This window comes from Roseovarius aquimarinus, from assembly GCF_043661195.1.
GTDB classification, from domain to species: domain Bacteria; phylum Pseudomonadota; class Alphaproteobacteria; order Rhodobacterales; family Rhodobacteraceae; genus Roseovarius; species Roseovarius aquimarinus.
Window position 1 is genome coordinate 1,226,117 of sequence record NZ_JBIHMM010000001.1, and the last position, 54,941, is coordinate 1,281,057.

53 protein-coding genes (2 of these 53 running past the window's edge) are annotated in these 54,941 nt (G+C 68.0%); 17 read left to right on the forward strand and 36 right to left on the reverse strand.

Going from position 1 to position 54,941, the window contains the following annotated elements; translation table 11 throughout:
• The 7 genes from ACGRVM_RS05825 to rpiA all read right to left on the reverse strand — a co-directional run.
• Window positions 1–112, reverse strand: partial view of a BCCT family transporter gene (locus tag ACGRVM_RS05825; RefSeq protein WP_377167693.1) — the beginning only. It extends 1,595 nt beyond the left edge of the window; only the first 112 of its 1,707 coding nucleotides appear in the window; the start codon lies at window positions 110–112; the stop codon falls past the left edge of the window.
• Window positions 113–461: 349 nt separating this feature from the next.
• Window positions 462–1,892, reverse strand: a complete 1,431-nt coding sequence (locus ACGRVM_RS05830) for a DegQ family serine endoprotease (RefSeq protein ID WP_377169978.1) — start codon at window positions 1,890–1,892, stop codon at window positions 462–464.
• A gap of 176 nt (window positions 1,893–2,068) precedes the next feature.
• Window positions 2,069–2,266 carry a DUF2065 domain-containing protein gene (locus ACGRVM_RS05835; RefSeq protein ID WP_377167690.1) on the reverse strand — a complete coding sequence of 66 codons (198 nt, stop codon included), beginning with the start codon at window positions 2,264–2,266 and terminating at the stop codon, window positions 2,069–2,071.
• 16 nt (window positions 2,267–2,282) lie between these two features.
• Window positions 2,283–3,299 carry a protease modulator HflC gene (hflC, locus tag ACGRVM_RS05840; protein WP_377167687.1) on the reverse strand — a complete coding sequence of 339 codons (1,017 nt, stop codon included), beginning with the start codon at window positions 3,297–3,299 and terminating at the stop codon, window positions 2,283–2,285.
• Between the two features lie 3 nt (window positions 3,300–3,302).
• Window positions 3,303–4,463 (reverse strand): FtsH protease activity modulator HflK, encoded by a 1,161-nt coding sequence (gene hflK / locus ACGRVM_RS05845; RefSeq protein WP_377167684.1) that lies wholly within the window; start codon window positions 4,461–4,463, stop codon window positions 3,303–3,305.
• A gap of 125 nt (window positions 4,464–4,588) precedes the next feature.
• Complete coding sequence (gene gor, locus ACGRVM_RS05850; RefSeq protein ID WP_377167681.1) at window positions 4,589–5,944, reverse strand: glutathione-disulfide reductase; 1,356 nt, start codon at window positions 5,942–5,944, stop codon at window positions 4,589–4,591.
• A 78-nt stretch (window positions 5,945–6,022) separates the two neighbouring features.
• A complete protein-coding gene (gene rpiA, locus ACGRVM_RS05855) occupies window positions 6,023–6,811 on the reverse strand; it encodes a ribose-5-phosphate isomerase RpiA (protein WP_377167678.1) in 789 nt (262 codons plus the stop codon).
• Window positions 6,812–6,959: 148 nt separating this feature from the next.
• Between rpiA and ACGRVM_RS05860 the strand changes: the two genes are divergently transcribed.
• The 5 genes from ACGRVM_RS05860 to ACGRVM_RS05880 all read left to right on the forward strand — a co-directional run bounded on the left by ACGRVM_RS05860 (window position 6,960) and on the right by ACGRVM_RS05880 (window position 12,825).
• The gene (locus tag ACGRVM_RS05860) at window positions 6,960–7,646 is read left to right on the forward strand and encodes a glutathione S-transferase family protein (RefSeq protein ID WP_377167675.1); all 687 of its coding nucleotides are present in this window, start codon (window positions 6,960–6,962) and stop codon (window positions 7,644–7,646) included.
• A 104-nt stretch (window positions 7,647–7,750) separates the two neighbouring features.
• Window positions 7,751–9,433, forward strand: coding sequence for an ABC transporter substrate-binding protein (locus tag ACGRVM_RS05865; protein ID WP_377167672.1), 1,683 nt, complete (start codon window positions 7,751–7,753; stop codon window positions 9,431–9,433).
• A gap of 58 nt (window positions 9,434–9,491) precedes the next feature.
• A complete protein-coding gene (locus tag ACGRVM_RS05870; RefSeq protein WP_377167669.1) occupies window positions 9,492–10,715 on the forward strand; it encodes a multidrug effflux MFS transporter in 1,224 nt (407 codons plus the stop codon).
• 42 nt (window positions 10,716–10,757) lie between these two features.
• Window positions 10,758–12,050 (forward strand): serine--tRNA ligase, encoded by a 1,293-nt coding sequence (gene serS / locus ACGRVM_RS05875; protein WP_377167666.1) that lies wholly within the window; start codon window positions 10,758–10,760, stop codon window positions 12,048–12,050.
• A gap of 70 nt (window positions 12,051–12,120) precedes the next feature.
• On the forward strand, window positions 12,121–12,825 hold the full coding sequence (locus ACGRVM_RS05880) for a V-type ATP synthase subunit I (protein ID WP_377167663.1): 705 nt from the start codon (window positions 12,121–12,123) through the stop codon (window positions 12,823–12,825).
• 15 nt (window positions 12,826–12,840) lie between these two features.
• On the opposite strand, the gene der is transcribed toward ACGRVM_RS05880, so the two are convergent.
• From der to ACGRVM_RS05895, 3 genes are all read right to left on the reverse strand, one after another.
• A complete protein-coding gene (gene der / locus ACGRVM_RS05885) occupies window positions 12,841–14,295 on the reverse strand; it encodes a ribosome biogenesis GTPase Der (protein ID WP_377167660.1) in 1,455 nt (484 codons plus the stop codon).
• Window positions 14,296–14,343: 48 nt separating this feature from the next.
• Window positions 14,344–15,702, reverse strand: a complete 1,359-nt coding sequence (locus ACGRVM_RS05890) for a PQQ-like beta-propeller repeat protein (RefSeq protein ID WP_377167657.1) — start codon at window positions 15,700–15,702, stop codon at window positions 14,344–14,346.
• A gap of 80 nt (window positions 15,703–15,782) precedes the next feature.
• Window positions 15,783–16,505 carry a hypothetical protein gene (locus ACGRVM_RS05895; protein WP_377167655.1) on the reverse strand — a complete coding sequence of 241 codons (723 nt, stop codon included), beginning with the start codon at window positions 16,503–16,505 and terminating at the stop codon, window positions 15,783–15,785.
• Between the two features lie 281 nt (window positions 16,506–16,786).
• Between ACGRVM_RS05895 and ACGRVM_RS05900 the strand changes: the two genes are divergently transcribed.
• The 3 genes from ACGRVM_RS05900 (at window position 16,787) to ACGRVM_RS05910 (ending at window position 22,352) form a co-directional block, all read left to right on the forward strand.
• Window positions 16,787–18,079 (forward strand): efflux RND transporter periplasmic adaptor subunit, encoded by a 1,293-nt coding sequence (locus ACGRVM_RS05900; RefSeq protein ID WP_377167652.1) that lies wholly within the window; start codon window positions 16,787–16,789, stop codon window positions 18,077–18,079.
• Window positions 18,076–21,888 carry an efflux RND transporter permease subunit gene (locus ACGRVM_RS05905; protein WP_377167649.1) on the forward strand — a complete coding sequence of 1,271 codons (3,813 nt, stop codon included), beginning with the start codon at window positions 18,076–18,078 and terminating at the stop codon, window positions 21,886–21,888. Before ACGRVM_RS05900 ends, ACGRVM_RS05905 begins: the two co-directional genes overlap by 4 nt.
• Before the next feature lie 209 nt (window positions 21,889–22,097).
• Window positions 22,098–22,352, forward strand: a complete 255-nt coding sequence (locus ACGRVM_RS05910) for a VPEID-CTERM sorting domain-containing protein (protein WP_377167646.1) — start codon at window positions 22,098–22,100, stop codon at window positions 22,350–22,352.
• A gap of 132 nt (window positions 22,353–22,484) precedes the next feature.
• On the opposite strand, the gene ACGRVM_RS05915 is transcribed toward ACGRVM_RS05910, so the two are convergent.
• The 6 genes from ACGRVM_RS05915 to ACGRVM_RS05940 form a co-directional block, all read right to left on the reverse strand.
• Window positions 22,485–22,871: a type II toxin-antitoxin system death-on-curing family toxin gene (locus ACGRVM_RS05915; protein ID WP_377167643.1), complete on the reverse strand. Its 387-nt coding sequence runs from the start codon at window positions 22,869–22,871 to the stop codon at window positions 22,485–22,487.
• Entirely contained in the window at window positions 22,868–23,092 is a 225-nt protein-coding gene (locus ACGRVM_RS05920) for an AbrB/MazE/SpoVT family DNA-binding domain-containing protein (RefSeq protein ID WP_377167640.1), read from the reverse strand. Before ACGRVM_RS05920 ends, ACGRVM_RS05915 begins: the two co-directional genes overlap by 4 nt.
• Window positions 23,093–23,202: 110 nt before the next feature.
• On the reverse strand, window positions 23,203–24,804 hold the full coding sequence (xrtE, locus tag ACGRVM_RS05925) for an exosortase E/protease, VPEID-CTERM system (RefSeq protein WP_449619166.1): 1,602 nt from the start codon (window positions 24,802–24,804) through the stop codon (window positions 23,203–23,205).
• A gap of 104 nt (window positions 24,805–24,908) precedes the next feature.
• Window positions 24,909–25,250, reverse strand: a complete 342-nt coding sequence (locus ACGRVM_RS05930; RefSeq protein ID WP_377167634.1) for a hypothetical protein — start codon at window positions 25,248–25,250, stop codon at window positions 24,909–24,911.
• Window positions 25,250–27,079 carry an ABCB family ABC transporter ATP-binding protein/permease gene (locus ACGRVM_RS05935; RefSeq protein ID WP_377167631.1) on the reverse strand — a complete coding sequence of 610 codons (1,830 nt, stop codon included), beginning with the start codon at window positions 27,077–27,079 and terminating at the stop codon, window positions 25,250–25,252. Before ACGRVM_RS05935 ends, ACGRVM_RS05930 begins: the two co-directional genes overlap by 1 nt.
• Before the next feature lie 146 nt (window positions 27,080–27,225).
• The gene (locus ACGRVM_RS05940; RefSeq protein ID WP_377167628.1) at window positions 27,226–28,620 is read right to left on the reverse strand and encodes a LysM peptidoglycan-binding domain-containing protein; all 1,395 of its coding nucleotides are present in this window, start codon (window positions 28,618–28,620) and stop codon (window positions 27,226–27,228) included.
• 122 nt (window positions 28,621–28,742) lie between these two features.
• On the opposite strand from ACGRVM_RS05940, the gene ACGRVM_RS05945 reads away from it, so the two are divergent.
• Window positions 28,743–29,315, forward strand: a complete 573-nt coding sequence (locus ACGRVM_RS05945; RefSeq protein WP_377167625.1) for an LOG family protein — start codon at window positions 28,743–28,745, stop codon at window positions 29,313–29,315.
• Here the strand turns inward: ACGRVM_RS05945 and rarD are convergent.
• The 8 genes from rarD to ACGRVM_RS05985 all read right to left on the reverse strand — a co-directional run bounded on the left by rarD (window position 29,237) and on the right by ACGRVM_RS05985 (window position 37,098).
• Entirely contained in the window at window positions 29,237–30,151 is a 915-nt protein-coding gene (gene rarD, locus ACGRVM_RS05950) for an EamA family transporter RarD (RefSeq protein WP_377167622.1), read from the reverse strand. The genes ACGRVM_RS05945 and rarD overlap by 79 nt on opposite strands.
• A gap of 115 nt (window positions 30,152–30,266) precedes the next feature.
• Entirely contained in the window at window positions 30,267–30,722 is a 456-nt protein-coding gene (locus ACGRVM_RS05955; RefSeq protein ID WP_377167619.1) for a baeRF12 domain-containing protein, read from the reverse strand.
• Window positions 30,723–30,944 carry a hypothetical protein gene (locus ACGRVM_RS05960; protein ID WP_377167616.1) on the reverse strand — a complete coding sequence of 74 codons (222 nt, stop codon included), beginning with the start codon at window positions 30,942–30,944 and terminating at the stop codon, window positions 30,723–30,725.
• 152 nt (window positions 30,945–31,096) lie between these two features.
• Window positions 31,097–31,696, reverse strand: coding sequence for a superoxide dismutase (locus ACGRVM_RS05965; RefSeq protein WP_377167613.1), 600 nt, complete (start codon window positions 31,694–31,696; stop codon window positions 31,097–31,099).
• A 137-nt stretch (window positions 31,697–31,833) separates the two neighbouring features.
• Entirely contained in the window at window positions 31,834–32,412 is a 579-nt protein-coding gene (locus ACGRVM_RS05970; RefSeq protein ID WP_377167610.1) for a sarcosine oxidase subunit gamma, read from the reverse strand.
• Window positions 32,405–35,425, reverse strand: coding sequence for a sarcosine oxidase subunit alpha family protein (locus ACGRVM_RS05975; protein WP_377167607.1), 3,021 nt, complete (start codon window positions 35,423–35,425; stop codon window positions 32,405–32,407). Before ACGRVM_RS05975 ends, ACGRVM_RS05970 begins: the two co-directional genes overlap by 8 nt.
• Before the next feature lie 58 nt (window positions 35,426–35,483).
• Window positions 35,484–35,813, reverse strand: a complete 330-nt coding sequence (locus ACGRVM_RS05980; protein WP_377167604.1) for a sarcosine oxidase subunit delta — start codon at window positions 35,811–35,813, stop codon at window positions 35,484–35,486.
• A gap of 40 nt (window positions 35,814–35,853) precedes the next feature.
• Window positions 35,854–37,098, reverse strand: a complete 1,245-nt coding sequence (locus ACGRVM_RS05985) for a sarcosine oxidase subunit beta family protein (RefSeq protein WP_377167601.1) — start codon at window positions 37,096–37,098, stop codon at window positions 35,854–35,856.
• Window positions 37,099–37,327: 229 nt separating this feature from the next.
• Between ACGRVM_RS05985 and ccmI the strand changes: the two genes are divergently transcribed.
• Genes ccmI through ACGRVM_RS06000 form a run of 3 tightly spaced genes read left to right on the forward strand, consistent with a single transcriptional unit; the run spans window position 37,328 to window position 39,314 of the window.
• Window positions 37,328–38,575: a c-type cytochrome biogenesis protein CcmI gene (gene ccmI, locus ACGRVM_RS05990; protein ID WP_377167598.1), complete on the forward strand. Its 1,248-nt coding sequence runs from the start codon at window positions 37,328–37,330 to the stop codon at window positions 38,573–38,575.
• Window positions 38,572–39,057: a Holliday junction resolvase RuvX gene (gene ruvX, locus ACGRVM_RS05995; protein WP_377167595.1), complete on the forward strand. Its 486-nt coding sequence runs from the start codon at window positions 38,572–38,574 to the stop codon at window positions 39,055–39,057. The genes ccmI and ruvX overlap by 4 nt, the downstream gene beginning before the upstream one ends.
• Window positions 39,054–39,314 carry a DUF1289 domain-containing protein gene (locus ACGRVM_RS06000; protein WP_377167592.1) on the forward strand — a complete coding sequence of 87 codons (261 nt, stop codon included), beginning with the start codon at window positions 39,054–39,056 and terminating at the stop codon, window positions 39,312–39,314. The genes ruvX and ACGRVM_RS06000 overlap by 4 nt, the downstream gene beginning before the upstream one ends.
• A gap of 31 nt (window positions 39,315–39,345) precedes the next feature.
• Here the strand turns inward: ACGRVM_RS06000 and ACGRVM_RS06005 are convergent, their stop codons facing one another.
• The 4 genes from ACGRVM_RS06005 to dusA all read right to left on the reverse strand — a co-directional run bounded on the left by ACGRVM_RS06005 (window position 39,346) and on the right by dusA (window position 42,591).
• Window positions 39,346–39,741, reverse strand: a complete 396-nt coding sequence (locus ACGRVM_RS06005) for an MliC family protein (protein ID WP_377167589.1) — start codon at window positions 39,739–39,741, stop codon at window positions 39,346–39,348.
• Window positions 39,742–39,844: 103 nt separating this feature from the next.
• On the reverse strand, window positions 39,845–40,645 hold the full coding sequence (locus tag ACGRVM_RS06010; protein WP_377167586.1) for a phytanoyl-CoA dioxygenase family protein: 801 nt from the start codon (window positions 40,643–40,645) through the stop codon (window positions 39,845–39,847).
• Window positions 40,639–41,463: a sulfite exporter TauE/SafE family protein gene (locus tag ACGRVM_RS06015; RefSeq protein ID WP_377167583.1), complete on the reverse strand. Its 825-nt coding sequence runs from the start codon at window positions 41,461–41,463 to the stop codon at window positions 40,639–40,641. The genes ACGRVM_RS06010 and ACGRVM_RS06015 overlap by 7 nt, the downstream gene beginning before the upstream one ends.
• Before the next feature lie 84 nt (window positions 41,464–41,547).
• Window positions 41,548–42,591, reverse strand: a complete 1,044-nt coding sequence (gene dusA, locus ACGRVM_RS06020; protein ID WP_377167580.1) for a tRNA dihydrouridine(20/20a) synthase DusA — start codon at window positions 42,589–42,591, stop codon at window positions 41,548–41,550.
• A gap of 289 nt (window positions 42,592–42,880) precedes the next feature.
• Between dusA and ACGRVM_RS06025 the strand changes: the two genes are divergently transcribed.
• The 3 genes from ACGRVM_RS06025 to ACGRVM_RS06035 all read left to right on the forward strand — a co-directional run bounded on the left by ACGRVM_RS06025 (window position 42,881) and on the right by ACGRVM_RS06035 (window position 45,991).
• Window positions 42,881–43,087 (forward strand): cold-shock protein, encoded by a 207-nt coding sequence (locus ACGRVM_RS06025; RefSeq protein ID WP_377167577.1) that lies wholly within the window; start codon window positions 42,881–42,883, stop codon window positions 43,085–43,087.
• A gap of 157 nt (window positions 43,088–43,244) precedes the next feature.
• Window positions 43,245–43,928, forward strand: a complete 684-nt coding sequence (locus ACGRVM_RS06030; RefSeq protein WP_377167574.1) for a hypothetical protein — start codon at window positions 43,245–43,247, stop codon at window positions 43,926–43,928.
• 296 nt (window positions 43,929–44,224) lie between these two features.
• Window positions 44,225–45,991, forward strand: a complete 1,767-nt coding sequence (locus tag ACGRVM_RS06035; protein WP_377167571.1) for a methyl-accepting chemotaxis protein — start codon at window positions 44,225–44,227, stop codon at window positions 45,989–45,991.
• 289 nt (window positions 45,992–46,280) lie between these two features.
• Here ACGRVM_RS06035 and ACGRVM_RS06040 read toward each other — a convergent pair whose 3' ends face one another.
• From ACGRVM_RS06040 to ACGRVM_RS06050, 3 genes are read right to left on the reverse strand one after another with little or no spacing between them, the layout of a single operon-like run.
• Window positions 46,281–46,670 carry a DUF4149 domain-containing protein gene (locus tag ACGRVM_RS06040; RefSeq protein ID WP_377167568.1) on the reverse strand — a complete coding sequence of 130 codons (390 nt, stop codon included), beginning with the start codon at window positions 46,668–46,670 and terminating at the stop codon, window positions 46,281–46,283.
• Between the two features lie 31 nt (window positions 46,671–46,701).
• Complete coding sequence (locus ACGRVM_RS06045) at window positions 46,702–47,640, reverse strand: NAD(P)/FAD-dependent oxidoreductase (protein WP_377167565.1); 939 nt, start codon at window positions 47,638–47,640, stop codon at window positions 46,702–46,704.
• Window positions 47,637–48,854, reverse strand: coding sequence for an FAD-binding domain-containing protein (locus ACGRVM_RS06050; protein WP_377167562.1), 1,218 nt, complete (start codon window positions 48,852–48,854; stop codon window positions 47,637–47,639). Before ACGRVM_RS06050 ends, ACGRVM_RS06045 begins: the two co-directional genes overlap by 4 nt.
• A gap of 195 nt (window positions 48,855–49,049) precedes the next feature.
• Here ACGRVM_RS06050 and ACGRVM_RS06055 point away from each other — a divergent pair, with 195 nt between their 5' ends.
• Complete coding sequence (locus ACGRVM_RS06055; protein WP_377167559.1) at window positions 49,050–49,985, forward strand: LysR substrate-binding domain-containing protein; 936 nt, start codon at window positions 49,050–49,052, stop codon at window positions 49,983–49,985.
• On the opposite strand, the gene argE is transcribed toward ACGRVM_RS06055, so the two are convergent.
• From argE to pcaQ, 5 genes are all read right to left on the reverse strand, one after another.
• Window positions 49,982–51,136: an acetylornithine deacetylase gene (argE, locus tag ACGRVM_RS06060; protein ID WP_377167556.1), complete on the reverse strand. Its 1,155-nt coding sequence runs from the start codon at window positions 51,134–51,136 to the stop codon at window positions 49,982–49,984. The genes ACGRVM_RS06055 and argE overlap by 4 nt on opposite strands.
• 19 nt (window positions 51,137–51,155) lie before the next feature.
• On the reverse strand, window positions 51,156–51,830 hold the full coding sequence (locus ACGRVM_RS06065; protein ID WP_377167553.1) for a DUF1028 domain-containing protein: 675 nt from the start codon (window positions 51,828–51,830) through the stop codon (window positions 51,156–51,158).
• Window positions 51,827–52,243, reverse strand: coding sequence for a RidA family protein (locus ACGRVM_RS06070; protein ID WP_377169976.1), 417 nt, complete (start codon window positions 52,241–52,243; stop codon window positions 51,827–51,829). Before ACGRVM_RS06070 ends, ACGRVM_RS06065 begins: the two co-directional genes overlap by 4 nt.
• Window positions 52,244–52,281: 38 nt before the next feature.
• Window positions 52,282–53,559: a flavin-containing monooxygenase gene (locus ACGRVM_RS06075; RefSeq protein ID WP_377167550.1), complete on the reverse strand. Its 1,278-nt coding sequence runs from the start codon at window positions 53,557–53,559 to the stop codon at window positions 52,282–52,284.
• Between the two features lie 91 nt (window positions 53,560–53,650).
• Window positions 53,651–54,616, reverse strand: coding sequence for a pca operon transcription factor PcaQ (pcaQ, locus tag ACGRVM_RS06080; RefSeq protein ID WP_377167547.1), 966 nt, complete (start codon window positions 54,614–54,616; stop codon window positions 53,651–53,653).
• 91 nt (window positions 54,617–54,707) lie between these two features.
• On the opposite strand from pcaQ, the gene pobA reads away from it, so the two are divergent.
• Window positions 54,708–54,941 carry the 5' end (the start) of a 4-hydroxybenzoate 3-monooxygenase gene (pobA, locus tag ACGRVM_RS06085; RefSeq protein ID WP_377167544.1) on the forward strand. It continues 936 nt past the right edge of the window, so the window shows 234 of its 1,170 coding nt (coding positions 1–234); the start codon lies at window positions 54,708–54,710; its stop codon lies off the right edge, out of view.

Consider the following 54,941-nt stretch of genomic DNA (forward strand, 5'->3'; position numbering starts at 1 on the left):
AGGGCCCGATCTTCGTTGTGACGTTGTCCTGTCCGATTTCGTAATCGGTCTCGATGATATCCGACGTGCCCTCCGGCGCCGGTATCCCCTGGTCCGCTGTCTGATCGACCATCTATCGTCCCTTTCCGCTATGTCGGCTTAAAAATACACCACGTAAAAACAGTTAACGCGCGAGGCCGACATTCGTTTCATTGCCGCGCGGCTTGTGGCGCCGCGCCGGCCCGCACCGGGAGTGCGGGAGCTGCATCCAACGGAGGATGCACATGCGGCGCGGAGAGGCTCCGCACCACCGAGAGGGCACGCTTAGCGAACTTGTCTCGCGCATGCAACCAAAGCGACATTTTCATAGACCAAAAGCGACATTCACCACGAAGCGCGCGCCGGAATGCAAAGGCCCCGCCCGGGATTGTTCCGGGCGGGGCCTCGAATTGCCTGGGTCGTGGCGCCTTCGCGCCCCCGGATCACTCGTCCGAAAGCGAGAGCGCGACGAAGCGCGGCTGTCCGTTCGAGCGCACCAGAAGCAGGATGGACTTGCGCCCGGCCTCGCGCGCCTCGTCGATGCGCGCCTCGAGATCCTCGATCCCGGCCACGGCCTGCTGGCCCGCCTCGGTGATGACATCGCCCGCGCGAAGGCCCTTCTCATAGGCTTCGGACACCTGATCGATATCCTGCACGACAAGGCCCTCGGCATCGGGCGCAAGCTCGAGCTGCGCGCGCAGCTCGTCGTCGAGCGGCGCGAGGGTGAGGCCCATCATCGTCTGCGGCTCGGGCGCGGCATCGGGCGTGTCGTCGCCGTCCATGTCCGCGGCGCCCTCGGCCTCCTCGCGGCGGCCCAGCGTCACCTTCAGCGTCTGTGTGCCGCCGTCGCGGAAGACGACGACGCGCACCGTCTTGCCGACTTCGGTCTCACCCACCTGCCGGACAAGCTCGCGCGTGTCGGGCACCTTGACCCCGTCGAAGGAGGTGATGACGTCGCCAGCCTTCATGCCCGCATCGGCCGCCGGGCCTTCGGGCACATCCGTCACCAGCGCGCCCGCCGCGATGTCGAGGCCCATCGCCTCGGCCACGTCCTCGGTCACGTCCTGAATGCGCACACCCAGCCACCCACGGCGCGTCTCGCCGAATTCCTGAAGCTGGTCGACGACCCGCGTGACCACGTTGGACGCCATCGAGAAACCGATGCCGATGGAGCCGCCATTGGGGCTGAGGATCGCGGTGTTCACTCCCACGACCTTGCCGTCCATGTCGAAGAGCGGGCCGCCGGAATTGCCTTGGTTGATGGCCGCGTCGGTCTGGATGTAGTCGTCATAGGTACCCGAAAGCGCGCGATTGCGGGCCGAGACGATCCCGGCGCTGACCGAAAAGCCCTGCCCGAGCGGATTGCCCATCGCCATGACCCAGTCGCCCACACGGGCCGTATCGCTGTCACCGAAGGCCACGAAGGGCAGCGGATTGTCCGCCTCGACCTTCAAAAGCGCGATGTCGGTCTTCGGGTCCGTTCCGATCACCGTCGCCTCGAGCTCGCCGCCCTCGTAGAATTCGATGATGATCTCGTCCGCGCTCTCGATCACGTGGTTGTTCGTGACGATATAGCCGTCCTCGGAAATCACGAAGCCGGAGCCGAGCGCCGAGCTGCGGCGCTGGCGCGGTGCGGGGCTGTCGCCGCCGCGATCCTGAAACTGCCGGAAGAACTCCTCGAAGGGCGAGCCGTCGGGCACGATGGGCCCGGCGCCGCGACCGTCGGCGACGGTCGTCGAGGTTGTGATGTTGACGACCGCCGGGCTGATCTTCTGCGCGAGATCCGCAAAGCTTTCGGGGCGAGCCTGCGCGGCGATCGCCTGCGCCAGAAGCAGCATCGCGGCCAGAATGGACAGCGCCATCGCCTTGACCATCGCGGTATTCGGGTGCGCCAAAGCCTTGCTTGCGTGTCTCAAGATCATCTCTCCTCGGGTGCTGCGTTCCGTTTGGACAAGAGTGTAGTGGTGGCCGCGCTGCATGCAAACGATGATTTCTCGGCTCACGCCAGTGTGACGCGCGGGCTCGTCCCGAGGGCGATGCCGCGAGCGCGTCAGGCGCCGAGGCTCTTGCCCAGCCAGACGAGCGCCAGCCCCAGGGCCATCGCCCCGAAACCGAGCGCGCGCCGCGTCTCGACGGGCAGCCCGCGCAGGGCTTCGAGCATCCGTTCGACAAGGTCGGGGGCCAGTGCGTAGACCAGCCCCTCGACGATCAGCACGAGGCCCAGAGCGAGCGCCGCGACGCCCAGCATCACCGGCCCCGGCGGCTCACTCGGCCGCCGCCTGGCTGCCGGCCGAGCCGAGCACCCCGCTGGCCGAGGCGCCCGAGGCATCGGACGCGCCGGTTTGGGACGTGCCTGCGCCGGTGGCCTCCGCATCCGCACCCGTCTCCGCGCCGGAGCCGCCCGCGCCTCCCAGACGGCCGCTATCGGCGTTGAAATAGGTGAAGAAGTCGCTGTCGGGCGACATCACGATGGACGAGTTGCTGCCCCGCAGCGCGCCGCGATAGGCGTCGAGCGAGCGGTAGAACTCGAAGAACTCCGCGTCCGCGCCGAAGGCTTCGTTGAAGATCGCGTTCGAGAGCGCGTCAGCCTCGCCTCGGGTGATCTCGGCCTGCCGGTTCGCATCCGAGACAAGCTCGACCTGCGTCCGGTCGGCCTGAGCGCGGATGCGCTGCGCCGCCTCGTTGCCGCGCGCGATCTCGTCCGCGGCCTCGCGTTCCCGCTCGGCCCGCATACGGGCGAAGGTCGCATCGAGGTTCTGCGTCGGCAGATCGGTGCGCTTGAGCCGCACGTCCACGATCTCGATGCCCAGCTCCTTGGCCTCGGCGATGGCCGCGTTGCGGATGCGTAGCATCAGCGCCGCGCGGTCCGTGCTCAGGATGTCATTTGACGAGACCGAACCCAGCACTTCGCGGGTCCGCGAGCGCAGGATCGAGTCGAGCCGGCTTTCGGCGAAGGGAATGCCGCCGTCGCCAACCGCCTCGCGGAAGCGGCGCACATCGGTGATCCGGTAGCGCGCGAAGGCGTCCACAACAAGGCGCCGGTCATCGAGCGGCGTCACCTCGAGCGGGTCGATATCCCGGCTGAGGATACGGTCGTCATAGCGCACGACCTGCTGGATGAAGGGGATCTTGAAGCCCAGCCCCGGCTCTTCCTTCACGTCGATGATCTTCGAGAATTGCAGAACGAGGGCGCTCTCACGCTCGTCCACGATGAAGATCGAGAGCATGGCCGTGACGGCGGCCACGCCGACGGCGGGGATTATGAATGCGGATTTACCCATGGTTTATTGACCTTCCGAATTCTTGCGCAGCTCGTTGAGCGGCAGGTAGGGCACGACACCAGACGATGCGCCCGCGCCGTTCTGATCGAGGATAATTTTGTCCATATCGCCCAGCACTTCCTCCATCGCCTCGAGGTAGAGACGCTTGCGCGTCACCTCGGGGGCCTTGGAATATTCGCTCAGGACCGCGGTGAAGCGGCTGGCCTGACCCTCGGCCTCGTTGACGACGCGGGCGCGGTAGCCCTCGGCCTCTTCGAGCGTCTGCGCCGCCTGACCGCGCGCCTCGGCGAGGATGCGGGCGGCATAGGCGTCCGCCTCCTTCTCGAGCCGGTCGCGCTGCTGCTCGGCGGCCTGGACTTCGCGGAAGGCGTCGATCACCTGTTGCGGCGGATCGGCCTTGTCGAAGTTGACGCGGATCACGTTGACGCCGCTGTCGTAGCTTTCGAGCGTCTGCTGGATCAGATCCTCGAGACGCGCGGCGATGACGCCGCGGTCACGGTTGAGGATCGGCGCGAGCTGCGACTGCGCGATGATCTCGCGCATGGCCGACTCGGACACGGCGCGGATCGTGGCGCGCGGATCGCGCAGGTTGAACAGAAGCTTGGCCGGATCCGAAATGTTCCAGACCACCTGGAAGTCGATGTCGACGATATTCTCGTCCCCGGTGAGCATAAGGCCCGCCTCGCCGCCTTGCGCGCCGACGCCGATGTCTTCGCTGCGCTCGGAGGTCACGACGACCTTCTCGTAGGTGACGAAGGGCCAGGGCGCGAGATGGGGGCCCGAGCCGGTGGTGCGGTAATACTCACCAAGGAACAGCTCGACCGCGCGCTCTTCGGGCTTGACGGTGTAGAAGCTGGCGAAGAGCCAGAGCGCCGCGGCGCCCAGAAGGCCGAGAACGACCATGCCGCGCGTCACGCGCGGGCCCTCGCCGCCGCCGCTGCCATTCGCGCCGCCGCCGCCACCGCGGCCGCCCATCAGAACGCGCAGCTGGTCCTGACCCTTGCGAACCAGCTCGTCGATCTCGGGCATCTGGCCGCTTCCAGGACGCCGGCCGCCCCGATCGCCGCCCTGCTGCCCGCCGTTCTGGCCGCTGCCATTGTTCCCGCCCGAGCCTGAGCCCGAGTTACCGCCGCCGCCCCACGGGCCGCCCGACTGTCCTGCCATGAATTCCCATCCCTTTGAAACTTGCCGATGGCGCGCCATGGACGCACCTTCGCTGTGTAAACTGTATAGCCCGGAGCGATTTTCAACCCAAGACCCGCCCGGAAACGCCCCTCCGGCGCCGGATGCTACGATTTGCGCATCGGCGCCTTCATCGTGACCAGCTCCTCCGACATGGTCGGATGCACCGCGCAGACGCGATCGAAATCTTCCTTCGTGGCGCCCATCTTGACCGCGATCCCGGCCATCTGGATCATTTCGCCCGCGCCGGGCGCGACGATGTGACACCCCAGAACGCGGCGCGTGGCCTGGCTCACGACGAGCTTCATCAGCACCCGGCCCGTGCCGCCTATGAAAGCGGTCTTCATCGGGCGGAAGGAGGTGCAATAGACCTCGATAGGCTCGATGTCGCGCGCCGCCTCCTCGCTGAGGCCAACGGTGCCGATCTCGGGCTGGGTGAAGATCGCGGTCGGGATCAGGTCGTGATCCACGGGCGTCGGGTTCCCATTGAACACCGTCTCGACGAAAGCCATCCCCTCGCGGATCGCGACGGGCGTGAGGTTGACCCGGTCGGTCACGTCGCCGATGGCGTAGATTGAGGGCACGGCGGTCTGGCTGTACTCGTCCACCTCGATCTGCCCGTTCCGCCCGAGGCGCACGCCCAGTTCCTCGAGCCCGAGATCGCCGCTGTTGGGACGCCGCCCGGTGGCGAAGAAGATCTTGTCGAAACGCTTTTCGGCGCCGCTGGTGGGTTTGACCACATAGCCGCCCTCCTCGGCCCGGATGTCGAGGATATTGGTGCCCAGCCTCACGTCGATGCCGTTCTCGATCATGTCCTCCGAGACCAGCCCGCGCGCCTCTTCGTCGAAGCCGCGCAGGATCTGCGCGCCGCGGTAATACTGCGTGACCTCGACGCCGAGACCGTTGAGAATGCAAGCGAATTCGCAAGCGATATAGCCGCCACCGACCACCAGAATGCTCTTCGGCAGCTCTTCGAGATGGAAGATGTCGTCGCTGACGATGCCATGCTCGGCGCCCGGAAGCTCGGGGCGGATGGGCCGGCCGCCGGTGGCGATCAGGATATGCTTGGCCGTGACGCTTTCGCCGGTCGAGAGCGCGACGGTATGCGCGTCGCTCAGCCGCGCGCGGGCGTCAAAGGTGGTCACGCCGCTGTTTTTCAGAAGGTTGCGGTAGATCCCTTCGAGCCGATCCAGCTCGGAATGCAGATGCGTGCGGAACCCGGTCCAGTCGAAGCCGCCCGCATGAACGGTCCAGCCATAGGATTGCGCGGCCTCCATCTCGGCCGGGAATTCGCTCGCGAAGACCATGAGCTTTTTCGGCACGCAGCCGCGAATGACGCAGGTGCCGCCATAGCGGCTTTCCTCGGCCAGCGCGACGCGCGCGCCGGTCGCGGCGGCGACGCGCGCCGCGCGCACCCCGCCCGAGCCGCCGCCGATCACGAAAAGATCGTAGTCGAATGCCATGTCTGCCTCACCTCTCTGGCTTGTCGCGTCGGTCCCGTTCGGACGACGGCGGCGCCGCATCCGAGGCGGCGCGTCCGGTCACTCCATCATGTCGCGGAAAAGATTGTCGGATTCCACGAAGTCCAGCCGATCCTCCTCGACCGTGCCCTCGTTGATGTCGCGCAGCACAACGCGCCCGTCGCCATGGCCGATGACCACCACGTCGCAGATATCGACGAAGAGCCCGTTCTCGACCACGCCGGGGATCTGGTTCAGCACCATCGCCAACTGGCGCGCATTGCCGATGCGCCCCAGATGCAGATCGAGAATGTGATTGCCCTCGTCGGTCACATAGGGATGATCGCCGTTCATGCGCAGCGTCACGTCCCGGCCCAGAACATCGACCGAAATCAGCATCTCCTCGATCAGCGCGCGGCTGGTCTGCCAGCCGAACGGGATCACCTCGACCGGCAGGGGAAAGGCGCCGAGATGCCCTACTTCCTTGGCCGCGTCCGCGATCACGATCATCTGGTCGCTCGCCGTCGCCACGATCTTTTCCTGAAGGAGCGCGCCGCCGCCGCCCTTGATGAGGTTCAGCTCGCCGTCGAACTCGTCCGCGCCGTCGATGGTCAGATCGAGCCATTTCGCCTCATCGAGGCTCACGACCTCGATGCCGACCTCGCGCGCCAGCTCGGCGGTGCGGGTGGAGGTGGGCACGCCCCGGATCTTGAGACCGTCCTCGCGCACCAGCTCGCCGAGGCAGCGCACCATCCACGCGGCGGTCGAGCCGGTTCCGAGACCGACGCGCATGCCGTCCTCGACGTAATCCACCGCCCGTTTCGCGGCGACGAATTTCGCCTTGTCGATAGGTGACAATTGTCCGGTCATGGCAGCGACTCCCCCGCAGTTTCAAGCGCGTCCAGCTATAGGCTCTACGCCGGCGAGGCGCGAGAGGCAATCGCGCGCCGCTCTGCGGCTCGGCCCATGCTCCCTGATTTCAGTTGCGGCGCCCCTCCTCGCGGATAGGATGCGCGCCATGAGCCTGACCCTGCATTACGCCCCCGACAACGCCTCGCTGATCGTGCGCCTCGCGCTCGAGCATATGGGGCAGGATTACCGCACCTGCCTCGTCGATCGCGCCGCCCGCGCGCAAGAGGGCGCGGCCTACCGCGCGCTCAACCCGCATGGGCTGATCCCGACGCTCGAGACGCCAGACGGGCCGATCTTCGAGACCGCCGCCATCCTTCTGTGGCTGGACGAGCGGTCGCCCGGAACGCTGGGGCCCGAACCCGGCGCGCCGGGCCGGGGGCATCACTTGAAATGGCTCGTCTTCTTGGCCAACACGCTGCACCCCGCCCTGCGGATGAGCTTTTATCCGGACAAGTACTGCCCCGGCCACGAAGCCGCGCTGCGCGCCCATATGCAGGCCGAGACCCGGCGCCATTTCGGCGCTGTCGAGACGGCCGCCAAGGGGCCCTTCTTCGGCGGCGACGCGCCTTCGGCCATCGATTTCTACCTTGGGCCGCTGATCCGCTGGGCCGCGCTCTATCCGCGCGCCCGGCCGGGCGATCTGGATCTCGGCGCGTTTCCGCGCCTCGCCGGGCTTTGCCGCGCGCTCGAGGCGCTGGCGCCCGTACAACGCGTGCTGGCCGCCGAGGGCATGACGCCGAGCGCCTTCACCGCGCCCGAGTTGCCGGTCCCGCCCGAGGGCAGCGCCACCTGACGCGCATGTGAGCCGGGCGCGATTGCATATTGCGCGGGCTTGCGGAACAAATGAAGAGGAGCGCCGCAGCGATATCCGCCGCGGCCCGTTCGGAGAGACACGGGATGAGCCGCAACCGCCGAGATCCGCCCGACTGGCTGCGCCGCCAGGCCGCGCGGCTGCGGCAGCGGCGCGGCGGGCCGGACGAGATCGACCGGCGCGAATTTCTCGCCCTCGCCAGCACCTTCGGAGCGAGTGCCGCGGGGGCCTATGCGATGCTCGGCCTGCCCGCCCCCGCCGCGGCGCAGGAGGCGCTGCCCGAGGCGACGGGGCCGGGCAGCGGGCGGGTGCGCATCCAGATGCTCGTGCGCGAAATCGGCGATCCGCGCACGCTCGACTGGTTTCAGGCGGCGAATTTCACGCGCGGCTGGCTCGAGAACCTCGTGAGCTACGAAAACGACGGCACCTTCCTGCCGCGTCTCCTCGAAGGGTGGCGCATTTCGGACGATGCATCGCATTACCTGCTCGACGTGCGGCGCGGCGTGCGTTGGAACGACGGCACGGAGTTCACCGCCGCCGATGTGGTGCGCAACATCCACCGCTGGTGCGACCGGACCGCGCCGCGCAATTCCATGGCCGGGCGGTTCGATGTCCTGATCGACCCCGAGACGGGCCAGGCCATCGAGGGCGCCGTCGTTCAGACGGGGTCCCACACGGTCGAGCTGCGCCTGCCGCGCCCGGACATCTCGCTCATCGCCGGGATGGCCGATTATCCCGCCGCCATCGTGCCGCCCGGCTTCGATCCGGACACGATGTTCGAAAATCCGGTCGGCACCGGGCCTTACCTGCCCGAACTGCTCGAGCCGGGGCGCCGCGCGGTTCTGGTGCGCAACGACGCGCACGAGTGGTGGAACGCGGGCCAAGGCGCTTGGATGGAGCGGATCGAATTCATCGACACCGGCACCGACCCCCTCGCCGCCTTCGCCGCTGCCGAGGCGGGCGAGATCGACATGACCCATTCGATCGAGGGCACCTATATCGACTATTTCGCGGGGCTGGAGGGCTGGCGCGGGCATGACATCCGCACCGCCGCCACCATCGTGATCCGCCCCAATCAGCTTGCCGAGATAGGCGGGCGCCGCCCCTACGCGGATCTGCGCGTACGCCGCGCGCTTCAGATGGCGATGAGCAACGCCGTGCTTCTGGAGCTCGGACATGCCGACAAGGGCGAAGTGGCCGAGAACCACCATGTCTCGCCGCTCCATCCGTCTTACGCGCCCATGCCCGCCCCCGTCTTCGATCCCGAGCAGGCACGCCAGCTCATGATCCAGGCCGGCATGCAGGATTTCGTGCACGAGCTCGTCTCCATCGACGACAGCTGGCGGCGCAACACGGCGGACACGGCGCAGGCGCTCCTGCTCGATGCCGGGATCAAGGTCGAGCGCCGCATCCTGCCCGGCCCGCTCTACTGGGAGGGCTGGGCCAGCTTCCCCTTCAGCACGACGGACTGGGGCCATCGCCCGCTGGCCGTGCAGACCTATGCGCTGGCCTACCGCTCGGGCGAGCCGTGGAACGAATTCGGCTGGTCCAACCCCGAATTCGACGCGCTTCTGAGCGAGGCGCTGGCGACGCTCGATATCGAGCGGCGGCGCGAGATCATGGCCCGGCTCGAGGCGCTGGTGCGCGAGGACGCGGTGACGGTGCAGCCCTATTGGCGCACGCTCACGAACCACACGCGCGAAGGGCTGCAAGGCGGCGCGCATCACATCGCCTTCGAGATCAGACCCGCCGAATTGCGCTGGACCTGACGCACCCCGGCGCGTAGGTGCGCCTTGCACGCACCCTGCCAAGCCCCGGATATCGTCCATGCCCCGCCCGACCACGCCGCTGCCGCTGACCGAATTCGTCATCATGCTCGCGATGATGATCTCGATCGTCGCGCTTTCGACGGATCTCATGCTGCCGGGCCTCGATGTGATCGGGCATGATCTGGGCGTAGACGATGCGAACGACACGCAACTCATCGTCTCGTCGCTCTTTCTGGGCTTCGCGGTGGGGCAGGCGCTGGCGGGGCCGCTGTCGGACAGTTTCGGGCGCAAGCCGGTGATCTACGCGGGCTACGCGCTCTTCATCCTCGGCTGCGTGCTGTCGCTGACCGCCACGAGCTGGGAAGCGATGATCGCGGGCCGCGTTCTTCAGGGCCTCGGCGCGGCAAGCCCGCGCATCGTGTCCCTGGCGCTCGTGCGCGACGGCTACGAGGGGCGCAGCATGGCGCGCATCATGTCCATCGTGATGGCCGTCTTCGTGCTTGTGCCTACCATCGCGCCCGCCCTCGGCCAAGGCGTGATCTGGCTCGCCGGGTGGCGCGCGACATTCCTCGTGCTGATCGTCATGGCGGCGCTCGCGGGCACATGGTTCGCGCTGCGCCAGCCCGAGACGCTGCCCGCGCATGAGCGCCGCCCCTTTTCGGCCCGCGCCATCGGGCGCGGCATCGCCGAGATCGCCCGGAGCCGCGTGGCGATGGGCAGCACGGTCGCGCTCGGGATGATCTTCGGCGCGTTTCTCGCCTATCTGAGCACCGCGCAGCAGGTCTATGAGGGCGTCTATGACGCAGGCGCGCTGTTCGCGCTTTATTTCGGCATGGCGGCGCTGTCGATCGGGGCGGCGGCGGTCGTCAATTCGATGCTGGTGATGCGGCTCGGCATGCGGTTCCTGACACGCCTCGCGCTGATCGGGCTCATCGCACTCGCCGCGCTCTTCGCCGTGCCGGCGCTGGCCATGGGCGGGGTGCCGCCGCTCGCGCTCTTCATCGGATGGCTCATCGCCTCCTTCTTCTGCGTGGGGCTGCTCTTCGGCAATCTCAACGCCATCGCGATGGAGCCGCTGGGCCATATGGCGGGCCTCGGTGCCGCGCTGATCGGCTCGCTCTCGAACTTCATCGCGCTGCCGATCTCCTATCTCATCGGGCACGCCTTCAACGGCACGGTGCTGCCGATGCTGACCGGTTTCGGCGTGGTCGGCTGTCTCGCGCTCGGCGTGTTTCTCTGGGCCGAGCGCGGCACTACACCCGCGCCGCAAACTGGTGCATAACGCGGGCAAGCATTCGATTCATCGCCCCAAAGAGGTCCAGCCATGCACGACATCCGCGCGATCCGCGAGAACCCCGACGCCTTCGACGCCGCGCTGACGCGGCGCGGGGGGGATGGCGCATCGAAAGCCATCCTCGCGCTTGACGAGGCGCGCCGTGCCAAGATTTCCGCCGCCGAGACCGCACAGGCCGAGCAAAACAAGGCCAGCAAGGAAGTGGGCGCCGCCAAGGCCAAGGGCGACGAGGCCGAATTCGAGCGCCTGCGCGCCCTGGTGGGCGAGAAGAAGGCGGAGGTCGCGCAGATGCAGACCGAGGCCAAGGAACTCGACGCCGAGTTGACCGCGATGCTGATGGAGCTGCCGAACCTTCCGTTCGAGGACGTGCCGGATGGCGCAAACGAGGCGGACAATGTCGAGCTGCGCCGCTGGGGCACGCCGCCCAGCTTCGATTTCACCCCGCGCGAGCATTACGAGCTGGACGGCGTCGTCCCCGGCATGGATTTCGAGATGGGCGCGAAACTGAGCGGCACGCGCTTCGTCGTGCTGTCGGGCGCCGTCGCGCGCATCCACCGGGCGCTGGCGCAATTCATGCTCGACACGCATGTCGACGAGAATGGTCTGAGCGAGACATGGACGCCCGTTCTCGTACGCGAGGAAATGATGTACGGCACCGGGCAATTGCCGAAATTCGGCGAGGACAGCTACCGGACGACCGATGGCTGGTGGCTGGTGCCGACAGCCGAGGTGACGCTGACCAACACCGTCAACGACGAGGTGGTGGACGAAGCGAGCCTGCCCCGCCGCATGGTCGCGCATACGCAATGCTTCCGCTCCGAGGCCGGATCGGCGGGGCGCGATACATCGGGCATGCTGCGCCAGCACCAGTTCGAGAAGGTCGAGATGGTCTCGATCACCCATCCGGACGCGAGCCGTGACGAGCTCGACCGCATGACCGGCTGCGCCGAGGGCATTCTCGAGAAGCTGGGCCTGCCCTACCGCACCATCGTCCTTTGCACGGGCGATATGGGCTTTGGCGCGCGGCGCACGCATGATATCGAGGTGTGGCTGCCCGGTCAGGACACGTACCGCGAGATCAGCTCGGTCTCCGTCTGCGGCGATTTTCAGGCGCGGCGCATGAACGCGCGGTTCAAGCCCGCCGATGGCGGCAAGCCGCAATTCGTGCATACGCTGAACGGCTCGGGCCTCGCCGTGGGGCGCTGCCTGATCGCGGTGCTCGAGAACGGACAGCAGAAGGACGGCGCGGTGCGCCTGCCCGAGGTGCTGCATCCCTATCTGGGCGGAAAATCGGTGCTGAGCGCCGAGGGCCGTCTGGTCTGACACCGATCGGGAACCGCGCGATGCCGCGCGCGGTTTCCATCATCCCCTGCCCGTCCCCGAGGTGAGCCCCATGCCGATCCTTGTTCTTCTCGCCGCCATCGCCTTCGCGCTCTCCCCGCTTCTGGCCCCGGATTTCGGCGGCTTCGATGCGAGCCAATTTCCCATTCCGCAAGAGAATCCGCCGGTGCAGCCGGCGGGCTATGCCTTCGCGATCTGGGGTCTGATCTACGGCGCGCTGATCCTCGGAGCCATCTACGGGCTCTGGCAGCGGCGCGATGATGCAAACTGGCAGGCGATGCGCCTGCCGCTGATCCTGTCACTCGCCGTGGGCGCGACGTGGCTTCCCATCGCCGTGACGAGCGCCGTCTGGGCGACAGTCCTGATCTGGGTGATGTGGGGCTTCGCGGTCTGGGCGGTGCTGGAATCGCCGCATGGACAGGGCCGGGACGCGTGGCTGGGCCGCGCGCCGGTCGCGCTCTATGCCGGATGGCTCACGGCGGCCTCCTGCGTCTCGCTCGGTCTCATGGCGGCAGGCTACGGGCTGATGGGCGATACGTTGGCGGCGATCCTCGCACTCCTGATCGCGCTCGGACTGGCGGTGGGCGTCGCACGGCGCCGGCCCGACGCGTTCGGCTATCTCGCCGGCGTGATCTGGGCCCTCATCGGAGTCTGCGTGCAGAACGCGCAGGGCGGCTCGATGTCGGTTCTGATCCTCGCCGCCGTGGGCGCGGCGGGCCTCATCGCGCTCGGCGGCAGCAATATCAGCCGAACCTGAGCGTCGCCGGGCGGCCTAGCTGCCCGGCTTGCCCAGATGTTTACGCAAGGCCGACGGACCGGCCTTCTTCTTGGCCTTGTAGGGGTTCTTGTCGTTCTGGCTGCGCATATGCAGCCGGATGGGCGTGCCCGGCATGTCGAAATCGACGCGCAGGCCATTGACCAGATAGCGCGAATAGGCTTCGGGCAGCTTGTCGGGATGGCTGCACATCACGACGAAGCCCGGGGGCCGCGTCTTGGCCTGCGTCATGTAGCGCAGCTTGATCCGCTTGCCGCCCGGCGCGGGGGGTGGGTGCTGCTCGAGCATGCCTGTCAGCCAGCGGTTGAGCTGCGCGGTGCTCACGCGGCGGTTCCAGACGTCATGCGCCTTCTCGACGGCGGCGCGCAGCCGGTCGAGACCCTTGCCCGTCTTGGCCGAGACCGTGACCATCGGCGCGCCGCGCAGCTGCGGCAAAAGACGCTCGAACGCTTCGCGCAGATCGCGCAATTTCTGCTGCTTTTCCGGCTCGACGTCCCATTTGTTCACGGCGACGACCACCGCGCGGCCCTCGCGCTCGGCCAGGTCGGCGATGCGCAGATCCTGCTGCTCAAAGGGAATGGCGGCATCCAGAAGCACGATCACCACCTCGGCGAATTTCACCGCGCGCAGACCATCGCCCACGCTCAGCTTTTCCAGCTTTTCCTGCACGCGGGCCTTCTTGCGCATGCCCGCCGTGTCGAAGATGCGGGTATGGAGCCCGTCCCATTCGATCTGAAGCGAGATGGCATCGCGCGTAATCCCGGCTTCGGGGCCGGTCAGCAGGCGCTCTTCTCCCAAGATCTTGTTGATGAGCGTCGATTTCCCGGCGTTGGGGCGGCCCACCACGGCGATCTGCAACGGCTTCTTGGCGGTCGGCACGCGGGGCGCATCGACATCGCCCTCGTCATCGACCGCGACGTCGGTTTCGGGCGCCTCGGCCTCGGCGCGCTCGGCGAAGCCGTCGGCAAGAGGCATCAGCATCGAATAGAGATCGTTCAGCCCCTCGCCATGCTCGGCAGAGAGGCGAATGGGCTCGCCCAGCCCCAGCCCGTAAGCCTCGATCACGCCGCCATCGGCGGCGGCGCCCTCGGCCTTGTTGGCGGCGAGGATGACGTGCTTGGCGCGCTTGCGCAGGATTTCGGCGAAAACCTCGTCCGTGGGGGTGATGCCGGTGCGCGCATCGACCATGAAAAGGCAGATATCGGCCATGTCGACCGCGCGCTCGGTCAGCTTGCGCATCCGCCCCTGAAGCGATTCGTCCGTGGCCTCCTCGAGGCCCGCCGTGTCGATCACGGTAAAGCGCAGATCGCCGAGACGCGCCGCGCCCTCGCGCAGGTCGCGCGTCACGCCCGGCTGGTCGTCGACGAGGGCCAGACGCTTGCCGACGAGGCGATTGAACAGCGTGGATTTGCCCACGTTGGGGCGCCCCACGATGGCGAGGCTGAAAGTCATATCGATGCTCCGAGGCGGATCAAGCCGCCCTCTTAGTGCAGAATGGCGTCAGCGGAAAGCGTGCAGTTGCCCGTTCGTGCCCACGACATAGAGCACCCCGCCCGCGACGACGGGATTGCTCGTCGCGCCGCCGGGAACCTCGACGCTGCCGCGCAGCGCGCCGTTCACCGGATCGAAGAAACGCAGCAGTCCGTCATTCGACGCCACGACAAGCTGGCCCCCCGCCATGATCGGGCCGTAATGGGCAAAGACCTCGGCCTGACGCTTGGGCTTCGACTTGACGAACAAAGGCAGTTTCGTACCCCAGACGCGGCTGCCGTCCTCGGCGGAAAGGCGCACCAACTCGTTCTTGTCCGATACGAGATAGACCGAGTCGGCCGTCGGCCAGACAGGGCTCATCGGGCCTTCGTTGGCCGTCCAGATGCGCGCGCCGTTGGCGATGCTCAGCGCCGCCATCCGGCCCGACTGGTTGCCGACATAGACGCGGTCCCCATAGATCACCGGATCGCCCGTGATGTCGGTCACCTGGCTCTGCGCGAGCCCGTCGCGCTGACCTGCGATGATCGCATCCCAAAGGCGCAGACCGCCCTTGCGGAAGGCGCCCTGCACCTCGCCCGAGCCGAAGGCGAAGACGGCGTATTTGTCGTCGAGCGCGGGCGCGGGGCCGCCGAGAATGTTGTTGATGTTGGGCGCGGCGGTGAGCTGCCACTCGATCCGCCCGGTATCGGTGTCGAGCGCCCAGGCCGTGCCGTCACCCGCGACCACATAGACGAGCTTGCCCAGCACGGCGGGCGAGGCCGTCGCCGTCTCGAGCAGCTCCTGCTCCCAAAGGACGGCGCCGGTGGCCGGATCGAGCGCGGTCAGGCGCCCGAAACCCGAAGAGGCGAAGAGCTTGCCGTCGCCGAAGGCAAGGCCCCCGCCGCTCCCCTCGCCGGGCGAATCGAAGGCCGGAACCAGGCTGGCGGTCCAGAGCGTCGCGCCCGCCGTGGAGGTGGCGCTGACCATCGCTGCGGCATCCATCGCGAAGACGCGCCCGCCCGCGACCACGGGATCGGCGGTGATGCGGCGGCGCGCGCCGTCGCCCGCGCCGATATTGGCCGACCACGCAAGGCGCGGCGCGGCGGAGAGGGCGGGATGCGCGGGGCGCGTCGCGGGCGAGCCGATGCGCTGCGTCCATTCGGCATTGGCGCGCGGCGCGGGCAGGCTGACCGCAGCCGCGCGGTTAGGACCTGCGGCACCGACGACTTCGGATTGCGCCGCCTCGGCCTGATCGGTCTTGAGAACCTCGCGCAGCCCCTCGCGCTTGCCCGGCAGAATGGGATCGGGCTCCGAGCAGGCGGCGACCAGCGTGAGCACGGTCAGCCAGCCGAGGGTTCTGGTTTTTCTTGTCAGCGCCTGCATTCCCATCGTCCCCGTTCTGCGGTCTTTCCTGCGGTCTGGGGCCTCGCAGCCCGAGGCCGGATCGGTGGGCCGACCGGCCCCGCCGCTTATTCGCTCGGTGCGGCCTCCGCCGCGCCCTCCTCGGCGGCCGCGCCGGGCGCGCTGGCCTCGGCATTGCCGGGCACCACAGGCTCGCCGCCCAGCGCCACAATCACTTGTGTCGCACGGCGACGCAAGCCCGGCGTCGCGCCCGCATCGGCGGAAATCGCGTTGAGACGCTCGATCGCGGCGGCATCGTTCCCGGCCTCGATGTCGAGATAGGCAAGCTGCTCCTCGGCCAGCATGCGGATCACGCCTTCGCCGAGCGACAGATCCTCGAGCCGCGCGCGGCGCGCCTCGTCCTCCATGCCGCCCTCGGGGATCATCACCGCCTTGAGCGTCGCGATCTGCCGGTAGATCAGCGGAATATCCGTCATCTGAGCGACGGACATCAGCCGCTCGGCCGCACCCGCCGGATCGCTTTCCAACGCCTCGGCGGCGGCCATCATCTGAAGGATCGCGGCACTGCCCGGCCCGGCGGGATCGACCGCCGCCAGCGCGTCGACGCGCGCGCTCCGGTCCTCGGTCTCGAGCGCGGCGAGCATCGCGTCGCCCAGCGCCTCGGCCTCGGCGCGCTCCTGCGCCTTGCGCCACTCGTTATAGGCCGCGCCGCCCACCAGCAGAAGAACGGCGAGGATCGCGATCCAGCCGTAGCGGCGCATCAGGGCGAAGAGACGGTCGCGGCGGACCTCCTCGCTCACCTCTTCGATGAAACTGTCATTATTGCTCACGAGAAGGGCGCCTGCCTTGCCTTGCTGGAATTCGCCCCCTCCTTAGCCAATCCTTGCGCGCGTGCCAAGGGCCGCGGGGGCGGCGCTCCGCCCGCCGCGTGCGCGTGGCCTTTCGGCGGCGCAGTGCCGGAAAACCGGGGCGCGGCGCAGAAAAATAATCTGAACTCTCCAGTTTAGCGTATACATCCCGAAAAGCGTGCCCATATGGGCCGCAGGAAGATCGTCATGACGCCGCGCGCCTTTTGGTGTAAGAGCGCGCAAGACCGCTTGAGGGGATAGGCATGAGACTGTTTTCGATCCTGGCCGCGATCATCGCCGCCATCGCGATCTACGCCTTCGTGTTCGAGCGCGAGCGGTTCATGGCGACGCTGGCCCCCACCGAGGACGGCGCCGAGATCGCCGAGCAAAGCGCCCCCGAGGCGGCCCAGACCGCCGAGACCGCCACGGGCGAGAATGCGCCCGAGGCCGTGGGCGTCGTCGCCATCCGCAGCGAAGGCCAGATGATCGACAATGCCGTTCTGGTTCGCGGGCAGACCCAGGCCGAGCGTCAGGTCGATGTGCGCGCCGAGACCTCGGGGCGCATCGTCTCCGATCCCCTGCGCAAGGGCGCCTTCGTCGAGGCCGGGCAGCTTCTGTGCCAGCTCGACACCGGCACGCGCGAAGCCGCGCTGGCCGAGGCCGAGGCCCGCCGCGCCGAAGCCGAGACGCGCATTCCCGAGGCCGAGGCCCGGCTGGCAGAAGCCGAGGCGCGTCTTGCCGAGGCCGAGATCAACGACACCGCCGCCTCGCGGCTGAGCGAGAGCGGCTTTGCGTCCGAGACGCGCGTCGCAGGAACACGCGCCGCGCTCAGCTCGGGCAAGGCCGCCGTTCAGGCCGCGAAATCGGGGCTCGACGCCGCGCGCACGGGGATCGAGTCGGCCACCGCCGCCGTGGCTGCCGCCCGCGAGGAGCTTGCACGGCTCGAGATCACCGCGCCTTTCGCGGGCCTTCTGGAATCCGACACCGCCGAGCTCGGGAGCCTTCTGCAGCCCGGATCACTTTGCGCGACGGTAATCCAGCTCGACCCGATCAAGCTAACGGGCTTCGTGCCCGAAACCGAGGTGGACCGCATCGAAACAGGCGCGCGCGCGACCGCGCGCCTCGTGTCGGGCCGCGAGGTCTCGGGCGAGGTCACGTTCCTGTCGCGCTCCGCCGATCCCGAGACGCGCACCTTCCGCGTCGAAGTGTCCGTGCCGAACGAGGATCTGACGCTGCGCGACGGGCAGACCGCCGAGATCGCCATCGCCTCGGAAGGCACAACCGCGCATCTGCTGCCGCAATCGGCGCTGACGCTGAACAATGACGGCCTTCTGGGCGTGCGCACGGTCGAGGGCGAGACCGCGGGCTTCATGCCGGTTGATCTCATCCGCGACACGGCGCGCGGTATCTGGGTCTCCGGCCTGCCGCAGAGCGTGGACGTCATCATCATCGGGCAGGAATACGTCGTCGAGGGCGTGCCGGTGAGCGCGAGCTACCGCGATTTCGACGCGAGCGGCGAAGAGCTGCCGGGCGCCGCATCGGAGGCCATGCAATGACGGGCATCGTCGACTGGGCCGCCGCGCGGGCGCGGATGGTCCTCGCCTTCATCGTGCTCAGCCTTCTCGCGGGTGGCCTCGCCTATACCGGCCTGCCCAAGGAGGGCGAGCCCGATATCGAGATTCCGGCCCTCTTCGTGTCGGTCCCCTTCCCCGGCATCTCCGCCGAGGACAGCGAGAAACTGCTCGTCAAGGTCATGGAGACCGAGCTGAGCGATCTCGACGGGTTGAAGGACATCACCGGCACGGCGGCCGAGAATTTCGCCGGCGTCGCGCTCGAATTCGAGTTCGGCTGGGACAAGACCGCCATCATGGCCGACGTGCGCGACGCGATGAGCGCGGCGGAGGCCAAGTTTCCTTCGGGCGCCGAGAAATACACGCTCAACGAGATCAATTTCAGCGAATTTCCGATCATCGTGGTCAACCTCACCGGCGACGTGCCCGAACGCACGATGGCGCAGGTGGCCGACGATCTCCAGGACCGGCTCGAAGGGCTCGAGCCGGTGCTCGAGGCCGGTATCGCGGGCAAGCGCGACGAGATGGTCGAGGTGGTGATCGACCCCCTGCGCCTTGAATCCTACGATGTGACGGCGGGCGATCTCATCAATGCCGTGAGCAACAACAACCTGCTGATCGCGGCGGGCGAGGTGCGCAGCGAAAGCGGCGCCTTCTCGGTCAAGATTCCCTCCTCCTTCGACGAGACCCGCGATATCTACGAGCTGCCCGTCAAGGTGAACGGCGACCGTGTGGTGACGCTGGGCGATGTCGCACGCATCAGCCTGACCTTCGAAGACCGCATCGGCACCGCGCGCTTCAACGCCGAGAACACGGTCGCGCTTCAGGTGGTCAAGCGGAAGGGCTTCAACATCATCGACACGGCGGACCTCGTGCGCGCCACCGTGGAAGAGGCGAGCGTGGGTTGGCCCGCGGGGCTCAAATCCGCGATCGAGGTGGGCACATCCAACGATCAGTCGCGCATCGTCGACTCGATGGTCAGCCAGCTCGAGGGATCGGTGCTGACCGCCATCGCGCTGGTGATGATCGTGATGCTCGCAACGCTCGGGATCCGTCCCGCGCTCCTCGTGGGATTTGCCATTCCCACGTCATTCCTGCTCTGTTTTGCCCTGATGGGCGTCATGGGCATTACAATTTCGAACATGGTGATGTTCGGTCTCATCCTCGCCGTGGGCATGCTGGTCGATGGCGCGATCGTGGTCGTGGAATATGCCGACCGTCGGATCGAGGAGGGCTCGGGCCCGATGACGGCCTATGTCGAGGCGGCCAAGCGCATGTTCTGGCCCGTCGCCAGCTCGACCGCCACGACGCTTTGCGCCTTCCTGCCGATGCTGTTCTGGCCGGGCGTGCCCGGGCAGTTCATGGGCATGCTGCCCGTCACGCTCATCTTCGTTCTGTCGGCCTCGCTCCTCGTCGCGCTGGTCTATCTGCCGGTCCTCGGCGGCGTCACCGGCCGGGCCGAGAAATGGGTCTCGGCGCGGCTCGCCCAGATCGCGGGTGGCTGGTGGGTCTGGCATCTTGCGCTCTTCCCGGCGGCCGTGCTCGCGGTCATGGCGGCGGGCGCGGGCGTGCCGCAACTGCTCGTGCTGATCCGCACGACCTTCGGCGGGATCGACATGGACGCGATCCTGACCTCTGTCATCCCCTCGCTCGCCACCGCCTTCGTGCTGGGCGCATTCGCCGCGCTCGTCGCGGCAGTGGGCGTCGCGGGCGTCGCGGCGATCCTTCTCGGCCTTGCCGCGCTCGGGCGGCGCATCGGCGCGGGTGCGCGGTCGCTCGGTCACCGCGCGCTGCCCCGGTCCATGCGGAACCGCCCGCGCGCCGTGCGCTCGGGCTATCGGCGCTCGCCCTTCGGCTGGCTGATCCATTCCATCGTCGGCAATCCGGTCATGCCGCTCGTCACCTTCGGCGCGATCTTCGTGATCGTGGGCACGACCCTCATCTTCTACATCCAGAACAACAACGGCACGGAGTTCTTCGTCGAATCCGAGCCGGAGCAGGCCATCGTCTACGTGCGCGCGCGCGGGAACCTCTCGATCGAGCAGAAGGACGAGCTGGTGCGGCAAGTCGAGGATATCGTGCTCGAGCAGCACGGCGTCGCCTCGGCCTTTGCTTTCGCAGGGGATGGCGGCCTGAACAACAACACCGGCGGCGCGACGCCCCCGCTCGACACGATCGGGCAGGTCCAGTTCGAGACGATCCCCTGGGACGAGCGCGGCACCGTGACCGAGCCGTGGCTCTGGGGCCTTTGGGACCGCGAGATCAGCGATCCCGCGATCGACGGCGACGAGATCATTCTCGAGCTGAACGAGAAGCTGGCGCGGATCCCCGGCATCAAGACCGAGATCCTCGGCCAGACGGGTGGCCCGGCCTCGGCCAAGCCGGTGCACCTGCGCCTGACGGGCGAGAATTGGGACGAATTGCGCGCCGCGACCGAAATGGCGCGCGCCAAGTTCGAGGAGACGCGGGGCCTCACGCTGATCGAGGATACGCTGCCGCTGCCCGGCATCGACTGGCAGATCGACGTGGATGTCGAGAAGGCCGGCCGTTTCGGCGCGGATGTGGCCACCGTGGGCGCGATGGTGCAGCTGGTCACGCGCGGCCTGATGCTGGGCGAGATGCGCGTGCCCTCCTCGGACGAGGAGATCGACATCCGCGTGCGTCTGCCCGAGGCCGACCGCGTGCTCAGCACGCTCGACACGCTCAAGGTGCGCACCAACGAGGGTCTGGTCCCCCTGGCCAATTTCATCACCCGCCAGCCGGTGCCCAAGCTGGCGCAGATCGACCGGATCAACCAGAAACGCTATTTCGACGTGAAGGCCGCCGTGGCCGATGGCCTGATGACGCCCGCCGGCGACGGCAGCGGGCGCGAGGTGCCGCTCACCGCGAACGAGCGGATCGAGCGGCTGACGGAATGGCTCGAGTCGGGCGCGTTGCCCGCATCGGTCGGCTATGAATGGACCGGCGACCAGGAGGATCAGGAGGAATCCGGCGCTTTCCTGATGAAGGCCTTCGCGGGCGCTCTCGGCCTCATGTTCATCATCCTGCTGGCGCAGTTCAACAGCGTCTATAATTCCGTGCTGGTGCTTCTGGCGGTCATTCTCAGCACGACCGGCGTGCTTATCGGCATGCTGGTGATGGGGCAGACCTTCTCGATCATCATGACCGGCACGGGCATCGTCGCGCTGGCGGGGATCGTGGTGAACAACAATATCGTGCTGATCGACACCTATCAGGATTTCAGCCGCTACATGCCGCGCACCGAGGCGATCACCCGCACGGCCGAGGCGCGCATCCGCCCCGTTCTGCTGACCACGGTCACGACGATGGCCGGCCTCGCACCGATGATGTTCGGCCTTTCGCTCGATTTCGTGAACGGCGGCTACAGCTTCGACAGCCCCACCGCGCTCTGGTGGAAGCAGTTGGCGACGGCGGTCGTCTTCGGCCTCGGCATCGCGACGGTGCTGACGCTGGTCTTCACGCCCTCGATGCTGGCCCTGCGCGTTTGGCTCGGCACCTATGCGGGCTGGCTGGCGCGGGCGCTCGCCGCGCTCTCGATGGGCCGCGCAAGCCGCGCCGCGCGCGACTGGTCGCTCGAACGCTCGGCCCGCCGCGTCCGCGCGCCCGAGATCATCTGGCAGGACGGCGCGCCGCAGGAGGCGCCCGAAAGCTACATGGAGATCGACGGCGAGGATCTCGAATTGGAAGATCTCAAGCGTATCATCGCCGTGCGAGAGGACGCCGAGGACGACACCGCTCCGCACCCCCAGGGACCGCTGCGCGCCGCCGAGTGATCTTCGGTCCGGCTGCCCCTCGCGATTCGGCGGCGGGCGCGTCGGCGCACCCGACGTCGGGCCGTTATATGCTTATTGTCCGCACTAACGGAACAGTCGGCGCCAGCACGGCCCGCTGTTTCCGAAGCATCTACGCTGCAAAGATAATTGTGGCACGATCATGGCGCCCGCGCTAATGCGGAAAGGGAAAAGAAGCCCGAGGTGTAACGATGACATCCCTGTTCAAAACCCTTCCGGTCTCGGCCGCGATCCTTCTGGCCAGCGCGGCCTCCGCATCGGCGCAGGAGCGCGGATCGTGGTGGAGCAACCTGTGGAACGGCATCTTCACCCAGATCAACTGGAACCATCAAACTCCCGCCCACAACGTGCCCGAGATCGACGCGTCCAGCGGCCTTCTGGCAGGCGCCGCCGTGCTCGCCGCGCTGGCGCTGACATGGGAAATCCGCCGTCGCCGCCGGGGCTGAGCGGTTCATCACGACGGACCGAGGTCAGCCCTGAAGGTCCAATTTCTTACCGCAGGTATTGAAAGCTACGCTGGAGAACCAGCGGGGCTTTGCGGTTGGGGGTCGAACTCTCTAGAAAGAGTATTCGAGCATTCAGATCGGATTCATTCCATCTGAGAGCCACTTGGTGAATTCAGCCTCGCTGACGTGCCCCGAGGCAAGATCCTCCATCATCTTTACACCTTCGACCGGCGGCGGGCGGAAAGAAAATCCGTTGAGCCTTAGAAACGTGAGCGTCGTCACAAAGGCCGTCCGCTTGTTTCCATCCACGAAGGCATGCGCCTTGGAGATGCCGAAGGCATAGGCCGCCGCGATCTCTTCGACGCCAGCGTCTGTATATGCGGCGAGGTTCATGGCCCGGGCGCAGCCCATTTCCAGAAGCGCGCGGTCGCGCATTCCGGACGTGCCGCCATGGCGCGATATCTGTCGATCATGAATAGCAAGGACGGCGGCGAGTGGAACCCAGATCGGCTCCGTCACGCGAGCGCCTGAAGAAGATCGCGGTTCTCATCCATCACGATCTCCGCCGCTGCCAAGGCAGCCGCGACCGCAGGATCGTGTGGCGTGATTTTCAAACTTCCGTCATCGCCGCGCACGACGAAGAGCGTATCGCCCTCCTTGGCATCGAGCATCGTCAGCATTTCGGTCGTCAAGGTCATGACTGCGGAGTTGCCGACCTTACGGATCTTGGTCTCAATCATCTTTTGGCCTCATTGGATATATGTAAGTATATACGGTGGAGTCCGTGAAAAGCAAGCCTTCAACATGTCCGCTCAAACACCGCCCCCTCAATGCGGCCTTTTTCGTCTCCTCAGATCAGCGACCAGTCGCCCTGCCAGAGCGCCGCGAGCGCGATCACGCCATTGGCCGCCGCATGGGCCGCGACCGCATCACCGAGATTGCGGCGGTGCAGATAGATGGCGCAGAAGACGGCGCCCGCCAGCGCCGCCATGCCGAAGCGCCCGTGCAGAAGCGCGAATAGCGCGCTCGAGACGACGATCCCGGCCAAAATCCGGAGCCGATCCCGCCCGCGAGGCCCGGCGATGCGTTGCAGGACATAGCCGCGAAAGAACGCCTCTTCGATGAGCGGGACCAGCAGCACCGTTCCGATCAGCCGCGCCGCGATCCAACCGGCCAAGGCCGCGCCCGCGAGCGCGGGCCCGCCCCCACCGCCCTCGGCCATCGCAATCCAGAGCGCGCCCACGCCGAGGCCCGCCAGCACGCTCAGCACCGAGGGCCGGCCCAGCATGCCCAGAAGCGGCACGCGCACATACCAGAGCGCCCCGGCCATAATCGCGGCCTGCGCCGGATAAGCGAGCGCCGGATCTTGCCAGAAGGTCTGTGCGACGACGCCCGAGACCATGAAGGCAATGAAAGGCAGAATGAGCGCCGCCACGCTATCGCGGCTGAGGCTCGTTGCGGCGGCGGCGGCTTGGGGCGCGCGGTGCAGCCATGCGAGCCGCGAGGCCAGCACCAGCACGAGAAGCGCGAGCGCCATGAAGAAGAGCCAGCCCGCGAAGCTGTGAAAACCGCCGACCGCAAGTTCGGGCGAGACATGCGCGCCGATCCAGATCAGAACCGCGATGCGCAGCACGTTCAGCAACCACGACAGCAGCAGCGCGGCGGGCCACAGACCACCCCAGAAGCGCCCCAACAGCAGGCTCCCGCGAAAGAGCCACGCGTAAAGCGCGAGAAACGCCGTCGTCAGCGCGAAGCCTTCGACGCCCGAGCAGCTATCGGCGATGGCCACGACGAAGCCGTCGACGCCGAGAACCTGCGCCGCCGGATCGCCCATCGGCGCTTCGCCGATCAGCCAAAGAAGAACGGCGACGCCCGCGAAGGTCGCCTCGGTCAGCCGCTGCCAATACCAGAGCGGCCCCGCAGCCTCCGCCAGCATCGGCAAAAGGGCGGCGCCAAATACGAGAGCGCCCAGCACCCCGATCCGGCCCCGAACCCAAGCCGCCCATGCGGCAGGCGGCGCGAGCCAGAACAGCCCGCCGAGAGTCGCCAGAGCGCCGCCCAAGGCAAGAAGCGCGAAGACCGCACCGAAGGCGGCGTTGAGCCCCGCGACCGGGATCGCCACCAACGGCGCGAGCATCAGCGCCGCCCCAGACAGATGGACTGCGCGCCAAAAGGCGCTGCGCTCGGTGCGTTGCAGGGCGCCGAGAAGCGCGTGCCGCGCGGCCGCGCTGGCCCAGAGATAGATGCCGAAGAGCGCGGCAAAGCACATCGCGGCGACGGCGATGCCCCGCAGCCCCCGGCAGGCGCCAGCCATGTCCGTCAGGCGACATTCGATCGGCGTGCCGAGTTGGAAAAGAAGCGCGACGCCGACAAGCTCGGCCAGAAGCAGCGCGGGGATGAGAACCGCGCGCAAGGGCAAGGGCGGCGCCTCGATCTGCGCAGGGTCGGCCATCGTCTTTGCGGTCTCGTCGGACATGCCAAGACGCATGCCGCCCCCGCCCGGCCAATTCAAGGCGTCCGCGCGAAAAATCCGGGGCGCGCCGGGTCGGCACGGGATCAGAGGCCCTTGGCCTGCTCCTCTTCGGGGAGCGCCGCCCACCACTCGGCATAGCTCGAGTTCTTGGGGTGGAGCCCGCCCTCGTCGGGCGCGCCATCCTCCCACCAGACCGGCCCGCGCTCGCCCAGCCTGCGCTTGGCCGCATCGACCTGGGCGCGCGCCTCGGCTTCGGCCTCCGCATCGTCGCCAGCCAGTTGCACGGCGCGCCGGCCCTGCATGAGCGCCTTCACCGCCGCGCGGCGCTCGGTGTCGGTCAGCGACGGATCGGTAGAGCGCCAGAGCCGTCCGCGCGAGACGAAGTAGCGGCCATCGGGCGTTCTGGGGTAGTCCTTCTTCGGCATCAGGCGGCCTCGTCCGATTGCTGGCGCTGCCAGAGGCCGGCATAGCGCCCGTCCTTCTCCAGAAGCTCGGCATGGCTGCCCTGCTCGACGATGCGCCCGTCGTCGAGCACGACGATCCGGTCGGCATCGGCCACGGTGCTCAGCCGGTGCGCGATGATGAGGACCGTGCGCCCTTCGGAGGCACGCGCGAGCGCGCCCTGGATGTCGCGCTCGGTCGCGGTGTCGAGCGCGCTCGTCGCCTCGTCGAGCAGAAGGATCGGCGGGTTCTTCAGAAGCGTGCGGGCGATGCCGACGCGCTGCTTCTCGCCGCCCGAAAGCTTCAGACCGCGCTCGCCCACGGTCGTGTCGTAGCCATCGGGCAAGGAGACGATGAAATCATGGATCGACGCGGCCTTGGCGGCCTCGATCACCTCGTCCTGCGTGGCGCCGCCGCGCCCATAGGCAATATTGTAGCCGATCGTATCGTTGAAGAGCACGGTATCCTGCGGCACGACGCCGATCGCGTCGTGCAGGCTGCGCTGCGTCACGCCTCGGATGTCCTGCCCGTCGATGCAAAGCGCGCCCGCGCTCACATCGTAGAAGCGGAAGAGAAGCCGGCCGATGGTGGATTTGCCCGAGCCGGTAGGCCCGACGATGGCGACGGTTTCGCCCGGCTCGGCGGTGAGGGTGATGCCCTTGAGAATCTCGCGCACCGGATCATAGCCGAAATGCACGTCCCGCAGCTCGATCCGCCCGCCCGATACCTCGAGCGGTCTGGCATCCTCCGCCTCGGTCACATCCGGCGCCTGATCCAAGAGGCCGAACATCTCGCCCATATCGACCAGCGCCTGCCGGATCTCGCGGTAGACCGTGCCGAGGAAGTTGAGCGGCATGGTGATCTGGATCATGTAGGCGTTCACCATGACGAAATCGCCCACCGTCAGCGTGCCGTTCTGCACGCCGATGGCCGCCATGACCATGACGATGACCAGCCCCGCCGTGATGAGAAAGGCCTGACCGAAGTTCAGGAAGGAGAGCGAGTAGGAGGTGAGGATCGCCGAACGCTCGTAGCCTTCCATTGCGCGGTCATAGCGCGCGGCCTCGCGGTCCTCGGCGCCGAAATACTTGACCGTCTCGTAGTTCAGAAGGCTGTCGATGGCCTTCTGGTTGGCATCCGTATCCTGATCGTTCATCTCGCGGCGCAGCTTCACGCGCCATTCGGTCACCTTGAAGGTGAAGGCGACATAGAGCGCGATCACCACGACGACCACCACGAGATACCAGAAGTCGAACGCGGCCCAGAGCACGATGCCGACGAGGAAAAGCTCCAGGATGAGCGGGAAGATCGAGAAGATGAGGAAGCGCAGGAGGAAATCGACGCCCTTCACGCCCCGCTCGATGATCCGGCTGAGGCCGCCCGTCTTGCGGCTGATGTGATAGCGCATCGACATGCGGTGAATGTGCCGGAAGGTGCGCAGCGCGACCTTGCGCAGCGCCCGCTGGCCCACCGGAGCGAAAAGCGCGTCGCGGAGCTGTTGCAGGCCGGTATTCATCAGCCGCGCCACGCCGTAGGCCACGGTGAGCCCGATAGCGCCCGCGCCCAGTGTCCAGGCCGGATCGGTGCCCTCGCCCGAGAGCATGTCGACCGCCGCCTTGTAGAAGAACGGCGTGCCGACGGCGATCAGCTTGGCCGCGACGAGCGCGACGAGCGCAAGAACGACGCGCCGCTTAACCCAGCCACCATCCTCGCGCGGCCAGATGTAAGGCGCGACCCGGATGATCGTGGCCCAGCCGGACGCCTCGCCCGTGGCGGTCGGCTCGGTCCGGGATGTCGGCGGGGTCTGGCGCATGAGGGCCTCTTGGCTGTGGCTTGCGGTCGGCGGAGTGTCACATCTAGGCCGCTGCGGCGCGAAGTTCCAGCCATGAGCGTCCCCGCGCACCCGGTATGCGCCGGGTGCAAGCGCGCCGGCGGAGGGATCGCAAGACGGCGGATAGGCTATTCGGGAAGCTCGAAGACCTGGCCGGGATAGATGAGGTCGGGGTCCCGGATGCGGTCGGCATTCGCCTCGAAGACGCGCAGGTAGAGAATGCCCTCGCCGTAGGTGTCGCGCGAGATGGCCCAGAGCGTATTGCCCGGCTGCACGGTGACGGCGCGGATCGCGGCAGGACCGGACTGGGGTTCGGTGGCGCTGGTCGCGGCGGCAGGCTCGGGCTGCGCAGTCTCTTCGGCGAGATCCGCCAGAAGCGCACGGTCCTCACGCTTGAAGGGCGTCTCGACTCGGCTGGTGACGACGCCTTCGGCGCTCACCTCGTCGATGCGCAGCGTGTAGATGCCGGTATCGACCTTGGGCAGGCTGGTGCGCCAAGTGCCGTCCTCGAAGATGCGCGAGGTGGTGACGGGCGTATTGTCGAGATAGACGCGCACGAAACCTTGGCCCGACGCACGGCCCGAAAGCTCCACATCGCCCGCATCCGAATAGCTGATCGCATCGAGCGCGACGCTCGACATGACTTCGGGCGCGCGCTCATTAGGCTCGGGCGCCTGGATCACGCGCACCCCTTCCGCATCGCTCATCAGAACGGCGGGGCTCGCGGCGGCGGGCGCGGCGCCCGTTTCGGGAGCGGCGGCGCCCTCTGGCGCGTCCCCGGTGCCTGCGGGCAAGGCCGCGTCCTGCGAGAGCGCGGCCAGAGCGGGCGCGCTGCGATCCTCGTCGGAGAGGGGCGGCGCGGCGGCTTCCGTTGCAGCCAGCCCATCGCTGCTCAGCGCGATCTCAGGGGCGGGCTGGGTCTCCGCTTCGGCTTCCGGCGCGGCTTCTTCTTCGGCTTCCGGCTCGGCCTCGGCCTCGGCCACTTGGCGCGGCGACGGCGCGATGAGGATCTCGCCCGCGCCCGCGATGTCGCCCTCGCCCTCTGGACCGCTCATGCGCAGCGTCAGCACGCGCGGCGCGTCGCTCGGCGCGATCTCGGCGAATTCGGCGAAGGCCCCGTCACCCGAGGGCGCGACGCTGGCGATCGCTTCGCCGTCGAGCAGAAGCGTCACCTGCCAGCCCGCCGCCGCGCGTCCGGCGATCAGCGCGGTGCCATCCGGCTCGAGGCGGAAGACGTCGATGCGGGGGGCCGGCGGCGGCGCGGGGGCGGCCTCAGCGGAGGGCGCGGCCTCCGGCGAGGCGATTTCAGCGGGCACCTCGGCCTCCAACTCCGCAGTGGCGGGCGCCTCGGCCTCGGGCGCGATGGCCGCGGTTTGTTCGGGCATGTCGGAGGCGGCGGCGTCCGCCTGGTCCTTCGCCGGGCCGAACGCACCCGCTGCGTAAAGCGTGGCGAGCGCCCCGACGAGGACGGCCGCGCCGACGCCGATGAGGACGCCGGGGCGTGTGCTTGCACCGATGCTCATGTCCGAGGCCCCTTCCAAACGCGCCTTTTCGTATCGTCCCGCACCGTCCCGCGCGGGTTGCTCCAGCCTAGCGAGATGGCATAGTTGCGTCAAAACACTCCTGCGCGAAAGGATCGCTCGCCATGACCCGCCCGTCCATCTGTGTCTTTTGCGGCGCACGCGAGGGCGCGCGCCCGTCCTATGCCGCCGCGGCCGAGGCGATGGGCGCGGGCATCGCGGGCGAGGGATGGAGGCTCGTCTACGGCGCGGGGGATGTCGGGCTCATGGGGCGCTGCGCACGGGCGGCCGAGGGCGCGGGCGGCGCGCTTCTGGGCGTCATCCCGCAGCATCTGGTGGGCCGCGAGGCCGCGCCCGGTATGGCGGGCAGCCGCGTCGTGACCGAGACGATGCACGAGCGCAAGAAGGTGATGTTCATGAATTCCGATGCGATCGTGCTTCTGCCCGGCGGGGGCGGCTCGCTCGACGAGGTGTTCGAGGTGCTGACCTGGCGCCAGCTTGGCCTTCATGAAAAGCCCGTCGTGCTCGTCGATGTCGAAGGCTACTGGCGGCCGCTGGTGGCGCTTCTCGAGCATGTCGTGGCCGAAGGCTTCGCGGGCGCGGACCTTGCGGACGGCTATCAGGTCGTGCCCGATGTGCCCGCCGCCCTCGCCGCCTTGCGCAGCGCCCTGCCCCTGCGCAGCGACGAGGCGGTGTAGATCGCCAGCGCGGTCCAGATCAGCGCGAAAGCGATCGCATGCCATAGCGTGAAGAGCTCGCGGAAGACGAGCGTCGCCACCAGAAACTGCAGGGTCGGATTGAGATACTGAACGAGCCCGATCGTGGCGAGCGACACGCGCCGCGTGGCGTAGGAAAAGAGAATGAGCGGGATCGCCGTGATGACCCCCGCCACCATCAGCATGATCGTCGTCACCGCATCGGCCCCGAAATGCCCGGTGCCGCCCGAATGGATCACGACCAGCCACGCGAGCGCGAAGGGCGACAGGATCGCCACCTCGACCGTGACAGACACGACCGGACCGGTATCGAGGCTCTTCTTCACCACACCGTAGACCGCAAAGGAAAAGGCGAGAATGAGCGCCACCCATGGCGCCACCTGCAAGCCTGCCGACAGGATGATGACCGCGATGGCCGCGAGACCGACCGAGATCATCTGCGGCCGGTTCAGCTTTTCCTTGTAGAAGATCGCCCCGGCCAGAACGGCGGTGAGCGGAAAGATGTAATAGCCCATCGAGGCTTCAGTCGCGTGGCCGAAATGAATCGAGCTGATGAAGACGAACCAGTTGAGCGAGATCATCAGCGTCGCGGTCAGCACGATCGCGAATTTGCGCGGGGTGTCGATGGTCCGAGGCACGGCGCGCAACCGGCCTTGGATGCCCAGAACCACGAGAAAGAAGACGAAGCCCCAGAGCGTGCGGTGGCACAGCACCTCTAGCGGCGGCACATGATCGAGCGCCTTGTAATAGATGCCGGAGAGGCCCCAGACCGAACATGCGGCGATCATGGCAAGAACGCCCTTGGTCTCGTCCCGCATGAACCCCGTCTCCCTGCCCGCGCCGTCCGGTCGTCCTTAGCCCCCGGCATGCAGGTTGGAAAGAGGCCACACGAAATAAGCCCGGACGCCTCACGGGGCGTCCGGGCATCAAGGATCAGCTTTCGGCCAGTTCCTTGCGCAGCATCGTCTCGACCTTGTCGAGCGGATGGTTCGTCAGATCCTTGTCGATCTCGGCGATCACCTTCTGCGTGACTTCCTGGTGAAGCTCGTCGCGGAGCGCGCCGAGCGTCTTCGCGGCGGCCACGATCACCAGCCGCTCGAACCGCCCCTTGTGCGCCATCTTGTAGAGGCGGTCCGCGAGGTCCGAAGCGAAGCGTTCCTTGGCGAGCTCGTGCCAGTCGGTATCGTCGAAGGCCGAGCGATGCCCCACGCCGTCATCCTTCATGCGGCCGGGCCGGTTGGCGGATTGGTCGATATCCTTGGGATTGTCCTGCTCGTCGATGCGCACGACATTGAGATCGGGCGCCTCCGCATCGCCGTCATTGCGCAGGAAAAGGGCCTTTTCGCCGTCGCAGATCAGGACCCATGTGCCGGTCTTGAGTTCGGTCATCTACACGTCCTCCTCGGGCGCATGGCCCGTCTCGCGCTTGTCCTGCCCGGTGACGCGGGTGGCGCCGGCGGGCTTCTCCTGGGCGCGCTTCTCCTCGTCACGGGTGGCGACGCGGCGCTCCAGATCGCCGCTCGCACGGCCCTTCTGATCGATATCGGCAGCCTCGCCGATGATCTCCTTGGTCTCGCGGTGCCCATCCTTGGAGCGGTGACGCTCGGCCATGATGTCCTCCTTTTCGCGTTGAAATCTGGGGAGAAAACGGCGGCCCGTGCGGCTGGGTTCCGGCGGCCCGGAAAATCGGCGCAATTCGGCACGAAAAAGCCCCCGGCGGGCGATCCGCCGGGGGCTGCTGAACGGCAAAACTGGCGCGGCGCTTACATGCGGCTCGCGACATTCTCCCAATTGACCAGCTTGTTCAGGAAGTTGTCGAGATAGGCGGGGCGCTTGTTGCGGAAGTCGATGTAGTAGGAATGCTCCCACACGTCGCAGCCCAGAAGCGCGGTCTGGCCGAAGCAGACGGGGTTCACACCGTTCTCGGTCTTGGTGACCTTGAGGCCGCCATCCGTGTCCTTGACGAGCCACGCCCAGCCCGAACCGAACTGGCCGGCACCGGCGGCGGCGAATTCCTTCTTGAAATCGTCGACGCTGCCGAAGCTGTCCTTGAGCGCGCTCTCGAGCTCGGAGGGCATCTTGCTCTCGCCGGGGCTCATCATTTCCCAGAACTGGTTGTGGTTCCACAGCTGGCTGATGTTGTTGAAGATGCCGGACTGCGCCACGGCGTTCTTGTCGTAGGTGCCCTTTATGATCTCCTCGAGGGTCTTGCCCTCCCACTCGGTGCCCGAGATCGCCTTGTTGCCGTTGTCGACATAGGCCTTGTGGTGGATATCGTGGTGATATTCCAGCGTCTCGCGGCTCATGCCGTTATCGGCCAGCGCGTCGTGGGAATAGGGAAGGTCGGGAAGTTGGAACGTCATGGGTCGGCCCCCTTGCAAGTGGAAAATCAATGTCAGCTACATGGTAGCCTCGGGGGGAGAACGTCAAGGGCGCGCGGGCGGTTCCGGGCGCTCAGCCCCGGCCCGGCGCGCAGCGCGCGGGGCCGGGGCGGGATCGCTCAGCGGGCGATGTAGCGCACTTCGCTGCCGGGCGCAGATGCACCTTTCAGCACGTCGAACACATATTGCGCGACCGAGCGGAAGCAGATCACGCGGCCCTCTCCGGGCGCCGCGATCCACATCGCGGCGGGCACCTGCGCCATGCGCGAGCGGCGGAAGCGGCCCGGCGCGAACGCGTCCGGCGCAAGGTCCACCGGCATCAGCTTGGCCAATGCCTCGCGCACCAGCGAATCCTCGCCGGTGATGGCGAAGAGGCAGCGCGCATCAGAGACGTCGACCGCCAGATGATGGTCCTTGCCCATCGCCTTCCCGATCCCGGCGAGCGTGTCCGCGACCTCGGCATAGGGCACGAGGATCAGCACCTCGTCGGGCGACATCCACGCGGCGCCGCCCTTGTCGCTCAGCGCGATATGGCCCTGGGTGGGCATGTCGCCGCCGGTCGCGGATTTGACCGCCTTCTTCAGCTTGGCCGCGCCGAGATCCCCGCGCAGGGTGATCATGCCTTGAAGGCCCATGTCGCGGACCGAGACGAAGCCCTCTGCGCTTGCGCCGTTCAAGGCGCTGACTGTTTTAGACATTCTGCTTCTCCCCTTCGCGGTCAAAGAAGACCGGATCGACGATCTTGGCCCGCATCACCGTTCCGTCGACGCGCGGGAATTCGAGCACTTCGCCCATCCGGTCCGGCCCGTTCAGCACGAGGCCCATGGCGATGCCCCGGTCGAGCGTGGGCGAGTGATAGGTCGAGGTGACCCGCCCTTGCGTCTCGCGCTGGCCGTTGGCGTTGGTGCCTTCGGCGGTCGCATAGGCACCGTCGGGCAGAACCTTTCCGTCCACCGTCTCGAGCCCGACGAGCTTCCAGCGTTTGGGATCGGTCATGTGGCTGCGCGCTTGCGCCCGCTTGCCCAGATAGTCGTCCTTCTTCTTGGAGATCGCCCAGTCGAGGCCGAGGTCCTGCGGGATGACGGTGCCGTCGGTTTCGTCCCCGATCATGATGAAGCCCTTCTCGGCGCGCATGATATGCAGCGCCTCGGTGCCGTAGGGCGTGATGTTCGCGGGTTGCCCCGCCGCAAGCAGCGCATCCCAGAGCGCGCGGCCCTCGGATGCCTTGACGGCGATCTCGTAGCTCAGCTCGCCCGAGAAGGAGATGCGATAGGCCCGCGCCGCGATCCCCGCCAGCGTGATGTCGGCCCACGCCATGAAGGGCAGCGCCTCGGCGCCGATATCGTCGGCGGTCAGCTTGGCGAGGGTTTCGCGCGCCTTGGGGCCGACGACGGCGATCTGGGCGTATTGCTCGGTCAGGTTGGCGACATAGACGTTCCAGTCCCACCATTCGGTCTGGAGCCATTCCTCCATATGCCCGTGGATCGCTTCGGCGCCGCCGGTGGTCGTGTGGCACAGGAACGTGTCCTCGTCGATGCGCGCCACGACGCCGTCATCCATGAGAAAGCCGTTCTCGTTGCACATCAGGCCATAGCGGCAGCGGCCCGGTTTCAGCGTGCTCATCATGTTCGTGTAGAGCATGTCGAGGAACTTGCCCGCATCGGGGCCTTTCACCAAGAGCTTGCCCAGCGTCGAGGCATCCAGCATGCCGAGGCTGGCGCGCGTCGCCTTGACCTCGCGGCTCACCGCCTCCTCGATGCTCTCGCCCGGTTTCTGGTAGGTATAGGGGCGGCGCCACTGGCCGACCGGCTCGAAATAGGCGCCATTTTCCACATGCCAGTCATAAAGCGGCGTGCGGCGAATGGGCTGGAACCGCTCGTCGCGCGCCTCGCCCGCGATGGAGGCCATCGAGATGGGCGTGTAGGGCGGGCGGAAGGTCGTCGTGCCCGTGGTCGGGATGGGCTGGCCCAGCGCGTCCGACAGGATGGCCAGACCGTTGATATTGCTCAGCTTGCCCTGATCGGTCGCCATGCCGAGCGTCGTGTAGCGCTTGGCATGCTCCACGCTCTCGAAGCCTTCCTGCGCGGCGAGCTGCACGTCCGACACCTTGACGTCGTTCTGATAGTCGAGCCATGCCTTCTGGCGCTTCTTGATCCCGGCGCCCTGCGGCATCATCCAGACGGGGGCCATCGGCGCCTCGTCCTCGGACTCGGCGCTCGGCGCCGCGAAGGCGGCGCCCTTCGCCTTGTGGCCCGCCGCAGCAGCGGCCTTGGCGCCCGCCTCGGCCGCGTCGCCCACGATCCCCGCCAGACCCAAATGGCCGTTGGCCGCGCCCGCGGGCACGACGAACGCCTCGCCCTTCGCGCCGGTGGGTGCCTTCTCGGGATCGGGGCGGAAGGCGGCCTGCGCCTCGTCCCAGATCAGCTTGCCGCCGCAATGGGACCAAAGGTGGACCACCGGCGACCAGCCGCCCGACATGGCGACCGCGTCGCAGGCGATCTCTTCCAGCTCGGCGCCCTCGCCGGCCTGCGAGCAGATGCCGACACCTGTCACGCGCTTGCCGCCCTTGACCGATGCGATGGCGTGGCCCAGCAGCACGCGGATGCCCATGGATTTCGCGCGCGCCATGAGATCGCTGTCCTGCCCCAGCACGCGCGCATCGAGGATCACCGGCACGTCGAGGCCGTGTTCCTTGAGCGTAATCGCGGTGCGATAGGCATCGTCGTTGTTTGTCACGACCACGGTGCGATCGCCGACCGAGACGCCGTAATCGACCACGTAGTCGCGCACCGCCGAGGCCAGCATGACGCCGGGAATGTCGTTGCCCGCAAAGCTCAGCGGGCGTTCGATCGCACCCGTCGCGGTGACGATTTGCGCGGCGCGGATGCGCCAGAGGCGGTGGCGCGGACCGGCCGCCTTGGGATCGTGATCGGTGACGCGCTCGTAGCCCAGCGCATAGCCATGGTCATAGACGCCCGCCCCCATCGTGCGGTTGCGCAAGGTGACGTTGTCCATCGCAGAAAGCTCGGCAACGAGTCTGTCGATGTATTCGGCCACCGGCTTGCCATCCACGGTGCCGCCATCGACCGGCGCACGCCCGCCCCAATGGGCCGTCTGCTCGAGCACCAGAACCTTGGCGCCCGTCGCCGCCGCCGCGCGCGCGGCCAGAAGGCCCGCGATGCCGCCGCCGATGACCAGCACATCGCAGAAGGCGTAGAAATGCTCGTAGGTGTCGTTGTCGCGCTCGCCGGGCGCCGCGCCGAGACCCGCGGATTTGCGGATGATCGGCTCGTAGATATGCTTCCAGAAGGGGCGCGGATGGATGAACATCTTGTAGTAGAAGCCCGCAGGCAGGAAGCGCGCCAGCTTGGAGTTGATCGCGCCGATATCGAAATCGAGGCTCGGCCAGTGATTCTGGGAGGTCGCGGTCAGCCCATCGAAAAGCTCGGTCGTGGTCACGCGCTGGTTCGGCTCGAAGCGCGCGCCCTCGCCCATGCCGACAAGGCCGTTCGGCTCTTCGGCGCCGGACGCCACGACGCCGCGCGGGCGGTGGTACTTGAACGAGCGCCCGATCAGCATCTGGTCGTTGGCCAGAAGCGCCGAGGCGAGCGTGTCACCGGCAAAGCCCTTGAGCCGCTTGCCGTTGAAGGTGAAATCCATGCGGCGGCCCTTGTCGAGAAGGCGGCCGCCATTTGCCAGACGTGTGCTCATGCCCGTGCCTCCGCGCGTGTCGCTGCCGTGGAGCGAGTGTCTTCGATAAGGTGAAAGTTCATGCGAATTCCCTCCAGGACCAGCCGGGCCGCTTGGCGGTGATCGCGTCCTTGATCTCCTGCGGCGGCTCGCTCGTCTGGGCCGAATAGGTGCCGTAGACCTCGAGCGTCACGGTATCGCGCGCCGCGTGAAACCACTTGCCGCAGCCGTTGTTGTGCCGCCAGCGCTCGAGATGGACGCCCTTGGGGTTCACCTTGGAGAAGAGGTAGTCGTGAAACTCCTCATCGCTGGAACCGGGGCCGAAGCGCTTGAGATGCGCCTCGCCGCCGCCGTGAAATTCGGTTTCCTCGCCGGTCACGCCGCAGTAGGGGCAGGTCAGGATCAGCATGTCATGTCTCCGGAAATTGAATGAAGCAGCGGGCAGGCCATCAATGCGCCACCCCGGCCGCGACGCTCTCGTCGATGAAGCGGCCCTCGTGGAAGCGGTTCAATCCGAACGCATCCGTCAGCGGCGAGTGGCCCTTGGCCATCAGCTCGGCAAAGCCCCAGCCCGAGCCGGGGATCGCCTTGAAGCCGCCGGTGCCCCAGCCGCAATTGACGAAAATGCCGTCCACCGGCGTCTTGGAAAGGATCGGCGAGCGGTCGCCGGTCACGTCCACGATACCGCCCCATTGGCGCAGCATCTTGAGCCGCGCGATCATCGGGAAGGTCTCGACGAGGGCGCGCACCGTCTCTTCGATATGATGGAAGGCGCCGCGCTGGGTGTAATTGTTATAGCCGTCAGTGCCGCCGCCGATCACCATCTCGCCCTTGTCGGACTGGCTCATGTAGCCATGAACCGTGTTGGCCATGACGACCACGTCCATGCAGGGCTTGATCGGCTCGGAGACGAGCGCCTGAAGCGCGACGCTCTCGATCGGCAGGCGGAAGCCGGCCATGTCGGCCAGGTGTCCCGAATGGCCCGCGACCACGAGGCCGAGCTTGTCGCAGCCGATGGCGCCGCGCGTCGTCTCGACGCCCGTGACCTTGCCGTTCTCTTGCCGGATGCCCGTGACTTCGCACTTCTGGATGATGTGCATGCCCATGTCCGAGCAGGCGCGCGCATAGCCCCAGGCGACCGCGTCGTGCCGCGCCGTGCCTGCGCGGGCCTGCCAGAGCGCGCCCAGAACCGGGTAGCGCGGGCCGTCGATATTGATGATCGGCACCAGTTCCTTGACGCGCTTGGGGCCGATGAATTCCGTCTTGACCCCTTGCAGCGCGTTGGCGTGCGCCGTGCGCTCGTAGCCGCGCACCTCGTGCTGCGTCTGGGCGAGCATCATGCAGCCGCGCGGGCTGAACATCACGTTGTAGTTCAGATCCTGGCTCATCGTCTCGTAGAGCGAGCGGGATTTCTCGTAGATCGCCGCCGAGGGATCCTGCAGATAGTTCGAGCGGATAATGGTCGTGTTGCGGCCCGTGTTCCCGCCCCCGAGCCAGCCTTTTTCCAGAACCGCCACATTGGTGATGCCGAAATTCTTGCCGAGGTAATAGGCCGTGGCCAGCCCGTGCCCGCCCGCGCCGACGATGATGACATCGTATTTCTTCTTCGGCTCGGGCGAGGCCCAGGCGCGCTCCCATCCTGTGTGGTTGCGAAGCGCCTCGCGGGCGACGGCAAAGGCTGAGTAGCGTTTCATGCGCGGTCTCACTCTGGTGATGGATTCGCGGGGATCTCGCGGGATGGGGCAGGATATGCCCCGCCCGCGCGGGTTTCAACATACACGGTGCGGCGCCCGCAGTTCGGTTTGCGACAATGGGGCCGAGCGCGGCGCGATGCGACCAAACGCGCCCTGCCCCGCGCCCATCGCCCCTTTCGCCGGGCGCGCGGCGAGGCTATGTGACGGGGGACTACCGAGGAGAGCCGCCATGACGTTCTGGATCGTCGCCATCGCCCTCGCGCTGGGCACAAGCGGGCTGATCGCGGCCGCGCTTCTGCGGGGACGCGCCAGCGCGGCGCCGCCTGCCGCTTACGATCTCGAGATCTACCGCGTGCAGCTTGCGGGCGTCGACAAGGATCTGGCGCGCGGCGTCATCACCGAGGCCGAGGCCGGCCGTCTGCGCGCCGAGGTCTCGCGCCGCATCCTCGCCGCCGACGCGCAGATCCGCGCCCATGGCGCCGATGGCGGCCAGCCGCGCGGCGCGGGGCGCATCATGGCCGGCATCCTCGTTCTGGTGGTGAGCGGCGGCACTCTTCTGGGCTATCAGCAGCTCGGCGCGCCGGGCTACCGCGATCTGCCGCGCAGCGAGCGTCTGGCCGCTTCGGACGCCGCCCGCGCCGCCCGCCTCAGCCAGGCCGAGGCGGTGGAAGAATTCGGGCGGCCCGAGCAGGAAGTGACCCCGCCCGAGGATTTCGCGCAGCTCATGACGCAGCTTCGCGCGGCGGTGGAGAAGCGCCCGGGCGATGTGCGCGGTCTCGCGCTTCTGGCGCGCAACGAGGCGAGCCTCGGCAGGACCGCCGCCGCGCGCGACGCGCAGGAGCGGCTGATCGCGGCCAAGGGCGAGGACGCAAGCGCCGCCGATCACGCCTTTCTCGCCGATCTGATGATCACGCAGGCGGGCGGCTATGTTTCGGCAGAGGCAGAACAAAGCCTGCGCGCCGCGCTCGCGCTCGACCCCGGTCAACCGGAGGCGCGCTATTACCTCGGCGTCTATTTCACGCAGGTGGATCGGCCCGATGCCGCCTTCCGCACCTGGGAGGCGCTTCTCGCGGACAGCGCGCCCGACGCGCCCTGGGTCGCGCCACTGCGCGCGCGGATCGAGGATGCGGCGGGGCGCGCCGGGATCAACTACACCCTGCCCGATGCGCGCCCCGCCGGACCGACCGCCGAGGATATGGAAGCCGCCGCGCAGATGAGCGACGAGGACCGCCAGACCTTCATCCGCGGCATGGTCGACAATCTTCTGGGTCGGCTCTCCGAAGAGGGTGGCCCGCCCGAGGATTGGGCGCGGCTCATCGTGGCGCTGGGCGTTCTGGGCGAGACAGAGCGCGCCGAGGCGATCCTGAGCGAAGCGCGCAGCACCTTCGCCGAGCGTCCCGAGGCGCAGGCGATGCTCGACACCGCCGCCGAGCGCGCGGGCATCGGCCCGAGGCCCGTGGGCGGTCAGTCCGAATGATCCACGACGAGATCACCGATTTCGCCGCCGCACTGCCCCCGATGCGCGGGCTGATGGGGCTCGATCTGGGCGAGAAGACGATCGGCGTCGCGGTCTCGGACGCGCTCTGGTCGGTGGCGAGCCCGCTCGAGACGGTGCGGCGGCGCAAGTTCGGCCTCGACGCCGCGCGGCTGGTCGAGCTCATCGCGGCGCGCGGCATCGGCGGTCTGGTGCTGGGCCTGCCGCGCAACATGGACGGAACCGAGGGGCCGCGCTGCCAATCGACCCGCGCCTTCGCGCGCAATCTCGCGAAACTGCCCGCGCTCGAGGCACTCCCGATCGGCTTCTGGGACGAGCGTTTGTCCACCGTGGCCGCCGAAAGAGCGCTTCTTGAGGCGGATACGTCACGCAAACGTCGCGCAGAGGTGATCGACCACGTCGCGGCCTCCTATATCCTGCAAGGAGTTTTGGACCGGCTGGGGCATTTGAGGGCAGCACGATGATGGACGGAACCGATCCCGCGGGAACGCCGCCGGTCTGGACGCGCGCCGAGATCGACTCGCCGTGCATCCGCGTCTGCGTGGTGCATCCCGAGGCGCGCATCTGCACGGGCTGCCTGCGCAGCATCGACGAGATCACGCGCTGGTCCAAGATGACGAACGACGAGCGCGCCGGCATCATGGCCGAGTTGCCGGGCCGCGCCGGCCTTCTGCGCAAGCGCCGGGGCGGCCGCGCCGCCCGGCTGGGGCGCGACGTCTAGACTGCGCGGCGCTCGGGCGCGCCCGCCGCGCTCACTCGGCCCCGGACGTGCAGCTCACCGGCTGGGCATCGCCTGTCTCGTCGGTCAGCTCGGCGCCGTCGCCCTTGCTCCACCAGACATTCGCGCCTGAGACGTAGCGCGCGCCCGACCCCGAGACGACGCCCGCGAAGACCACCGTCTCGCCCTTGAGCGGGATCAGCGCCAAGGCATTCCGCCCCGCATTGACGTATTGCACCTTGAGTTTCGTGCCGTCGTCGCAGGTATAGGCGACGGAGTTCACCTCGCCATCGGGGCCAAGCTCGAGCGGCAGCATGAGGCCGGTCTGCGCGGATGCGGCGGCGCCCGCGAATGTCAGGGCCGCGCCCAAGGCGATACGAGGCGCGATATGGCGGGCGATGCGGGCGGCGGGCTGCTTGAAAGTCGTCAAAACCATCATCCTGATCTGATTGCACTGCCGCAAATCTAGGCAGAGCGCGCGGCGGGGGCAAGCGATGCCGCGCAGGCCGACATGCGCGGCGGCGGCGCTGCGCCTAGGGTGCCTTCAGCCAGGAGGCGTCCACGCCGGGAAATTCCGGGCGGAAATAGGCGATCATGCGGCCCTCGGGCGGCGCGTCCGCACCCTCCTGCCAAGGCGCCACGCCGTGCAGCGCGAGGCGGTGCACCAGCGTCGCCTCGCCGGGGCGCGCCGGAAGCGCGACGCGCGGGCAGGTCTCGAACACCGCGCGGCGCGCGGCCTTGTAGCAATCCGTCAGGTCCACCTCGCCCCAGTCCTCGGGCGCGATCCCCGCGAGCGCCTCGGTGAAGGCCGCGCGCATGACCTCGTGACTGCCCTCCCAGACCGTCAGCGGGCTGGCCTCCGGATCCGCCTCGGTCAGCGGCAGGCCGAGGATATAGGCGTGACGCTCCTTCAGCATCCGCGCGCGCGACGGGCCGACCGGCAAAAGCCCGTCCACATGGGCCGCATCGCGGCGCAGCCTGTAGCCGAAGGCGGCTTCGTCCTCGTCCTTGCGGGGGCGCGGATAGCCGGGCCACGTGACCGACACCTGACCGGCGTGCAGCGGCAACTCGCCATAGAGCGCACGGGCCAGATCGTAGCCCGGCCCGGTGAGCGGACCGGAGCCTTGGACCGCCCCGCGCGCATCGTTGGGCAGCGTGTCCACCCCGACGAACCATGTGCCCTCGCATTGAAGCCACTCCGCGCGATGCGCAGGCTCGGCCATGCGCGCCAGCGCCGCCGCCTTCGCGGCCTCGGCCCAGCGCGCGAGACCCGCATCCACCTCGAACCGGGCCCAGCCCTTTGTGGCCAGAGAACTGCGCGCCTCGCTCACCATCCCACCGCCTTGCGCAGCATGTTGAGCGCGATCAGGGTGAGGAAGACGCCGAAGACCCGCTTGAGCGGCTTCGGGTCCATCGCATGGGCGAGCGCCGCGCCCAGCGGCGCGGTCACCAGCGTCATGGCGATCACGATCAGGAAGGCCGGCCCGTTGACGGCGCCCAGCGTGAAGGGCGGACGCCCCTCGGGCGCGATATCGACCATCAGAAAGCCGATGACGGACGGCACCGCGATGGCTGCGCCGAAGCCCGCGGCTGTGGCGACGGCGCGGTGGATCGGCACTGCGTGAAGGCTCATCAGCGGCACGCCGAAGCTGCCCCCGCCGATCCCCATCAGCACCGACAGGAACCCGACGACCGGCGACATGACCGCGCGCAGGATCCCGCCCGGCATGGCTGCGCCCAGCCGCCAATGCGCGCGCCCGAAGGTCATGTAGATGCCGACGACGAAAGCGAGACCGCCGAAGATGCCCTGAAGCGTGCTCGAGCGCAGACCGGCCGCAACGATCACGCCGAGAACCGCACCGATGCCGATCCCCGGCGCCCAGGTGCGCAGGATCTCCCAATCGACCGCGCCTTTTCGGTGATGCGCGAGAACCGAACGCAGTGACGTTACGATGATGGTCGCAAGCGAGGTCGCGAGGCACACTTGCATCAGCTGCGGGCCGCCATAGCCGAGCACCGTGAAGGCATAGAAGAAGGCCGGAACGAGAATGATGCCGCCCCCGACCCCCAGAAGCCCCGCGAGCACACCGGCGAAGGCGCCGATGACCAGCAGCAGCGCCGTCATGGCCAGCAGGAGGGTGAGGTCGGGCATGACGGGCTCCTTCGCGGCGCGCAGGATGAGATCGCCGCGCCGAGGCTCAAGGGCACCCGGTCACGGCTGAATGCGCGCTGAGCGTTAGACCGGGTTTGGCGCGGGTGCGCAATCGCTTTCAGCCGCCGCGCCCGCCGCGACGACCTCCGCAAGCGCCGCCTCGATCAGCTCCGGCCCCGCGCCGGGCAGATGCGCGCCCTCCGAGAGCGTCCGCCGCCAGACGCGCGCGCCGGGCCGGCCCGCGAAAAGGCCGAGCATGTGCCGCGTCACCTGCCCGAGCCGCCCGTCCGCCGCCAGATGCGTCTCGGCATAGTCCATCATGGCGCGGGCCGCCGCCTCGGGCGTGCTGTCCGGCCCGTCCTCGCCATAGACCAGCCGGTCGGCCCGGCAGAGGATCTCCGCGGGCGCGTGATAGGCCGCGCGGCCGATCATCACCCCGTCCATGCCCTTGGCAAGATGCGCGAGCGCGGCATCGAGACTGCCGACGCCGCCATTGACCGAAAGGTGCAGCGCGGGAAACCGAGCCTTCATCTCATGCACCAGCGCGTAATCGAGCGGCGGGATATCGCGGTTTTCCTTGGGGCTCAGCCCCTCGAGCCAGGCCATGCGCGCATGGATCGCAAGGCGGGTCACGCCCGCTTCGGCCACGCGCGCGATGAAATCGGGCAAAACGGCGCGCGGGTCCTGATCGTCCACGCCGATGCGGCATTTGACTGTCACCGGCAGGGACGTGGCGCCGCGCATCGCCGCGCAGCATTCGGCCACCAGCGCGGGCGATTTCATCAGAACCGCACCGAACGTGCCCGACTGCACCCGGTCGCTGGGACAGCCAACATTGAGGTTGATCTCGTCATACCCCGCCTCGGCGCCCAGTTGTGCCGCGTCTGCCAGCTCCGCCGGATCCGAGCCGCCGAGCTGAAGAGCCACCGGATGCTCGCCCTCGCCATGCTCCAGCAGATGCACCGCCCCGCCCCGCACCAGCGCGGGCGCGGTCACCATCTCGGTGTAGAGCAGCACCCGCCGGCTCAGCAGACGGTGCAGATGCCGGCAGTGACGGTCGGTCCAGTCCATCATCGGGGCGACCGAAAGGCGCGCGGCGGCGTCGATGCTGGAGGTGTCATATCGCATAGGCGGGGTCTCGGTCCGAAGCTGTGGCGGCGGGCGCAGGCGCGGGATAGGCCTGCGGAAACGGCAGGTAGCATGATCGGCGCGAGCGCACAAATCGCGCGGGACAGGCGCCATATCTGCCCGTCCGAGGCACAAGCCTTGTAACTCGGGGCGCGAGGCCCCATATCAATCTGGCTACTGACCTCCATTCGATACTCTGTTTTCCGTCACCGGCTCACAGCGCTCGACACTGTCGTGAGAAGCCGGGCTGCCGCATGTCGTGGGCAGCGACCATACAAGGAAGACACACATGGCCAATGGCACCGTGAAATGGTTCAACGCAACCAAGGGTTTCGGCTTCATCGCACCCGAGTCGGGCGGCAAGGACGTGTTCTTGCACATCTCCGCCCTCGAGCGCGCCGGCATGACCAGCGTCGCTGACGATCAGAAGGTCACCTTCGACGTCGAAGCGGGCCGCGATGGCCGCGAGAGCGCGACGAATATCGCCCTCGCCTGATCTGACTTCGGCGGGCGTCCTTCGGGGCGCCCGTTCCCGTTTCGGGGCACGGCACCGCGCCGCGCCCCTCGCTCGCGCCAGACGGCGCACCCCTGCCCGCCACCGACCGGATCGCGGGCCTTGCCGGGGCCATCCGATCCTTCACGGAGATACCCCGATGACACCCTCCATCCCCGCCTTCCCGCTCGAGACCAAGCGCTCGGCGTTCAAGGACGCCGCACCCAAAAAGAAGCCTGGCACCGAGCCGCGCGCGCCCCGCGCGCAGATCACCCGCGGCGAGCACGGGCGCTACCAGATCAAATCGGGCCTCATGCAGGGCAGCTATGTGGCCCGCGCCTTTCCCAAGGCGCCTTCGAGCGCGCGCGGCGTCATCGCCGAGGCCAGCGGCGCCACCGAGGAAGCGGCCATCGCCGCGCTTCACGAGGCCATCGACGCGCGCGAGAGCGAACGCGCGGGCGCGCGCCGCGTGGATGCGCCCACGGGCATCGCCATCCCTAGCGCCGAGGAATTCGCCGAGGCGCTCAGCCAAATCGGCCTGACCGCCCCGCAGCGCGCGATGCTGACGGCGCTGATGCTTGCGGGCACCGAAGGCCTGACCGAAGCCCGCATGGCGCGGGCGAGCGGCTACAAGTCCCACGCCTCGGCGCGCCGCTCGCTGGCGAGCGCGGGCGCGGCCATGGCGGCCTATCTCGCGTCGGGCGCGGATTCCCTCGGCACGCTCACCGGCGCCGACGGGGCCAAGCTGGTCGCGGTGCATGGCGCGGCGCCCGAGGAGGGCGCTGAGGCCGGAAACTGGATCCTCCATGCCGAGCTGCGCGACGCGGTCCGCGCCGCGCTCTGATTTTTCGAGCTTTCCGGCGGCCCGCCTCGCGGGCCGCCCGTGCTGCCATCGCAGCGGGCCCCGCGCATCTCTTAATTGCGCCCCATTCCAGACAGTTACGAAAATTGTTCGACGCGAGCTGTATGCGGCACGCCCCTTGCAACCATTGCGCTATTAATACGCATTGAGCGAAGCGGGCAGCAAACGAGTGCGCTCTGCCATCGGCCGCCTGCAAATCTTCATTTCATCAATGTCTTTCCGACGAAGCGAGGATCCATGTCGACACCCTGAACCATAGAAAGATCGAAGAGCAGACTATGACCAAGACACCCGAAAAAGCCACCGCAACCAGCCCGACCTGGCAGCCGAAAGACGGCCTCTCCGCCCTGGCGGGCCTGTCGAACCCTATCATGATCGCGGATGCGGACATGATCATCCGGTTCGTCAATGAGGCCGCGTTCCAGATGTTCAGGCTGATCGAGGCGGATATCCGCAAGGACCTGCCCCATTTCCGGGCGGACGAGGTTCTGGACAAAACGATCGATTTTTTCCACAAGAAACCGGCGTTTCAGCACGGATTGATGGACAATCTCAAGCGGCCGCATGACGGCAAGTTCCAGATCGGCGGGAAGAGCCTCGCCTTTCGGATGACCCCCCAGCTCGGCGACGCGCGCGAGATCACCGCCTATGTCGTGGAATGGCAGGATCGCACGGCGATCGTCGAAGGCAAGCGCCAGATCGAGGCGCTGATCGACGGCGTGGGCACGATGGCGACGCTGCACGACGAGGGCATGATCCACACGCGCGTGCCACTTGAATCGCTCGAGGACGAGTATCGCGACGTGGCCGAACGCGTGAACGTGATGGTCGAGGGGCACATCAACACCAAGCGCGTGGTCATCGACTGCATGCAGGCCTTCGCGGATGGCAATTTCGATCACGAGGTGCAGCAGTTCTCGGGCGATCGCGGCTTCATCAACGAGGCCATCGAGAATGCGCGCGGCGCCTTCAAGGACACGATCTCCGAGATCGAGGAGATCGCCCGCAACCTCGCGCGTGGCAAGCTGGACCGAAAGGTGGATACCTCGCGCTTCAAGGGCGCCTACCGCGTCATCGTCGACGCGCTTCTTGCGGCCATGAAGGAGCTCAATCTCACCGTGACCGACCTGCGCGAGCAGGTCGAGCAGGTCTCGAGCACGATCACGCAGATCAACGCCTCGGCGCAAGCGCTCTCGATGGCGTCGCAGGCGCAATCCTCGGCGGTGGACGAGATTTCCGCGACGATCGAGGAGACCGACCAGATGGTGAAGGCGACGACGCGTCAGACCGAGGACATGCGCGCCGTGGTGCGCACCACTTCGACCTACACCTCCGAGGGCATCGGCACGGTCGAGGACATGGTCGCCGCGATGGACGCGATCAAGACGTCCTCCGAAGCGATCGCCAAGATCATCAAGACCATCGACGACATCGCCTTCCAGACCAATCTTCTGGCGCTGAACGCCGCCGTCGAGGCCGCCCGCGCGGGCGAGCACGGGCGCGGCTTCGCCGTGGTGGCCCAGGAGGTGCGCAACCTCGCCGGACGCTCGGCCAAGGCCGCCAAGGAGACGTCGGAGCTGATCGAGACCGCCGCCGAGAATGTCAGCCGGGGCGTCGAGGCCAGCGCCGCGTCCGACTCCTCCTTCCGCAAGATCCACAAGGAGATGGAAAGCGTCACCGCAAGCGTCGACGTGATCTCGGATGCCAGCCAGGAGCAATCGAAGGGCGTCGAGCAGATCAGCGCCTCGGCGAGCGATCTGTCGCGCACCGGGCTCGAAGTGTCCTCGCAAGCCGAGGAGCTGGCCGCCGCCTCGACTCAGATCGAGGCCTCGACGCGCCAGATGAACGAGATGATCTCGAAATTCGAGCTCGCGCCGGTCCGCCGGGGCAGCTCTGCGGGGTCGATCGATCTCTCGGCCCTGCCCGAAGAGCTGCTTTCGCAGCTCGCAGCCTTCATGCCCGACGCGGCCCCGGCAAAGATGAACGGCACAGCCAAAAAGGCCAACGGGATCGACCAGGATCCGCGCGGCTACAGCACGTTCTGAGCATGACCCCGCGCCGCCCGGCTCGGGCGGCGCGGGCAAGGTTGCAAAAAGCCCCCGGCGAGATGCGCCGGGGGCTTTTTCATTGAAAGGCTCGAAATCGGGCGGCGTCAGGCCGCAAGCTGCTCGCGCGCCTCCCGCACCGTCAGAAGCGGCAGCGCTGGCGGGTAGCTTTTGGGATCGAGGCCATGTTGGGTCAGCGCATCTAGGATGGCCGCGCGCGCATCGGGCGAGACGGTCCTGAGCGCCTGCAGTCCCGGCAGAAAGCTTTCCGCGAATACCCGAAGCGCCGTCAGACGAAGCGAATCAGCACCGCCGCGGCGAGCGCGATATGCGCCAGCGTCAGGGCGACCGACAGTGCGTGCAGCACCTTGAAACGCCCCGTCGCGCCGGTATCGGTGGCGCGGTTGATGGCGGGCATGAGGATCTGCCGGGCGGGCACCGTGCTGAGCGCGACACCGGCCATGAGCGCCGCCGAGAGCCTGTCGACGGGAACGAGAACGAGGGCCGCGAGAGCCGCCACGCCGATCACGAAGAGGTAGAAATGCGGGAAGGCGCGGCGCAGTGTCCGGCCCGCCAGCTCCGAGGGCAGCGCGGAAAAGACGAAGGCCGCGAAGCCGAAGGAGTAAAGCACCATGCCCCCGAAGAGGAGCGCGGTCAGAAGAAGCGCGGCGATCGTCATGGGGCCACTCCCTCAAGCATTGCGCGCCCGCTCACGCGAGCCGCTCCAGCAGATCCTCGGCGATGGCGCGCCCGCTCTGCCATGCCGCCTCGACGCGCGCGCCGAGGCACCAATCGCCGCCGAGATAGAGCGAGGTGTCCTCGGCCCGCAGGAAGGGCGCCCCGAGCGGCTCCGTGACCCGCGCATAGCGCCAGCGATGCGCCGCCGCATGCACGACGGCGCCGCGCGACGTGCCAAGCGCCTCGAGCAAGAGGGGCAGCATCTCTTGGGCGATCGCGTCTTTCTCGAGCTCCAGATGCGCCGCGCTATAGGCCGGGCTGGCCTGCGCGACCCAGGCCTCCGCCACGGCCTCGGGTCGGCGCGGCTTGCTTGCACCGCGCGCGATGGAGGCGAGCGGCGCACCCTCCTCGCCGCGAAGGTGGTCGAAGGGCGCGGGGCCGGTGATCCCCGCCATCAATGTGAGGCAGGGCGCGAAGCGCACCTGCGCGAGTTCGGCCACCAGAGGATGCGCGGCACCGATGAGCCCGGCCACCTGCGGCGCGGGCACGGTCAGCACGACATGGCGCGCCGCGTGGTCGATCCCGTCCCCGCGCAGGCGCCAGCCACCGCCCTCCCGCGTGACCGAAGCGATCTGCGCGCCCTGACGCACATCGCGGCCGGCGCCGAGCGCCTTGGGGATGGCGGACATGCCCGGCACGCCCACGATATGCCCGCGCCCCGTGCCGTCCTGCCAGGGCTGCGCCGCGCCCTCCCGGCCGAGCCGGTCCAGCATCCGCCCGAAGGAGCCGCCCTCGGCGGTCACGAATTGCGCGCCATGATCGAAATGCAGATCGCCAGCCCGGCGCGTGGCGATGCGCCCGCCGATCCCGCGCCCCTTGTCGAAGATCGTCGCGGCATGGCCCGCGTCGGAAAGACGCTCCGCACAGGCGAGGCCCGCCATGCCCGCGCCGATGATCACGATGCCGCTCATGCCGGCACCACGTCGCCGAGGATGCGGGGGATCTGCTTCTTGACCTTGAAAAAGCCCGCCGTCGCATGCGGCCAGATTGCCTCGTCCCAGTCGCGGCGCAGCTCGCAGAGCGCGATGCCCTCGGCCTCGAGATAGGGCGCGACCTCGGTCAGCCAGTCATGCAGCGGCCCACGCGTGATGAAGGGCGTCACGATCTGCGCGGCGCCCGTTCCCGCCGCCCATCTGGCCAGCGCATCGGGGTGGCGCGCCTCGAGCCGCGTCGGCGCATATCCCGCGCGGGCGGCGGCATCCTCGAGCGCGCCCGCCTCGAACCCGGCGACCGCTTTGGCCACGGGGAGGGGCGAGCGCAGATGACTGCCCGCGAGGGTCGCCGCGCCGATGATGTCGAAGCGGCCAAGCTCATGCGCCTCGAGGCTGCAATCCTCGTCGGTGATGAGAAGAAGGCTCGGACGGCCCGGCTCGGGCGCGCGCGGGCTGCGCACCGGCTGAACGGGCGGCAATCCCTCGGGCTCCTGCGCCTCCAGCCCGTCGGTGACCTCGGCCAGATCGCCGCGCCGGGGGGTGAAGCGCCCGCCGGTGAAGGTGGCGATGTTGTCGGCGCGGGCGGCATAGGGCTTGCCGCGCGTGTGCAGCCCCGCGACCCAGCGCCAGCCCAGCGTGTTCGACGCCGCGTCGCCGTCGAGCAGATGCCGATAGAAGAAATCCGCGCCGAGCCGCCAGGGCAATTCGAGCGTGAAGATCCAGATCGAGGCGAACCACATGCGGGCGTGATTGTGCAGATACCCCGTCTCGACCAGCTCCCGCGCCCAGGCGTCGAAACAATCGAGCCCGATCTGCCCGGCCTCGGCGCGCTCGACCTCGCGGCGCAGGCGGCGGTCCTTGTCGAGCGCCGCCAGATCCTCGGCGAGACCGCGGGTGTAGGCGTGCCAGACGCTCGGGCGCCGCTCCAGCCAGCCCTTGAAATAGCCGCGCCATACGATTTCCTGAATGAATTTCTCGGCATTCTCCGGCCCATGCGCCTCAAGCGCGGCGGCGGCCAGTTCGGCCTCGGTCACGAGGCGGCGGCGCAGATAGGGCGAGAGTTGCGACACGGCCTTGTGCTGCCCCGGCCCGCGATCGTAATTGCGCCCGTTCGCATAGCGCCGGCCCATGGCGGGCACGAAGGCGTGCATCGCCTCGAGCCCCGCCGCGCGTGTCGGTGTCAGTCCTGTCATTACGCCCTTCCCCTTCCCGCGCCGCTAAGGATGGGCCGATGCGCGCAGGGATCAATGGCGCGGAGCGCTGAAATTCCGGGTCAACGCCCGGTGGCGCCCATCGCCTTGCCGTGCGCAGCCGCGTTTTGGCCCGCGACCCGCGCCGCACCGCCTGCTATGCTCGCGCGCATCACCCTTGCCGTGCGGAGCCCGACGATGCCCCTGCGCTACACGCTCAGACAATTGGAATATTTCGTCGCCGTGGGCGATACGGGCAGCATCGCGGCGGCGGCGCAGCGGGCGAATGTGTCCTCGCCGTCGATTTCGGCGGGGGTGGCGCAGCTCGAGGAGGAACTCGGCGTTCGGCTCTTCGTGCGGCGCCATGCGCATGGGCTGACGCCGACGGCGGCGGGGCGCACGCTGCTGATTCAGGCGCGCCAGACCCTGAGCGAGGCCGGTGCGCTGCGCGACATGGCCGGAGAGCTTGCGGGCAGCATACGCGGCCCGCTCGCCATCGGGTGCCTGAGCACCTTCGCGCAAGTGGTTCTGCCGGGCCTGCGGCAGAGCTTCGCCGCCAAGCACGACGCGGTTCGCATCAGCCAGATCGAAGCCGATCAGGCCGGGCTGTTCAGTCTGCTGAGGCAGGCCGAGATCGATCTTGCGCTGACCTACGATCTCGATCTGCCGAGCGATCTCGCCTTTCATGCGATGCTGGACCTGCCGCCGCTGGTCGCTCTCTCACCGGCGCATCCGCTGGCGGCGAAGGCCGCGCTTTCGGCCGCGGATCTGGCGCCGCATCCGATGGTGCTGCTCGATCTGCCGCACAGCGCGGACTATTTCCTGTCGTTCTTCGCCGAGGCCGGGCTGCGCGCGCGCATCGTGGAGCGCACGCGGGACATGGGCGTCATGCGCGGTCTCGTCGCCAACGGCTTCGGCTATGCCATCGTCAACATGCGCCCGCCGGGCGATCTGGCCCCGGATGGCAAGCCCCTTCGCTTCGTGCCGCTCTCGGGAGGGGGACGGGCGATGCGGCTCGGACTTCTGACGGGCGCGGGCGAGGATCGCCCTGGGCTCCAAGGCGCCTTTCTCGAACATGCCGGGGCGTGGCTCCGGCAGGAGGGCGCGCCGCTTTTGAGGGTGCGGGGCTCCTAGCCGAGCGTGTCGAGGAGCCGGTCCATCATCGCATCGCAGGCGGCCATCTCGGCGAGGGTGATGTACTCGTCCGCCTTGTGCCCCTGCCCTTCCATGTCGCCCGGCCCGCACACGAGCGTGGGCATGCCCTCGGCGGCGAAAAAGCCCGCCTCGGTGCCGAACGCCACCTTGATGGGCGCCGCATCGCAGCCGAGCGCGGCGATGCGGGCGATCGCGGGCGCGTCCGCCGGAATGGCGAGGCCGGGATATTCGGCCGTCACTGCGATCTCGATCGCGGCCCGGCCTGAGACGCGGCGATGCGGCGCGAGGATGCGGGCGATCTCGGCATCGAGCCGCGCGCGAAAATCGGCCGGATCGTCGCCCGGCAGATACCGCAGCTCGAAATCGAGCGTCGCGCGGTCCGGCACGATATTGAGCGCGTGGCCACCTCGGAGCACGCCCGCATGCACGCTGGAATAGGGCACGTCATAGGCCGCATCCTGTACCGCGCCGCCCGCGTAATCGGCCTGCATGGCGCGCAGCGCGGTGACGAGTTCGGTGGCGAGGTAGAGCGCGTTGACATGGCGCGGCGCCAGCGACGAATGCCCGGCGGTGCCGTGGCACGTGGCGCGCAGCGAAAGCTTGCCCTTGTGCCCGATCGCGGGGCGCATCCGCGTCGGCTCGCCCACGATGCAGAGGTCCGGCATCCAGCCCATCGCGCGAATGCCCGGCATCATCTCGCCGAGGCCGAGGCATCCGATCTCTTCGTCGTAGGAAATGCAGAGCATCAGCGGCCTTGCGAGCGGCGCGCCCTTCGCGCGGGTCGCCAGCGACAGCATCGAGGCCAGAAACCCCTTCATATCCGTCGTCCCGCGCCCATAGAGCCGATCGGCCTCGCGCGTCAGGCGGAAGGCCGGCCTGCTCCACTCCTGCCCTTCGACCGGCACCACGTCGCTGTGCGCCGAGAGGAGCAAGCCGCCCGGACCCTCGGGTCCGATCCGCGCGAGAAGCCCGCATTTCGCGCCGCCCGGCGCGGGCAGGCGGCGGGTCGCGAAACCGGCCGCCTTCAGCAGGCCCTCGGCATGGTCGATCAGCGCGAGGTTGCTGTCCGCGCTGACCGTGGGAAAGCCGATAAGGCTGTCGAGGATGTCGAGCGTGGCCGGATGAGGCATGGCGGTCTCCGTGCTGGGGCTATCGATCGCCCGGAACACCGTAGGAGGGCGCGGCGCGCGGGTCGAGGGCGCGCTGGACATAGGCGCCCAGCTGCGGCTTGTAGACCTCCCACGCCGTGGCCATCGCGTCGATGGGACAGTCCTCGGTCCAGTCGCAGCGCAGATCGGCGACGGGCCAGCTCACCTTGTCGACAATCTTCATCCCCGCCGAATGGACCGGCCCGGCCTCGCCCCCCTCGGCAAGGCCCGCGCGCATCGCCGCGATCAGGCGGTCGCCGATATGGCCCGCCGCGTCCAGAAACGCGGCGACGATGGCGTCGGGCACACCGTCATTCTGCAAGAGATTGCCGCCCGAGGCCACGTTCTCGGCCTGCGCGTCGCTCCAAATGCCGAGCGAATGCGGCCCCGAATGGATCGCCGTTCCGCCTTGCGCGTCCACCGCCAGCACCTGCCGGTACTCGATGAATTTCGCCTCGGCGCGCAGCGCCTCGACGGCCTCGGCGGCGCTCATCCCGCGATCCATCAGATCGAGCGCCCGGGGGCCGAGCGCCGGGTCGGTGACGTTCTGCGAGGCGACCGCGCCCACCCCTGCGCGAGCGAAGGCGCAGCGCGCGGCGACGGCGGGCGAGGAGGACGAGATGGCGATGCCGAACATGCCGGTCTCGGCGCAGCGGGCGACGAGCGAGAAGGTCATTCCGGGATCACCGCCGTGCCGTCGATCTCGACCAGCCATTCGGGCCGCGCCAGGGCCTGCACGACAAGCCCGGTCGAGACGGGATGCACGCCCTTGATATACTGCCCCATCGTCCGATAGACGGCCTCTCGGTGGCGCACATCGGTGATGTAGACGACGACCTTCACGAGATGCTCCATGCTTCCGCCCGCCTCCTCGATGAGCTGCTTTATGTTCTGCATGACCTTGTGGGTCTGCTCGACCGGATCGTGGCTGTCGATGTTCCTGGCATCATCGAGGTTCTGCGGGCATTGGCCGCGCAGCCAGACGGTCCTGCCGCCCTGGGTGACCACCGCCTGACACAAATCGTTGTCGAGATTCTGCTCGGGATAGGTGTCGGAGGTGTTGAACTTGCGGATGCGGGTATGGGCCATCATGCTCTCCGGTATGGCGGTCTTGGGCTGCGCGGATCTCAGGCGCGGCGCCCCGAGGGGGCGGCGGCGCTCTCGTGATACTCCATGTACTTGCGATCTATGGCAATCTGCTCGGCGATGTATTTCGCATCGTGCCAGACGCCCCAGATGAAGCTCGAGCCGCGCCGCGACTGCCACGGCAGGCCGAGATAGTAGATCCCCCGCTCGGGCGAGACGCCCCGATGATGGAGCGGGCGCCCGCGCTCGTCGAAGATGTCGAGCTTGATCCAGCCGTAATCGACGCCGAAGCCCACCGCCCATATGACGGTCGTGATCCCCTCGGCGGCAAGATCGAGCGCGCGGATCGGGTGTGTGACGCAATCGGGTTCGGGCTGGCGCGCGCGCGCCTGCGGCTCCTCGGGCAGATCGAGGCCGTGGCGCGCGGCATAGGTATCGGCCGCATCGAGAAGGCTCAGATGGTTCGCATCACCCCGGTCGAGATTGGCGCGCAGATCGTCCGCGATCCGCAGAACGCCCGCCTCGCAGCCCTCGGTGCGGCCCAGAAGCGTCATGCCCTCGTTGGCGAAGCGGCGGAAATCGACGGTGCGCCCGCCATTGGCGCCGCTGACGGCGATGGTCACATGCTCGGTGCCGGGCGCAGGCGCGGCCATGTCCCATTTGCCCAAGACACCCAGCCACCAGCAGAAATCGCGCCCGCGATAGGCGCGCGGCGGGCGATCATGCGGGCCGACCGAGAGAAAGACGCGGCGGCCCGCGCCGCTCAGCTCTTCCGCGATCTGCGCGCCGGACGAGCCCGCCCCGATGACCAGCACCGCGCCGTCCCTGAGCGCGCCGGGATTGCGATAGGCGCTCGAATGGATCTGATCGAGGCCGGCTCGCGCCGGGATCATGTCCGGCACCTCGGCAACCTGGAACGGGCCGGTGGCCGCCACGACATGCTGCGCCTCGATCATGCCGTCGCTGGTGCGCACCGCAAAGCCCTTGCGCCCCTCGAGCCGGCGCACCTCCTCGACCTCGACACCGCAGGTGATGGGCGCGCCTATCATGCGCGCATAGGCGGCGAGATAATCGGCCACCTCCTCCTTCGGCGGAAAGCCGTTCGGGCCGGTGCGCTCGAAAGCCATGTTGGGAAAGCGGTCATGCCAGGCCGGGCCGTTGGCGACGAGCGAATCCCAGCGCTCCGAGCGCCAGCGCTCGGCGATGCGGCTGCGCTCGAGCACCATGTGCGGGATGCCCGCGCGGCCAAGATGCTCGCTCATCGCGATCCCGGCCTGCCCGGCCCCGACGACCAGCGTGTCCGTCTCCTTGATCGACATTATCGGGCGCCCTCCCCCGGTTCGGAAATCCGTGATGCCCAGCTTAGGCATGGCGGCGGCATATCGAAATCACGATTTGCCGCAGCCGTGATTAGGCAGAGCCTTCATCACCCGGCCCTTCCTTTCCTCCGCCGAGGCCCGCCGAGCCGAGCCCGAGGCGCGGCAGGGTGCGCTCGAGCGCGCGGCGAAACAGCTGCATCGCCAGCGTCTCGCCCTCACCCGCGCGCGTCATCAGCCCCACCGGCCCCTCGGTCAGCCCGGTGCCGAGCGGCAGGCGCACCAGCCTCCCCTCTGCCACCTCGCGCGCGACAACGCCCGCCGAGATGAACCAGATCGCATCGCTTTGCTGCGTGTGGACCCGCCCGAACGCGCCCGAGACCGTCTCGATCCGGCGGGGCGGCACCGCCGCACCGCTCGCGATCAGGAGCCGCTCGACGAAGGGGCGGATCGCGGCGGAGGGCGGCGGGTAGATGACGGGAAACTCGGCGATGCGCGCAAGATCCGGCTCGCCCAGAATGGGATGGCCCGGGCGCACGATCACGGCCACCTCCTCGAGATAGAGCTGCGTGAAGCTGAGGCCGCGCATCGTCTCCGGCTCGCCCAGACGGCCGATCAGGACGTCGAGATCGCCCGCGCGCAGAACGCGCGTCATATGCCCATGCGCGCCATCGGCGATGGTCAGCCGCAGGTCGGGCGCAAGCTCTGCAAGCTCGGCCACGATCTCGGGCATGAGGCGGGCCGCGACAGACGGAAGCGCGCCCACGCGCAATTGCATCGCGCCCGCGCGCCGCGCCTCGTCGATCCCGGCCAGACCCTGCTCGAGCGCGGCGAGGCTGCCTTGGGCATAGCGGTGAAAGAACTCGCCCTCGGCGGTGAGCGACACCCCGCCCCGCCCGCGCGTCAGCAGATCGGCGCCCACGATCTCCTCGAGCTCGGACAGGGTGCGCGAAATGGCGGGCTGGGTCAGCAAGAGCCGCTCGGCCGCGCGCTTGAGACTGCCCTGCCGGACGATCTCGGTCAGCGCCTGCACATGGCGGATCTTGATGCGCCGGTCCATGATTGCCTTTTTCGATAACTAAATTCGCGGATTTCTCATTTTACTTCTCAATTCCCGCATGTGAACCTTTTTCGCAAGTGGAGGAGCACTTATGAAAACCCAAGTCGTCATCATCGGCGGCGGGCCGTCCGGCCTGCTCCTGGGACAACTCTTGCACACGCGCGGCATCGAGGCCGTGGTGCTGGAGCGCAAGACGCGCGACTACGTGCTGGGCCGCATCCGCGCGGGCGTGCTGGAATCGGGGCTGGTGGATTTGCTGGAAGAGGCGGGCGTCGCGGACCGGCTGCACCGCGAGGGACAGCGCCATACCGGCACGCAGATCGCG

What these genes read in the sequence shown, in the direction of transcription:
- ACGRVM_RS05830 (WP_377169978.1), bottom strand. Translation starts at nt 1,892, where the DNA reads ATGGTCAAGGCGATGGCGCTGTCCATTCTGGCCGCGATGCTGCTTCTG.
- ACGRVM_RS05835 (WP_377167690.1), bottom strand. Translation starts at nt 2,266, where the DNA reads ATGCTGGGCGTCGCGGCGCTCGCTCTGGGCCTCGTGCTGATCGTCGAG.
- hflC (WP_377167687.1), bottom strand. Translation starts at nt 3,299, where the DNA reads ATGGGTAAATCCGCATTCATAATCCCCGCCGTCGGCGTGGCCGCCGTC.
- hflK (WP_377167684.1), bottom strand. Translation starts at nt 4,463, where the DNA reads ATGGCAGGACAGTCGGGCGGCCCGTGGGGCGGCGGCGGTAACTCGGGC.
- gor (WP_377167681.1), bottom strand. Translation starts at nt 5,944, where the DNA reads ATGGCATTCGACTACGATCTTTTCGTGATCGGCGGCGGCTCGGGCGGG.
- rpiA (WP_377167678.1), bottom strand. Translation starts at nt 6,811, where the DNA reads ATGACCGGACAATTGTCACCTATCGACAAGGCGAAATTCGTCGCCGCG.
- ACGRVM_RS05860 (WP_377167675.1), top strand. Translation starts at nt 6,960, where the DNA reads ATGAGCCTGACCCTGCATTACGCCCCCGACAACGCCTCGCTGATCGTG.
- ACGRVM_RS05865 (WP_377167672.1), top strand. Translation starts at nt 7,751, where the DNA reads ATGAGCCGCAACCGCCGAGATCCGCCCGACTGGCTGCGCCGCCAGGCC.
- ACGRVM_RS05870 (WP_377167669.1), top strand. Translation starts at nt 9,492, where the DNA reads ATGCCCCGCCCGACCACGCCGCTGCCGCTGACCGAATTCGTCATCATG.
- serS (WP_377167666.1), top strand. Translation starts at nt 10,758, where the DNA reads ATGCACGACATCCGCGCGATCCGCGAGAACCCCGACGCCTTCGACGCC.
- ACGRVM_RS05880 (WP_377167663.1), top strand. Translation starts at nt 12,121, where the DNA reads ATGCCGATCCTTGTTCTTCTCGCCGCCATCGCCTTCGCGCTCTCCCCG.
- der (WP_377167660.1), bottom strand. Translation starts at nt 14,295, where the DNA reads ATGACTTTCAGCCTCGCCATCGTGGGGCGCCCCAACGTGGGCAAATCC.
- ACGRVM_RS05890 (WP_377167657.1), bottom strand. Translation starts at nt 15,702, where the DNA reads ATGGGAATGCAGGCGCTGACAAGAAAAACCAGAACCCTCGGCTGGCTG.
- ACGRVM_RS05900 (WP_377167652.1), top strand. Translation starts at nt 16,787, where the DNA reads ATGAGACTGTTTTCGATCCTGGCCGCGATCATCGCCGCCATCGCGATC.
- ACGRVM_RS05905 (WP_377167649.1), top strand. Translation starts at nt 18,076, where the DNA reads ATGACGGGCATCGTCGACTGGGCCGCCGCGCGGGCGCGGATGGTCCTC.
- ACGRVM_RS05910 (WP_377167646.1), top strand. Translation starts at nt 22,098, where the DNA reads ATGACATCCCTGTTCAAAACCCTTCCGGTCTCGGCCGCGATCCTTCTG.
- ACGRVM_RS05920 (WP_377167640.1), bottom strand. Translation starts at nt 23,092, where the DNA reads ATGATTGAGACCAAGATCCGTAAGGTCGGCAACTCCGCAGTCATGACC.
- xrtE (WP_449619166.1), bottom strand. Translation starts at nt 24,804, where the DNA reads ATGGCCGACCCTGCGCAGATCGAGGCGCCGCCCTTGCCCTTGCGCGCG.
- ACGRVM_RS05930 (WP_377167634.1), bottom strand. Translation starts at nt 25,250, where the DNA reads ATGCCGAAGAAGGACTACCCCAGAACGCCCGATGGCCGCTACTTCGTC.
- ACGRVM_RS05935 (WP_377167631.1), bottom strand. Translation starts at nt 27,079, where the DNA reads ATGCGCCAGACCCCGCCGACATCCCGGACCGAGCCGACCGCCACGGGC.
- ACGRVM_RS05940 (WP_377167628.1), bottom strand. Translation starts at nt 28,620, where the DNA reads ATGAGCATCGGTGCAAGCACACGCCCCGGCGTCCTCATCGGCGTCGGC.
- ACGRVM_RS05945 (WP_377167625.1), top strand. Translation starts at nt 28,743, where the DNA reads ATGACCCGCCCGTCCATCTGTGTCTTTTGCGGCGCACGCGAGGGCGCG.
- rarD (WP_377167622.1), bottom strand. Translation starts at nt 30,151, where the DNA reads ATGCGGGACGAGACCAAGGGCGTTCTTGCCATGATCGCCGCATGTTCG.
- ACGRVM_RS05955 (WP_377167619.1), bottom strand. Translation starts at nt 30,722, where the DNA reads ATGACCGAACTCAAGACCGGCACATGGGTCCTGATCTGCGACGGCGAA.
- ACGRVM_RS05960 (WP_377167616.1), bottom strand. Translation starts at nt 30,944, where the DNA reads ATGGCCGAGCGTCACCGCTCCAAGGATGGGCACCGCGAGACCAAGGAG.
- ACGRVM_RS05965 (WP_377167613.1), bottom strand. Translation starts at nt 31,696, where the DNA reads ATGACGTTCCAACTTCCCGACCTTCCCTATTCCCACGACGCGCTGGCC.
- ACGRVM_RS05970 (WP_377167610.1), bottom strand. Translation starts at nt 32,412, where the DNA reads ATGTCTAAAACAGTCAGCGCCTTGAACGGCGCAAGCGCAGAGGGCTTC.
- ACGRVM_RS05975 (WP_377167607.1), bottom strand. Translation starts at nt 35,425, where the DNA reads ATGAGCACACGTCTGGCAAATGGCGGCCGCCTTCTCGACAAGGGCCGC.
- ACGRVM_RS05980 (WP_377167604.1), bottom strand. Translation starts at nt 35,813, where the DNA reads ATGCTGATCCTGACCTGCCCCTACTGCGGCGTGACCGGCGAGGAAACC.
- ACGRVM_RS05985 (WP_377167601.1), bottom strand. Translation starts at nt 37,098, where the DNA reads ATGAAACGCTACTCAGCCTTTGCCGTCGCCCGCGAGGCGCTTCGCAAC.
- ccmI (WP_377167598.1), top strand. Translation starts at nt 37,328, where the DNA reads ATGACGTTCTGGATCGTCGCCATCGCCCTCGCGCTGGGCACAAGCGGG.
- ruvX (WP_377167595.1), top strand. Translation starts at nt 38,572, where the DNA reads ATGATCCACGACGAGATCACCGATTTCGCCGCCGCACTGCCCCCGATG.
- ACGRVM_RS06000 (WP_377167592.1), top strand. Translation starts at nt 39,054, where the DNA reads ATGATGGACGGAACCGATCCCGCGGGAACGCCGCCGGTCTGGACGCGC.
- ACGRVM_RS06010 (WP_377167586.1), bottom strand. Translation starts at nt 40,645, where the DNA reads ATGGTGAGCGAGGCGCGCAGTTCTCTGGCCACAAAGGGCTGGGCCCGG.
- ACGRVM_RS06015 (WP_377167583.1), bottom strand. Translation starts at nt 41,463, where the DNA reads ATGCCCGACCTCACCCTCCTGCTGGCCATGACGGCGCTGCTGCTGGTC.
- dusA (WP_377167580.1), bottom strand. Translation starts at nt 42,591, where the DNA reads ATGCGATATGACACCTCCAGCATCGACGCCGCCGCGCGCCTTTCGGTC.
- ACGRVM_RS06025 (WP_377167577.1), top strand. Translation starts at nt 42,881, where the DNA reads ATGGCCAATGGCACCGTGAAATGGTTCAACGCAACCAAGGGTTTCGGC.
- ACGRVM_RS06030 (WP_377167574.1), top strand. Translation starts at nt 43,245, where the DNA reads ATGACACCCTCCATCCCCGCCTTCCCGCTCGAGACCAAGCGCTCGGCG.
- ACGRVM_RS06035 (WP_377167571.1), top strand. Translation starts at nt 44,225, where the DNA reads ATGACCAAGACACCCGAAAAAGCCACCGCAACCAGCCCGACCTGGCAG.
- ACGRVM_RS06040 (WP_377167568.1), bottom strand. Translation starts at nt 46,670, where the DNA reads ATGACGATCGCCGCGCTTCTTCTGACCGCGCTCCTCTTCGGGGGCATG.
- ACGRVM_RS06045 (WP_377167565.1), bottom strand. Translation starts at nt 47,640, where the DNA reads ATGAGCGGCATCGTGATCATCGGCGCGGGCATGGCGGGCCTCGCCTGT.
- ACGRVM_RS06050 (WP_377167562.1), bottom strand. Translation starts at nt 48,854, where the DNA reads ATGACAGGACTGACACCGACACGCGCGGCGGGGCTCGAGGCGATGCAC.
- ACGRVM_RS06055 (WP_377167559.1), top strand. Translation starts at nt 49,050, where the DNA reads ATGCCCCTGCGCTACACGCTCAGACAATTGGAATATTTCGTCGCCGTG.
- argE (WP_377167556.1), bottom strand. Translation starts at nt 51,136, where the DNA reads ATGCCTCATCCGGCCACGCTCGACATCCTCGACAGCCTTATCGGCTTT.
- ACGRVM_RS06065 (WP_377167553.1), bottom strand. Translation starts at nt 51,830, where the DNA reads ATGACCTTCTCGCTCGTCGCCCGCTGCGCCGAGACCGGCATGTTCGGC.
- ACGRVM_RS06070 (WP_377169976.1), bottom strand. Translation starts at nt 52,243, where the DNA reads ATGGCCCATACCCGCATCCGCAAGTTCAACACCTCCGACACCTATCCC.
- ACGRVM_RS06075 (WP_377167550.1), bottom strand. Translation starts at nt 53,559, where the DNA reads ATGTCGATCAAGGAGACGGACACGCTGGTCGTCGGGGCCGGGCAGGCC.
- pcaQ (WP_377167547.1), bottom strand. Translation starts at nt 54,616, where the DNA reads ATGGACCGGCGCATCAAGATCCGCCATGTGCAGGCGCTGACCGAGATC.